The organism is Corynebacterium sp. MSK004, assembly GCF_030232515.1.
Lineage (GTDB): Bacteria > Actinomycetota > Actinomycetes > Mycobacteriales > Mycobacteriaceae > Corynebacterium > Corynebacterium hesseae.
Genome location: NZ_JASPKB010000001.1, coordinates 457,293 through 514,963 on the forward strand (window position 1 = coordinate 457,293; position 57,671 = coordinate 514,963).

The 57,671-nt window shown below is 59.9% G+C and carries 49 protein-coding genes and 1 pseudogene (2 of these 50 cut by a window edge); 24 read left to right on the plus strand and 26 right to left on the minus strand.

Annotated features, from left to right (window positions below):
- Positions 1 to 6,819, plus strand: the 3' portion of a protein-coding gene (locus QP999_RS02200) for a type I polyketide synthase (protein WP_284847562.1). Its footprint begins 2,130 nt before the window's first position; 6,819 of the gene's 8,949 nt are visible here — the last part of the coding sequence; the start codon falls outside the window, past its left edge; the stop codon is at positions 6,817 to 6,819.
- A gap of 117 nt (positions 6,820 to 6,936) precedes the next feature.
- Here the strand turns inward: QP999_RS02200 and QP999_RS02205 are convergent, their stop codons facing one another.
- From QP999_RS02205 to QP999_RS02235, 7 genes are all read right to left on the minus strand, one after another.
- Entirely contained in the window at positions 6,937 to 7,521 is a 585-nt protein-coding gene (locus QP999_RS02205; RefSeq protein ID WP_284847563.1) for a hypothetical protein, read from the minus strand.
- Between the two features lie 408 nt (positions 7,522 to 7,929).
- Positions 7,930 to 9,102: a GIY-YIG nuclease family protein gene (locus QP999_RS02210; protein ID WP_284847564.1), complete on the minus strand. Its 1,173-nt coding sequence runs from the start codon at positions 9,100 to 9,102 to the stop codon at positions 7,930 to 7,932.
- A complete protein-coding gene (locus QP999_RS02215; protein ID WP_284847565.1) occupies positions 9,095 to 11,074 on the minus strand; it encodes a DEAD/DEAH box helicase in 1,980 nt (659 codons plus the stop codon). The genes QP999_RS02210 and QP999_RS02215 overlap by 8 nt, the downstream gene beginning before the upstream one ends.
- A complete protein-coding gene (locus tag QP999_RS02220; protein WP_284847566.1) occupies positions 11,071 to 13,785 on the minus strand; it encodes a DNA methyltransferase in 2,715 nt (904 codons plus the stop codon). Before QP999_RS02220 ends, QP999_RS02215 begins: the two co-directional genes overlap by 4 nt.
- 386 nt (positions 13,786 to 14,171) lie before the next feature.
- On the minus strand, positions 14,172 to 14,705 hold the full coding sequence (locus QP999_RS02225; protein ID WP_070510576.1) for a hypothetical protein: 534 nt from the start codon (positions 14,703 to 14,705) through the stop codon (positions 14,172 to 14,174).
- Positions 14,702 to 15,169 carry an HIT family protein gene (locus QP999_RS02230; protein WP_070682426.1) on the minus strand — a complete coding sequence of 156 codons (468 nt, stop codon included), beginning with the start codon at positions 15,167 to 15,169 and terminating at the stop codon, positions 14,702 to 14,704. The genes QP999_RS02225 and QP999_RS02230 overlap by 4 nt, the downstream gene beginning before the upstream one ends.
- Positions 15,139 to 15,615 (minus strand): TIR domain-containing protein, encoded by a 477-nt coding sequence (locus QP999_RS02235; protein ID WP_070510573.1) that lies wholly within the window; start codon positions 15,613 to 15,615, stop codon positions 15,139 to 15,141. The genes QP999_RS02230 and QP999_RS02235 overlap by 31 nt, the downstream gene beginning before the upstream one ends.
- A gap of 312 nt (positions 15,616 to 15,927) precedes the next feature.
- Between QP999_RS02235 and QP999_RS02240 the strand changes: the two genes are divergently transcribed.
- Positions 15,928 to 16,077, plus strand: a complete 150-nt coding sequence (locus tag QP999_RS02240) for a hypothetical protein (RefSeq protein ID WP_158010524.1) — start codon at positions 15,928 to 15,930, stop codon at positions 16,075 to 16,077.
- A 923-nt stretch (positions 16,078 to 17,000) separates the two neighbouring features.
- On the opposite strand, the gene QP999_RS13390 is transcribed toward QP999_RS02240, so the two are convergent.
- Positions 17,001 to 17,126, minus strand: coding sequence for a type IIL restriction-modification enzyme MmeI (locus QP999_RS13390; RefSeq protein WP_350309526.1), 126 nt, complete (start codon positions 17,124 to 17,126; stop codon positions 17,001 to 17,003).
- 302 nt (positions 17,127 to 17,428) lie between these two features.
- On the opposite strand from QP999_RS13390, the gene QP999_RS02245 reads away from it, so the two are divergent.
- Positions 17,429 to 18,706: a Fic family protein gene (locus QP999_RS02245; RefSeq protein WP_284847567.1), complete on the plus strand. Its 1,278-nt coding sequence runs from the start codon at positions 17,429 to 17,431 to the stop codon at positions 18,704 to 18,706.
- Between the two features lie 140 nt (positions 18,707 to 18,846).
- Here QP999_RS02245 and QP999_RS02250 read toward each other — a convergent pair whose 3' ends face one another.
- Positions 18,847 to 20,007, minus strand: coding sequence for an RtcB family protein (locus QP999_RS02250; protein WP_042529098.1), 1,161 nt, complete (start codon positions 20,005 to 20,007; stop codon positions 18,847 to 18,849).
- A 543-nt stretch (positions 20,008 to 20,550) separates the two neighbouring features.
- Here QP999_RS02250 and QP999_RS02255 point away from each other — a divergent pair.
- Together QP999_RS02255 and QP999_RS02260 are read left to right on the plus strand one after the other, a co-directional pair.
- A pseudogene (locus QP999_RS02255) lies at positions 20,551 to 21,153 on the plus strand (hypothetical protein); the annotation flags it as partial.
- Positions 21,154 to 21,317: 164 nt separating this feature from the next.
- Positions 21,318 to 21,521 carry a hypothetical protein gene (locus tag QP999_RS02260; RefSeq protein WP_070533974.1) on the plus strand — a complete coding sequence of 68 codons (204 nt, stop codon included), beginning with the start codon at positions 21,318 to 21,320 and terminating at the stop codon, positions 21,519 to 21,521.
- A 75-nt stretch (positions 21,522 to 21,596) separates the two neighbouring features.
- On the opposite strand, the gene QP999_RS02265 is transcribed toward QP999_RS02260, so the two are convergent.
- On the minus strand, positions 21,597 to 22,781 hold the full coding sequence (locus QP999_RS02265; protein WP_227486026.1) for a YihY/virulence factor BrkB family protein: 1,185 nt from the start codon (positions 22,779 to 22,781) through the stop codon (positions 21,597 to 21,599).
- A gap of 84 nt (positions 22,782 to 22,865) precedes the next feature.
- Here QP999_RS02265 and QP999_RS02270 point away from each other — a divergent pair, with 84 nt between their 5' ends.
- The gene (locus QP999_RS02270; protein WP_070563621.1) at positions 22,866 to 23,342 is read left to right on the plus strand and encodes an S-ribosylhomocysteine lyase; all 477 of its coding nucleotides are present in this window, start codon (positions 22,866 to 22,868) and stop codon (positions 23,340 to 23,342) included.
- A gap of 35 nt (positions 23,343 to 23,377) precedes the next feature.
- On the opposite strand, the gene QP999_RS02275 is transcribed toward QP999_RS02270, so the two are convergent.
- Complete coding sequence (locus QP999_RS02275) at positions 23,378 to 23,575, minus strand: hypothetical protein (RefSeq protein WP_070533977.1); 198 nt, start codon at positions 23,573 to 23,575, stop codon at positions 23,378 to 23,380.
- A gap of 75 nt (positions 23,576 to 23,650) precedes the next feature.
- Positions 23,651 to 24,769, minus strand: a complete 1,119-nt coding sequence (locus QP999_RS02280; protein ID WP_070563618.1) for a UDP-N-acetylmuramate dehydrogenase — start codon at positions 24,767 to 24,769, stop codon at positions 23,651 to 23,653.
- Positions 24,770 to 24,793: 24 nt separating this feature from the next.
- On the opposite strand from QP999_RS02280, the gene QP999_RS02285 reads away from it, so the two are divergent.
- The 3 genes from QP999_RS02285 to QP999_RS02295 are packed head-to-tail and all read left to right on the plus strand — an operon-like array spanning position 24,794 to position 26,946.
- Positions 24,794 to 25,285, plus strand: a complete 492-nt coding sequence (locus QP999_RS02285) for a DUF2505 domain-containing protein (RefSeq protein ID WP_070521152.1) — start codon at positions 24,794 to 24,796, stop codon at positions 25,283 to 25,285.
- Between the two features lie 27 nt (positions 25,286 to 25,312).
- Positions 25,313 to 26,122: a class I SAM-dependent methyltransferase gene (locus QP999_RS02290; protein ID WP_284847569.1), complete on the plus strand. Its 810-nt coding sequence runs from the start codon at positions 25,313 to 25,315 to the stop codon at positions 26,120 to 26,122.
- 23 nt (positions 26,123 to 26,145) lie between these two features.
- Positions 26,146 to 26,946 carry an LmeA family phospholipid-binding protein gene (locus QP999_RS02295; RefSeq protein WP_070521159.1) on the plus strand — a complete coding sequence of 267 codons (801 nt, stop codon included), beginning with the start codon at positions 26,146 to 26,148 and terminating at the stop codon, positions 26,944 to 26,946.
- 3 nt (positions 26,947 to 26,949) lie between these two features.
- On the opposite strand, the gene QP999_RS02300 is transcribed toward QP999_RS02295, so the two are convergent.
- The 5 genes from QP999_RS02300 to QP999_RS02320 form a co-directional block, all read right to left on the minus strand.
- A complete protein-coding gene (locus QP999_RS02300) occupies positions 26,950 to 27,411 on the minus strand; it encodes a deoxyribose-phosphate aldolase (RefSeq protein ID WP_284847570.1) in 462 nt (153 codons plus the stop codon).
- A complete protein-coding gene (locus tag QP999_RS02305) occupies positions 27,411 to 27,701 on the minus strand; it encodes a DUF2516 family protein (RefSeq protein WP_070561538.1) in 291 nt (96 codons plus the stop codon). The genes QP999_RS02300 and QP999_RS02305 overlap by 1 nt, the downstream gene beginning before the upstream one ends.
- A 3-nt stretch (positions 27,702 to 27,704) precedes the next feature.
- Positions 27,705 to 28,157: a CGLAU_01105 family protein gene (locus QP999_RS02310; protein ID WP_070521169.1), complete on the minus strand. Its 453-nt coding sequence runs from the start codon at positions 28,155 to 28,157 to the stop codon at positions 27,705 to 27,707.
- Positions 28,158 to 28,172: 15 nt separating this feature from the next.
- A complete protein-coding gene (locus QP999_RS02315; RefSeq protein ID WP_284847571.1) occupies positions 28,173 to 29,507 on the minus strand; it encodes a DUF445 domain-containing protein in 1,335 nt (444 codons plus the stop codon).
- A gap of 159 nt (positions 29,508 to 29,666) precedes the next feature.
- Positions 29,667 to 29,825 (minus strand): BRO family protein, encoded by a 159-nt coding sequence (locus QP999_RS02320; protein WP_284847572.1) that lies wholly within the window; start codon positions 29,823 to 29,825, stop codon positions 29,667 to 29,669.
- A 316-nt stretch (positions 29,826 to 30,141) separates the two neighbouring features.
- Here QP999_RS02320 and QP999_RS02325 point away from each other — a divergent pair, with 316 nt between their 5' ends.
- Positions 30,142 to 31,059 (plus strand): Abi family protein, encoded by a 918-nt coding sequence (locus tag QP999_RS02325; RefSeq protein ID WP_284847573.1) that lies wholly within the window; start codon positions 30,142 to 30,144, stop codon positions 31,057 to 31,059.
- Here QP999_RS02325 and QP999_RS02330 read toward each other — a convergent pair.
- Complete coding sequence (locus QP999_RS02330) at positions 31,056 to 31,274, minus strand: hypothetical protein (protein WP_230307835.1); 219 nt, start codon at positions 31,272 to 31,274, stop codon at positions 31,056 to 31,058. The two genes, QP999_RS02325 and QP999_RS02330, sit on opposite strands and share 4 nt — an antisense overlap.
- Positions 31,275 to 31,956: 682 nt before the next feature.
- Between QP999_RS02330 and QP999_RS02335 the strand changes: the two genes are divergently transcribed.
- From QP999_RS02335 to efeB, 3 genes are read left to right on the plus strand one after another with little or no spacing between them, the layout of a single operon-like run.
- Positions 31,957 to 32,943 carry an FTR1 family iron permease gene (locus tag QP999_RS02335; protein ID WP_101735761.1) on the plus strand — a complete coding sequence of 329 codons (987 nt, stop codon included), beginning with the start codon at positions 31,957 to 31,959 and terminating at the stop codon, positions 32,941 to 32,943.
- The gene (gene efeO / locus QP999_RS02340) at positions 32,940 to 34,226 is read left to right on the plus strand and encodes an iron uptake system protein EfeO (protein ID WP_284847574.1); all 1,287 of its coding nucleotides are present in this window, start codon (positions 32,940 to 32,942) and stop codon (positions 34,224 to 34,226) included. The genes QP999_RS02335 and efeO overlap by 4 nt, the downstream gene beginning before the upstream one ends.
- A gap of 1 nt (position 34,227) precedes the next feature.
- A complete protein-coding gene (gene efeB / locus QP999_RS02345; protein ID WP_101735759.1) occupies positions 34,228 to 35,478 on the plus strand; it encodes an iron uptake transporter deferrochelatase/peroxidase subunit in 1,251 nt (416 codons plus the stop codon).
- 224 nt (positions 35,479 to 35,702) lie between these two features.
- On the opposite strand, the gene QP999_RS02350 is transcribed toward efeB, so the two are convergent.
- From QP999_RS02350 to QP999_RS02365, 4 genes are read right to left on the minus strand one after another with little or no spacing between them, the layout of a single operon-like run.
- Positions 35,703 to 36,074: a hypothetical protein gene (locus QP999_RS02350; protein WP_070596615.1), complete on the minus strand. Its 372-nt coding sequence runs from the start codon at positions 36,072 to 36,074 to the stop codon at positions 35,703 to 35,705.
- Positions 36,075 to 36,121: 47 nt separating this feature from the next.
- On the minus strand, positions 36,122 to 36,871 hold the full coding sequence (locus QP999_RS02355; RefSeq protein ID WP_070521216.1) for a succinate dehydrogenase/fumarate reductase iron-sulfur subunit: 750 nt from the start codon (positions 36,869 to 36,871) through the stop codon (positions 36,122 to 36,124).
- Positions 36,871 to 38,892, minus strand: coding sequence for a fumarate reductase/succinate dehydrogenase flavoprotein subunit (locus QP999_RS02360; RefSeq protein ID WP_284847575.1), 2,022 nt, complete (start codon positions 38,890 to 38,892; stop codon positions 36,871 to 36,873). Before QP999_RS02360 ends, QP999_RS02355 begins: the two co-directional genes overlap by 1 nt.
- A 15-nt stretch (positions 38,893 to 38,907) precedes the next feature.
- Positions 38,908 to 39,663 (minus strand): succinate dehydrogenase cytochrome b subunit, encoded by a 756-nt coding sequence (locus QP999_RS02365; RefSeq protein WP_284847576.1) that lies wholly within the window; start codon positions 39,661 to 39,663, stop codon positions 38,908 to 38,910.
- A 401-nt stretch (positions 39,664 to 40,064) separates the two neighbouring features.
- Here QP999_RS02365 and ramB point away from each other — a divergent pair, with 401 nt between their 5' ends.
- Positions 40,065 to 41,471: an acetate metabolism transcriptional regulator RamB gene (gene ramB, locus QP999_RS02370; protein ID WP_284847577.1), complete on the plus strand. Its 1,407-nt coding sequence runs from the start codon at positions 40,065 to 40,067 to the stop codon at positions 41,469 to 41,471.
- 104 nt (positions 41,472 to 41,575) lie between these two features.
- Here the strand turns inward: ramB and lpdA are convergent, their stop codons facing one another.
- Positions 41,576 to 42,988, minus strand: coding sequence for a dihydrolipoyl dehydrogenase (gene lpdA, locus QP999_RS02375; RefSeq protein ID WP_143334408.1), 1,413 nt, complete (start codon positions 42,986 to 42,988; stop codon positions 41,576 to 41,578).
- Positions 42,989 to 43,634: 646 nt separating this feature from the next.
- Between lpdA and QP999_RS02380 the strand changes: the two genes are divergently transcribed.
- The 9 genes from QP999_RS02380 (at position 43,635) to QP999_RS02420 (ending at position 54,457) form a co-directional block, all read left to right on the plus strand.
- Positions 43,635 to 45,065 carry an alpha/beta hydrolase-fold protein gene (locus tag QP999_RS02380; protein ID WP_284847578.1) on the plus strand — a complete coding sequence of 477 codons (1,431 nt, stop codon included), beginning with the start codon at positions 43,635 to 43,637 and terminating at the stop codon, positions 45,063 to 45,065.
- Between the two features lie 39 nt (positions 45,066 to 45,104).
- Positions 45,105 to 46,184, plus strand: a complete 1,080-nt coding sequence (locus tag QP999_RS02385) for an alpha/beta hydrolase (RefSeq protein ID WP_284847579.1) — start codon at positions 45,105 to 45,107, stop codon at positions 46,182 to 46,184.
- An 80-nt stretch (positions 46,185 to 46,264) separates the two neighbouring features.
- Positions 46,265 to 47,629 (plus strand): M1 family metallopeptidase, encoded by a 1,365-nt coding sequence (locus QP999_RS02390; RefSeq protein ID WP_154761898.1) that lies wholly within the window; start codon positions 46,265 to 46,267, stop codon positions 47,627 to 47,629.
- A gap of 27 nt (positions 47,630 to 47,656) precedes the next feature.
- A complete protein-coding gene (gene rfbB, locus QP999_RS02395) occupies positions 47,657 to 48,661 on the plus strand; it encodes a dTDP-glucose 4,6-dehydratase (protein ID WP_239248843.1) in 1,005 nt (334 codons plus the stop codon).
- Positions 48,662 to 48,667: 6 nt separating this feature from the next.
- The gene (locus tag QP999_RS02400) at positions 48,668 to 50,032 is read left to right on the plus strand and encodes a sugar nucleotide-binding protein (RefSeq protein WP_144268921.1); all 1,365 of its coding nucleotides are present in this window, start codon (positions 48,668 to 48,670) and stop codon (positions 50,030 to 50,032) included.
- Between the two features lie 78 nt (positions 50,033 to 50,110).
- The gene (locus tag QP999_RS02405) at positions 50,111 to 51,544 is read left to right on the plus strand and encodes an ATP-binding protein (RefSeq protein WP_284847580.1); all 1,434 of its coding nucleotides are present in this window, start codon (positions 50,111 to 50,113) and stop codon (positions 51,542 to 51,544) included.
- Between the two features lie 124 nt (positions 51,545 to 51,668).
- Positions 51,669 to 52,535, plus strand: a complete 867-nt coding sequence (gene rfbA, locus QP999_RS02410; RefSeq protein ID WP_070534049.1) for a glucose-1-phosphate thymidylyltransferase RfbA — start codon at positions 51,669 to 51,671, stop codon at positions 52,533 to 52,535.
- 176 nt (positions 52,536 to 52,711) lie between these two features.
- The gene (locus QP999_RS02415) at positions 52,712 to 53,581 is read left to right on the plus strand and encodes a DsbA family protein (protein WP_118781231.1); all 870 of its coding nucleotides are present in this window, start codon (positions 52,712 to 52,714) and stop codon (positions 53,579 to 53,581) included.
- An 81-nt stretch (positions 53,582 to 53,662) separates the two neighbouring features.
- The gene (locus QP999_RS02420) at positions 53,663 to 54,457 is read left to right on the plus strand and encodes a cytochrome c biogenesis CcdA family protein (RefSeq protein ID WP_070521252.1); all 795 of its coding nucleotides are present in this window, start codon (positions 53,663 to 53,665) and stop codon (positions 54,455 to 54,457) included.
- Positions 54,458 to 54,485: 28 nt separating this feature from the next.
- On the opposite strand, the gene QP999_RS02425 is transcribed toward QP999_RS02420, so the two are convergent.
- The 3 genes from QP999_RS02425 to QP999_RS02435 form a co-directional block, all read right to left on the minus strand.
- Positions 54,486 to 55,121, minus strand: a complete 636-nt coding sequence (locus QP999_RS02425) for an MBL fold metallo-hydrolase (RefSeq protein ID WP_070521255.1) — start codon at positions 55,119 to 55,121, stop codon at positions 54,486 to 54,488.
- Entirely contained in the window at positions 55,122 to 56,273 is a 1,152-nt protein-coding gene (locus QP999_RS02430) for an S-(hydroxymethyl)mycothiol dehydrogenase (RefSeq protein WP_070521258.1), read from the minus strand. It abuts the gene before it with no gap.
- A gap of 63 nt (positions 56,274 to 56,336) precedes the next feature.
- Entirely contained in the window at positions 56,337 to 57,152 is an 816-nt protein-coding gene (locus QP999_RS02435) for a GDSL-type esterase/lipase family protein (RefSeq protein ID WP_070521261.1), read from the minus strand.
- Positions 57,153 to 57,321: 169 nt separating this feature from the next.
- Between QP999_RS02435 and QP999_RS02440 the strand changes: the two genes are divergently transcribed.
- A protein-coding gene (locus QP999_RS02440; protein WP_070521263.1) for an acyl-CoA synthetase crosses the window boundary here: on the plus strand, positions 57,322 to 57,671 show its 5' portion. Its footprint extends 1,309 nt past the window's final position; only the first 350 of its 1,659 coding nucleotides appear in the window; it begins with the start codon at positions 57,322 to 57,324; its stop codon lies off the right edge, out of view.

Sequence of the window (57,671 nt, forward strand, 5' to 3'; positions counted from 1 at the left end):
CTCCACCGCGTCGAAGCCCGCCTCAACCCGGCGGACCACGGCCAGATTGAAACCCTCTTCACCAGCGTTGAGGACGTCCACGATGCCCCGCGGGCCGTCGCCAAGCTGCTGGCCGAATACCCCGCCGCGCGCAGCACCGAGGTCTCCGCGCGCGATGCCGCCTGGTGGATTTCCCTGCACTACAAGCACGTCAAGCCCATGCCGTGGGTACCGGCCCTGGACGGTGACCTGAAGTCCTGGTTTGGCAAGGACACCCTCTGGCAGGCACAGGATGAGCGCTACACCGCTGACCAGGTGCGCATCATCCCCGGCCCCGTGGCCGTGGCCGGCATTACCAAGAAGAACGAGCCCGTGGCGGACCTGCTTGCCCGCTTCGAGCAGGCCACCACGGATGCGCTGCTGGAGCAGGGGGTCAAGCCGCAGAAGGCTTTCTCCCGCCTGAACTCCGCCGCCGATGAGGCCGCGTTCCTGCGTACTTCTCCTACCCTGCTGTGGCACGGCCACCTCATGGCCAACCCGGCTTATGAGATGGATGAGAACGCCTTCGACCTGCGCCAGGATGCCGAGGGCAACTGGGAGATCGTCATCACCGCGGATTCCTACTGGGATGACCTGCCGGAGGAGCAGCGCCCCTTCTACGTTCGCGAGGTCACCGTCCCAGTAGACTTGCCGGAGGACGTGGCCACGGGTGGCTCCCCGGTGGTCTCCGAGGAGCGCCTGCCCAACTCCGTCTTCACCCTCCTGGAGGGCCTGGCTGGTGTCGGCTCCACGGCGGAGCAGGGCGATGAGATCACGGAGATGCCCACCGTCGAGTCTGGCTACTCCTTCCACTTCCCCGCCTCGCTGCTCTCCGCACACAGCGCGGTGACCTGCGGCGATGCTGCAGCCGAGAAGGCCGGCACCCCGGATGTTCTGGTCGGTCCCTGCTGGCCGGCCATCTATGCCGCGCTCGGCTCCGGGCGCTTGGAGGATGGCTACCCCGTCATCGAGGGCCTGCTCAACGCGGTGCACCTGGACCACGTCATCGACGTGCGCGTGCCGCTGGAGCAGCTTGCCGACGGCCGCCAGATCGACGTCACCTCCTCCTGCACCGCCATCGAGGAATCCGTCTCCGGGCGCATCGTCACGGTGGAGCTGGAGCTCAAGGATCACGCTTCCGGTGATGTCGTGGCCACGCAGATGCACCGCTTTGCCATCCGCGGCCGCGCCACCGGCACCGCCGCGCCGAGCCAGGCACCGGAGTGGGGCGGCGGCAAGTCCGCCACCAAGGTGGTGCCGACTCCGCGCTCCTTTATCGACCGCGCCACCGTCACCGCCCCGCAGGACATGACGCCCTTCGCGCTGGTCTCCGGCGACTATAACCCGATCCACACTTCCTATAACGCTGCCCAACTGGTGAACCTGCAGGCACCGCTGGTGCACGGCATGTGGCTCTCGGCCGCCGCGCAGCAAGTGGCCGGACGCCACGGCCGCGTGGTGGGCTGGACCTACTCCATGTACGGCATGGTGCAGCTGGGCGATGACATCGAGGTCACCGTCGAGCGCGTCGGCCGCAAGGGTATCCATGAGGCCCTCGAGGTCACCTGCCGCATCGACGGCGAGGTGGTCTCCCGCGGCCAGGCTCTGCTCGCCGCGCCGACCACGGCGTACGTCTACCCCGGCCAGGGCATCCAGGCCGAAGGCATGGGCAAGGGCGACCGCCAGGCCTCCCCGGCAGCGCGCGAGGCGTGGCGCCGTGCCGATGCGCATACCCGCGAGAACCTGGGCTTTAGCATCCAGAAGATCATCGATGAGAACCCGACGGAGCTCACCGTTCGCGGAACTACCTTCCGCCACCCGCAGGGTGTGCTGCACCTGACCCAGTTCACGCAGGTGGCCCTGGCCGTGGTGGCCTATGCCCAGACCGAGCGCCTGCGCGCCGAGGACGCTCTGGCGCCGACCTCCTACTTCGCCGGCCACTCCCTGGGCGAGTACACAGCGCTGGCCTCGCTGGCGAATATCTTCGACCTCGAGGGTGTCATCGACATCGTCTACTCCCGCGGCTCCGCCATGGGCAGCCTGGTCCCGCGCGACGCGGAGGGTAACTCCGAATACGCCATGGCGGCACTGCGCCCGAACATGGCTGGTATTGATGCCGACAGCGTCGACGCTTGGGTGGCTGAGGTCGCCGAGGCCACCGGCGAGTTCCTGGAGATTGTTAACTACAACATCCGCGGTCAGCAGTACTCCGTCGCCGGCACCAAGAAGGGGCTCAAGGCCCTGGTGGACAAGGCCAATGCCATCGCCCCGCGCGCGGCGGTCATGGTCCCGGGCATCGACGTGCCTTTCCACTCCCGCGTGCTGCGCGAGGGTGTTCCGGCCTTCGCCGAAAAACTCGACGAGCTCCTGCCACAGGAGCTGGACCTCGATGCCCTGGTAGGCCGCTATATCCCGAACCTGGTGGCCCGCCCCTTCGAGCTCACCCAGGACTTCGTCGACGCCGTGGCCCCGCTGGCACCCTCCGGCAAGCTGGACGGGCTGAAGGTGGAGGACCTCTCCGAGCACGAGCTCGCCCGCCTGCTGCTCATTGAGCTGCTGTCCTGGCAGTTCGCCTCACCTGTGCGCTGGATTGAGACCCAGGACCTCCTCTTTGGCAAGGTCGAGCAGATCATCGAGGTCGGCCTGGCTTCTTCCCCGACCCTGACCAACCTGGCCACCCGCTCGCTAGCCGTCGCCGGCATCCCGGAGGGCACCATCCGCGTGCTCAACGTGGAGCGCGACCAAGAGCAGGTCATGCTTGCCGACGTCTCCGAAGCCCCCGCCGCCGAACCCGCTACGGAATCCGACGCCGAAGAGGCACCACAAGCGAGCGAAGCACCAGCCGAAGTTCCGGCTGAGGCAGCGCCAGCACCGACCCCTACACCTACCGCCGCAGCTGCGAGCGACGCCCCCGAGCTGCGCTTCGGCGCGGCGGAGGCCATCATGGTGCTCTTCGCCTTCCAGAACAAGATTCGCGTGGACCAGATCACGGACTCCGACACCGTGGAGGAGCTGACCAACGGTGTGTCCTCCCGACGTAACCAGCTGCTCATGGACATGTCCGCGGAAGTCGGCGTGCCGGCCATCGATGGCGCCGCCGATGCCGACGTGGCTACGCTGCGCGAGAAGGTCGCCACCGCCGCCCCGGGCTACTCCGCGTTCGGCCCGGTGCTGGGTGAGGCCGTCGGTGCGCGCCTGCGCCAGCTCTTCGGCGCTGCGGGCCTCAAGCCCACCGCCGTGGCGGACTACGTCACCGGCACCTGGGGCCTGCCCGAGTCCTGGGTTGCCCACGTCGAGGCAGAAATCCTGCTCGGCTCCCGCGAGGAGGACTCGGTGCGCGGCGGATCGCTGAACACCGTGCCGGCGAGCGCTACCTCGAAGCCCGCGGCACACGAGCTGATCGACGCCGCCGTCCAGGCCGTCGCCGCTACCCACGGTGCATCCGTATCCAAGGGCGCGGCCGCCGGTGGCGCCGGTGGCGGTGCCGTGGTTGACTCCGCTGCGTTCGATGCCTTCGCCGAGACCGTCACCGGTGAGAACGGCGTGCTGGCTACAGCCGCCCGTCAGCTTCTCTCCCAGCTGGGCTTGGACTCCGAACCGGAGCTCATCGAGGCCCCTGACACCACCGTCATCGATGCCGTTGAGGCAGAGCTCGGCTCCGGCTGGCTCAAGTCCGTCACGCCCTCCTTCGATGCGAACAAGGCCGTGCTTTTCGACGATTCCTGGGCCATCGCCCGCGAGCGCCTCGCCCGCGTGGCGCTGGGCCAGGCCGAGTACCCAGTGGACAGCTTCCGCGGTGCCGGCGAGGATCTAGCTCGCCAGGCCCGCTGGTGGAAGCGCGAAGACATCGCGCAGGCCGCCGTGGACACCACCCCCGGCGCGTTCGCCGGTGAGGTCGCCCTGGTCACGGGCGCTGCGCCTGGTTCCATCGCCACCGCACTGGTGGAGCGCCTGCTGGAGGGCGGCGCGACCGTCATCATGACCGCCTCCCGTGTCAGCCAGGCCCGCAAGGAGTTCGCGCGCACGCTCTACGCCGAGCACGGCGCCGCCGGTTCCGCCCTGTGGCTGGTCCCGGCGAACCTGTCGAGCTTCCGTGATATTGACGCCCTCATCGACTGGATCGGCACTGAGCAGCGCGAGTCCGTGGGCAACGAGGTCAAGATTCTCAAGCCTGCGCTGACCCCGACGCTGGCCTTCCCCTTCGCCGCGCCGAGTGTCTCCGGCTCGCTGGCGGATGCCTCCGGAACGACCGAGACGCAGGCCCGCCTGTTGCTGTGGTCCGTCGAGCGCACCATTGCGGGGCTGGCGAGGTTGAGTCAGGGGGACGTCGACAAGCGCTGCCATGTCGTCCTGCCGGGCTCGCCCAACCGCGGCACCTTCGGTGGCGACGGCGCCTACGGCGAGGTCAAGGCGGCACTCGATGCCATCCTCAACAAGTGGAAGGTCGAAGCCGGCTGGCCGCAGGGTGTCACCCTGGCGCAGGCCAAGATCGGCTGGGTGGCTGGCACGCACCTCATGGGCGGCAACGATGGGCTGGTGCCCGCCGCCGAGAAGGCCGGCATCAAGGTGTGGAGCCCGGAGGAGATTTCCACCGAGCTCATGGACCTGGCCAGCGCCGACTCGCGCGCGCAAGCAGCGCATGCCCCGGTGGAGAAGGACCTCACCGGCGGCCTGGAGGGCTTCTCTCTCACCGAGCTCGCCGCAGATGTGGAGCCGGCTGACGTCGATCCGCACGAGGATAAGGAGGCTCCCGCGACCATCACCGCGCTGCCCAACCAGGTGCAGGCGGTTCAGCCAGGCCTGGAGGAAGAAGTTGGCCAGGTCACCACGGACCTGGAGGACATGGTGGTCATCGCCGGTATCGGCGAGGTCTCCTCGTGGGGCTCCGGCCGCACACGCTTCGAGGCCGAGTATGGCCTGCAGCGCGATGGTTCCGCAGAGCTCACCGCCGCCGGTGTGCTGGAGCTGGCCTGGATGACCGGGCTGGTGGAATGGCGCGAAGACCCACACCCGGGTTGGTTCGTGGTGGAGAGCGATGAAGAGATTGCCGAAGAGGACATCTTCGAGCGCTTCCGCGATGAGGTCGTCGCACGCTCCGGCGTGCGCACGCTGACCGATAAGTACCACCTCACCGACAGCGGCTCCATCGACCTGACCACCGTCTTCCTGGACCGCGACGTCACCTTCACCGTGGATTCGGAGGCCACCGCACGCGATATCCAGGAGGCGGACCCAGAGTTCGTCAGCATCGCCGAAGTAGACGGCGAATGGCAGATCACCCGCCGCCAGGGTGCCACCGTTAAGGTGCCGCGCAAGGCCACGCTGACCCGCACCGTCGCCGCGCAGATGCCGGATGACTTCGACGCCGCCAAGTGGGGAATCCCGGAGCACATGCTGGATTCCTTGGACCGCATGGCGGTGTGGACCCTGGTCAGCGCGGTGGATGCCTTCACCCAGGCCGGCTTCTCCCCGGCAGAGCTGCTGCGCTCCATTCACCCGGGTCAGGTGGCCACCACGCAGGGCACCGGCATCGGCGGCATGGAGTCCCTGCACAAGGTCTTCGTCACCCGCTTCCTCGGCGAGGAGCGCCCGTCCGACATCCTGCAGGAAGCCCTGCCGAACGTCATCGCGGCGCACACCATGCAGTCCCTGGTGGGCGGCTACGGCTCCATGATTCACCCCATCGGCGCCTGCGCTACCGCGGCGGTGTCGATTGAGGAGGCCGTGGACAAGATCGCCCTGGGCAAAGCCGATGTGGTCGTGGCCGGCGGCATCGACGATGTCCAGGTGGAATCCCTCCAGGGCTTCGGTGACATGAACGCCACCGCGGAGACCGCGAAGATGACAGCCAAGGGAATCGATGATCGCTTCATCTCCCGCGCCAACGACCGCCGCCGCGGCGGCTTCCTCGAAGGCGAGGGCGGCGGCACGGTCCTGCTAGTTCGCGCCTCACTAGCAGCCGACTTAGGACTGCCGGTGCTCGCGGTGGTCGCGCACGCTGCCTCCTATGGCGACGGCGCCCACACCTCCATCCCGGCCCCGGGCCTGGGTGCGCTGGGCGCTGGCCGCGGCCGGGAGAACTCCCGCCTGGCGCGCTCGCTGCGCGGTCTGGGCCTGACGCCAAACGACGTCAGCGTCCTGTCCAAGCACGACACCTCCACCAACGCCAACGACCCCAACGAGTCGGAGCTGCACTCCATCCTGTGGCCGGCCATCGGGCGCGACGCGGATCAACCGATGTTCGTCATTTCCCAGAAGACGCTCACCGGTCACTCCAAGGCGGGTGCCGCGCTCTTCCAAACCGGCGGCATCATCGACGTCTTCCGCACGCACCGCATCCCGGCGAACGTGTCCCTGGATTGTGTTGACCCACTCATCGCACCGAAGGCGCCGAACCTGGTGTGGCTGCGTTCCCCGCTGGACCTCGGCTCTGCGGGCCACAGCGTGAAGGCAGCGGCACTGACCTCGCTCGGCTTCGGCCACGTCAGCGCGCTCATCGTCTACGCCCACCCAGGCGTGTTCGAGCAGGCCGTGTCCCAGCAGCGTGGGGCGGATGCCGCTGCCGAGTGGCGGAAGCGCGCCGAGCAGCGCCTGCGCGCCGGCCGCGCCCACTTCGAGGCCGGCATGCTCGGCCGCGCACCGCTCTTCGAGGTCATCGACGGCCGCCGCCTCCCAGCACGCGACGCCAAGGTGATGATTGACGGCTACGGCCTCGTCGACGCCGACAAGGCCGCGGAAATCTCCATGCTCCTCGACGCCGATGCGCGCCTGGGCGCAAACGGGGAGTTCCCGAGTGTGTAGTCGTTAGCAATTAGGGCCAGTTCGTACTTGAACTGGCCCTTTACTTTTGACCAAGCACCGTTTCGCTCTATGTCGCGACGATGTTTGCTCACCGACTCTTTTCAATTAAATATTGCATCACGCGCTTTGGAACATCCGCCGAAAAATATTGACAAGCATGATTACGGAATCAGCGATTATGCCAGCTTCACGGCGCGATGAGTTCGGTGCGTGTTTTATCGAATGCGCTAACGCAATTGCCTTACGAACAAAACTACGCAGTTCACTATTCGCTGGTCCTGGAAGTTCTACGTCAACAACTCGTTCCAGCCGATTTTTTGAGTTTCCCTCATTAAATCTATTCGCATCATCACTATCCCGTAAGTGACGAGTTTCGTCAAAGGCTACGCGGTTCAATTCGTCGAGAATGCGAACCACCCGATTACCGACATCGCTGAAGTCACTTTGAGTATTTGCAAAAGCAAACTTCTCACGGAGCTCCTTGATTTCTGTATCAATCCGCACCCATCCGGTAGAATCCCGCGGACTAACAGGAGAAGCCAGTTTTCCTTGAAGCTGCGCATCTTCGAGGCCTTCGACATGCCTCTCAAACGGATCAAATATTGCGCTAAGAATCTGCCGTCTAGCTTGATAGCTTCCTTCAGCACCGTTCTGTTTCCAATAGTCTTTAAACGAAGACTCATCCTTAAAAGGAATATCCAAGTTAAATCTCAAGCGTATTGCTACGGATTACAATGAACGACGACACGTCGCAAGTTCTTCTTCCGAAAGCCGACGACTTCCAGATGTCCCACGCACTGTAAATTCATCTCGGACAATTTGAGTTAGGGGAACGACGACTTCCAAGTCAGCTCGGCTGGAAGTCCCGTTTCTAACTTCCTCAAGCAACTTCCGATTAATTCGTTGTACTTGCCTTTCTACCAAGCCATCGAACACGTCAATCCATTCAAAGAAATCATCCTGTTGCAAGAACCAATCTCCTTCAAAACCAGATTTTTGACTTTCGATCCACCTACAAGTCAAGAGTCGTGCCGAACTATTGACTACCTGTTCAAGCTTCGACTCCCTTAGTTAAGCCGTCCCTCGCTACATTTTAAAAATATGCCGACCTCAATCTTCGCGAGGTACTAGCTGTTCTTGCGCGGGGTCATAAACAACGTTGACAATGTCACCGGTCAAAATCATCTTGATCGCCTGGTTGATAACCGGCAGCGGAGCCACAAACCACTCGTGTGGGTTGTACATACGCCCGTCAATGCCTACCTGTGAAACATTCAATCGAACGCTGCCAAACACCCGATGTAGCAAACTCTCCAGTGAAGAGGGACGCAAATTATAGACGCGGTAATCCTCCTCGATATGAACTGGCGCCATCAAAAATGTCGGCTCTTTCTCCGCATTCGCGATCCGCTTCTTCACCGGATTGCGAGAGAACCCAATCTTGTACAGGTTCTCAATCGAAGAAATCTGCGGGTCTTCGCTGAGTGAGCGCAGCACGTACACATGTCCGCTCTCAACGTCGGCGTCCCCGATTTCTGAAGCATCAAATCCTGAACGTACAATCGAGCGTCCGTCCTGCAAATAGAAGCGAATAGACAACGACTGTCTATACATGGATCCTTCGGTACCGTTTTCAAAAATGACGCGGAGACGCTGCTTCTTCTTTGTTGTGCTTCCGCTGGCCACGATTTCGTCCTCACCAACTTCTGCAACGAAGAGCATCACGCCAGCCAGAATGAAGAATTGGCCTTCCTTGATCGTGTCCTCGCCAGCGAAGTCCCTAATGACGAATTCACCAGATGCCAGATCCGCATGCATCTGCTTGAAGAGCGGCTCAAACTCTTCGAAGTTCTTTGCCTTAACACGACGAGAAACTTCTTTAGCACTCCGGCGCTCAGCGATTACAGGCAGCGATGAAGTATCAAAAATATCGCTTTCATCGTCAAGAAGATCAAGGTCATCATTCGCCAAAAGATCCTCGTAAGAATCAATCTCTGGCTTCGCGAGTAGCTCAAACTCATCGAGGTGAGCAACCGCAGCAGCTCGTTCCGGAGCCGCACGAAAACCATCGAGTCGTGCTCCCAGCTTGCGCTCTGCAATATCCAGAGTCTCTGAGGACGGCACACGTTGGTGTTCGCGATAGAACTCCACAATCTCTAAAAAGCTGCGTTCCAGCCTATCGCTCGAAGTAACCGGCTTTGGCTTCGCTGGCGCATCAAGCAAACCGCCGGTATCACTAGCGAGAAGCTCCGCAAAAGCTGCTGCGTCGAAGTCATCATTCATCTCCGGCTAGCTCCTTTCTCTTTTGCTCGCGCTTCAGCTGCTGTAGCACCATCAATGCGTTACCATAAAGCCTTTCCGTAGCGTCCTTGGAACGACGGTCCGGCCTACGTCCATTAACCTTCGCCCAATCTTGAATCGTGGGGAAGAGCTTCATCGCTTCATTCGGCGTCAGTGCAATACGTGTCAGGTCAATGCTGTCGGAAATCAGTTTAAGCACCGACGGCGTAACCGACTTCGAAAGCACTTCAAATGCCCGCTGGAAGGGATTAATCGAGTCAATCAGATTAATGCTCAGCTCATCAATATTCACGAAACGATTAGCGAGCTCGATGAACCGCTTGTCGCCGACTTCGCGAACGCGGCCAGTCTTCACAACAGAATCGACGACAATCCGCTGTCGAACTTCCTCTACCTCGGTATCGTTCAGATCCGGGTATTTCTCTCGGATGATTTTCGGGATAAGGATTTTGTTCGCTGTCTCTGGTTCTGACCCGCCGATCGCTGCGCGTGCAAACGTATCGTCCTGAAGAATCGTAGCTTTCAGATCATTGAGATCCGCCTCGACGATCTGCTTCACTCTCTCAGTGGATGGTTCTTGGAAGCCAAACACCTTAATCTTACCCGCAGTAGATTTGTCGTCTCGGTCCTTCTTCTTCTTGAAATCAAAGTTGGGTGCCAGTACCTGTTCCATAAGCAACGAGGCAGTAATTGCCTTCAGAATATTGTTCACCGAAACAGTGACTTCGTCCTGACCTGCGTCGGGCTCAGCGATAAGGTTCGTAAACTGAGCGTGGGCTTTCCCTTCCACATCACGGGTCACGCGCCCAATGATCTGGATTATTTCCGTCAACGATGCTCGGTAGCCAACAGTCAAGGCGTGCTCCGCGTAAGGCCAGTCAAAGCCTTCCTTCGCCATGCCAAGGGCAATGATGATGTCTACTCCATCGCGCTGCTTTGCCGCCACGTCAGTCAGATACAACAGCGTCTCGGCACGACGTTTCGGGTTGGAATCATCAACCAAATCGGCGACGCGCAGGATCTCACCGGTATCGCGACGGCAAACGTTGATAATGCCTGATTCCGCATCGACTGACTCAACATCTCCAATGATGTCGATGACGGTGTTGACTTCTTCAATCTTGTCCTTGGTGGACTCACCCGAATTCACGTTAGGGATGTGAAGAATCGTCTTCCGATCAAGATCAAGGACTTCATCCAACGCATCGGTATAGCGGCCCTGGTAGAAATGGTGTCCAATGCCAAGCGACTTCAGATACGTATAGCCGTTGAGCTGGTCATAATACGTAAACGTCACCGGAGTGAATTTAGCTTCGTCCTCAGGAGCAAGCACCGGCATGGTATCGCCACGGAAGTAGGAACCCGTCATCGCCACAATATGGGCATCCGAGCCTCTCATCACGTCATGTAAAAGCGCAGCCAATCGGTTTGATTCCGTATCCGCAGAGACATGGTGAAACTCATCGATTGCGAGAACTGCCCCGTTGAAGTCTTCCGGAGCCAATTTCTCAAACGCAAAGCGCAGCGTCGCATGCGTACACACCAGAATCGGATCAGGTCCATGCAAGAACTTGATAAATGCATCGACCTTGCTCGCCGAGGCTCCAGGTGTGCAGAGATTATTGGAATCCTTGACTTCCCAATCCGCGAAGAACCCGTTCGCCATCAGCTGTGTACTAGCGAACGACGCGCCAATAGAGCGCTCTGGCACGGCAACGATTACCTTCTTACGTCCCTGATTGAACAGTTTGTCCAAAGACACAAACATCAACGCGCGCGACTTTCCCGATGCCGGCGGCGCCTTAATCAGCAAATACTGAGCTGCGCGCTCTTCAAAGACACGACGCTGCATCTCGCGCATGCCCATTCCATCAGTGTTAACTGACGTACCCGACTGCGCATATTCAACGGTGACCACGTTTTCTACCGCCTGACTAAAGCTCTTCGCACTCATTTCTTCCGCTTACCTTTCGCTCCCGCAGCTTCTTCCGCTTCAATTGCCTCTTTATACATAGCAAAGAGCACGGACAGTCGAGCCTCATCGCTCTCGAACGGGCGAGCGGAAAAAAGCTTATCGACAGCAGCGTCTACCTCAGCATGCGCTTGCCGCAAATTATCCGGCATTTTATCCGGGTCATAAAGTTCGGCAAGCGTGAATTCACTGTGATACTCACGAACATCAAGCACTCGAAGTGCGCGCTGCGAAAGCTCATTCTTCGCTTGGGCCGATAACTCTGGAACAGGAAAGTTGTTGTACACGATCGTATTGGAATATCGGTAGTCAGTCTTCATCTTGCCGCCAACGGCCCGGACCCAGACCATGTGCATCTTCGATGTGAGGAGCGCAAACAACCAGGGCTCTGCATCGTAAACGGCAAATGCCGCGTCTGAAACCACCGTATCTGGCCCAAGATATCCGATTGGGATGTATTCGCGACGTTCTGAAGAGACCCTAGGCACGATAATCGAATCAGTGGGCTTATAAGCACGGTGCCAAAATCGATGCGGCAGGTCAGCAAATTCGTTAGCAACCTTAGAAGTACTTCGCTTTCGTTCCGCTGCTACTTGCTCGAGGCGTTTCTGGATGAACTTAACGCTTCGCGCTTCAGCTACATCACTATCATCTATCCAAAGACAAAATCTATCGTTCCCGTTGATAAACTCTGATGACCCCAAGTATTTCTTCACAAATTTCTTGGCATTAACGTTCTCAGTTAACAGTTGTTCTGAATCAAAAACGGACAATTGAAGATGCTTACCGTCGCGCGGCACAGAACCAAACGCCATTTGCGGGAGCTGAGAAGAAAGCGGCGATGTGCGTCGGTATACAAACACATTCTCTGCATCGGCCAAATAACCATTAATCGAGGACACCTCAATTCGAGCGTTACCGCTAAATAGATATTTCTTCTTTTCTGAAACAGCCCTCATTCCAATGACAACAACAGTCACACCCGCGTTATGTTTTGCATTATTTTCCCACTTAAACGAAGTATATGCATAGCTAATTTCAACGCCTTTATCAAATATCATCGGGAACATCAATCCGACGTGTTCACCTTGAACAACGGAATTTGTGGCTACGAAAGACAGCTCTGCAAGAGTACCAGCAATGTAACCTGCCCCTTTGATAAACCAAAGCGAAATGTAGTCAAGGTTTTTTGAAAAAGGTCGATCACCAAAGACATACGGGAAATCCGACTTTTGTTCTGTACTTACCTTCCGAGAACCTCCGTAGGGCGGGTTTCCAATAAGATAGAGTTCCTCGTTTCCGCCATTTGGGCAAACTTGTTTCCAATCAAGACGTGTTGCGTTTCCAGCCTGAATGCGCCCCGTCTCCCTCAGAGGAATGAGCGGAATTTCGGTACCAAATTTATCTTTAAACTCCGTATTCATTTGATGTTTAGCAATCCACATTGACAAGACTGCGATCTCGACAGCGAAATCATCGATTTCAATACCGTAAAAGTTCTCAATGCTGATGCGCGAGTCGGACCAAAGCACGCTGTGCCTTTGATCTAGTAAAGCCAGTCGCTCGAGGATTGAGTGCTCCAGCCGGCGTAGTTCTTTATATGCGATAACAAGGAAATTTCCTGAGCCACAGGCCGGATCAAATACCTTAATCAGTGCAATGCGATCGTAAAGTCTGTTCAATCGCGGAATGCTATCGAATGACGCATCGAATTCATCCTTAAGCTCATCAAGGAACAGCGGCTCAATAGTCTTCAGGATATTAGGCACCGAAGTATAGTGCTGGCCCATGTCCGAGCGTTGGCCGGGAGTAACAACCGCTTGAAACATCGAGCCAAAAATGTCCGGGTTGATATCTTTCCAGTTCAAATTACCGAGCTCAATCAGGTGCTGGCGAGCCTTTCCGGTGAATTTTGGAACAGATATGTCAGCTGTTTCGCTAAATAAGCGACCATTGACATATGGGAAGTCCCTCAAATTGGCAGGCTTATCGTCAGCCTTAGCAGTATCTAATGCATGGAAAACTGCGATGAGAAAATCACGCATATCGCTGCCATCGGTCTGAGTCTGCGAACCAATTGCAGTCGTAAACACGTCCGGTGCAAAGATGCCGGTATCTTCCGCAAAGAAGCAGAACAAAAGGCGAGTAAAGAATACGTTAAGGCTGTGAACGCCAGCCTTTCCGTCCGCAAGGTTCGGATTTGCCTCGAAAAGCTCATCGAAGAGCTTTCCCATCTTCTCTGCGGCACGAACATCAGCATGCGAATCGCTGACATACTGGACTTTCTCCATGCCCGCCCACGGAAGGAAGAACGTGAAGTGCTGATCAATTTGACCAATCGGAGTCTTGAGATTCTCCTGCGTCTTCATATCAAGCGCAACAAGCTCTGAATAATCCGTGGCGATGACAAAGCGCGGAGTATACCGAGTGACGTGAGCCGCAGTCGACAGCCGAACAAGATCATCGAAAGCCTGCCCCGGTTCTGATTCATGGAAGTAAACGACATTCTTCTGCGCTACTTCTCGCGAAGGATCCTGCGCGACATCGAGGTTTCCCGACCGCAGTCGCGTAATTGAAGATTTGGCGCGACCATAGGCTTCGAGCAAATCGAACAAGAACTCGCGATCATATTCGGCACGGCCACCTAGTTTCGACGTTCGTTCCTCGACTGCGCGCAGGTTCAACTTTGCCATTGTGACGCCTCTATTCCCTTTACCAATTCACGAAAATCTACAGCTCAACCGGGCAAGACCACGATCAAGGGCCACCACAGACAAACCTTCGATAAGCATAACAAGGCTTACCTGGTGTAATGCCAGCTTCGTCTTTCCGGCCTCACATTGGCGTGAGAAACCCCTGACAAACCTCACGGGTGACTACAGCTACATTAAGTAGCTCCAAGACTATGCCAAGACTCGAATGGCCCATGATAAGTCTCGCTACGACGGCATCCTCACCGATGGTCGCACATGGTGGCTCAGGTCACCTATCGCGGTGTCGTGTAACCCTGGGCTGGTTTTGAGGAAGCGTAAATCTGGCTAGGTCACGTTGAGGCGTTGTTCAGTGCGGGCCGTTTGGCTCAGTGGGTGGCTGCATACCAAAGAACCGCGATTCCCACGGCGAGGAACCCGCCGTAGAAGGGGAAGATCGACCACGAGAACCAGACTCTAGGATCAAAGAAAAACCAGCCGTAGAAGGCTGTCCGCAAATTTTTCCAAAATCCTAGCCCTTTGTCATCCCTGTCCTGCGGTGATGGATCGCCATCCGCGTCTGGGATATTTCGGTCGATATCATGCGGGTCGAGCGAGAGTTCGGGAACCCTTTCTCCCGCAACGATGGCATTATAAAGTCGCCTGTACGCTCGCTCTTGCCGCAGGTAACTCGCATCCATGTAGCCGAAGAGCAGAATAGCTGCGATTCCTAGTATTGCCACAGTTCCTGATCGTTGGGTAAGCGCGTATCCGAATGTCGCGGTGACCACTGGCAGGAGCCAGCTCTTCGCCTGCGTCGAGGAATGGGCCATCCGAGACACGACGCTTTGAACGTAGTCGAGGTGCTTTAGCCAAACGGTTTCGCTCGTGGCCCTGGTCTTCGGTCCGTCTCGCTCCGTCATGGCCGAAGCCTTCTGCAAGCGTCGCGAAGCGCGTCCCAAGTTTCATCTTTCGCGTGTTCAGAGTAATGAGTCTCCGGAGGCCAGATGCGTCCGATGGCATCATCCTTCCATCTCGGAACGAGATGGACGTGAACGTGGTTGACACTCTGCGTGGCGACTTCGCCGTTCGACTGAATAACGTTAAGCCCTTCGGCCCCGATGGTTTCCACGATTACCCGTGACATGCGCGAGATTAGTAGACCGATGTGCTCGGCATCGTCGTCTCGCAACTCCCAAATAAACGGGACATGCACGCGCGGGACGATCATGGTGTGGCCCAGTACGGCTGGTTCCGTGGGAAAGAATGCCACCACCTGATCGTCCCGATACACCTCGCGCGCATCAGGATCGTTCCGTTGCACAATTGTGCAAAACGGGCAATTGGGTTCAGCCGTCACAGACGAGTCTTGCCCTGCGTTGCCCATGTCGTCAAATGATCCTTCAGGTAGTTGTAGGTGGCTTTGGAATCGATCTTCCCTGTCCAGTCGGTCTGTGTCGGATCAAAGATCGGAACTCCTGAGACGCCTGAGACTCTGTCAAAGGGGTTGGGGCCTGATGAATCGACACTTCCCATTGAGGACAGGCCATGGATCCGAATACCGAGAAGAGGCTTCTTGTCATCCCATGCCTTCTGGATCTCATAGTGGACCCATTCACGCGACGCAGTTTCTTTGCCAACAAGGACGATGACGGCTGACTTCCACTTCATCTTGTCAGAGATCCACTCTTTGATGGCATTGTCGCCACCGCTCTTGACAGTCTCCCATTCTTGATGATTAAGGATGGGTTGCCCTTCGAGTGCTCCCATCTGTTCGATGAGTTGCACTCGATGAACATCTCGGTCGTAGTGGAAAGAGTAAAAAACGGCCATATCTTTCTCCTTTGAACTCGTTCTCGGAGAGAAGTTCGCTCTCTTTCGTTAGTATACCCGAGCATTCAGGTCCCACACCCTAGCTTCTGAGGGCGTGCTTGCTGCCGAGATGCGCTGGCCTACAGGCCCGGTGTCGGCCCGTCGCGTCGCGGATCGCTGCGGTACCGGTCGTGCTCGAACGGCTCTCTGATCTGCCGCTCCCGTTTCGCCACTTGCCGTCACTGCTGCTCTTGATCGGCACGTTTGACCTCGATCAAGCGTGCGACATCGTTCACTGGGAGATTGCGGAGTTCGTCAGCCTCGGCGCGGAGCATGGCGACCTGGTTCTTGGTGTCTCGCGCCACACAGTGCGAGTTGGGCGCGGCGGGTGGCTTCGATCCGTCCCGCGACTCGCGCGCGTTGCCGCACCCGCATGACCTTATCGACGAGCCCGTCGTAATGGCCATCATTCAGGTGCACTAGACGCTCTCGGTCCGCGTCGAGCGTCGCAGTAAGCCTGCCCCGCGCAGTCAAGTCACCGCCGGTTGCTTGGCGTTTGGTGGGGTTCAGGAGGTTCTGCTTGAACGTTGCCAGCACCGCCTCCTCCACGAGTTTGGAGATTTCGGCGGAGCGGATCGATCTGTGGACACCCGCCGCGCGCCGGCTGGATGCACCGATAGACGGAACCTCGGTGAATCATCGCAGTTCCACATGTCGAGCTGCTGATCAGATCTGATAACGGGTACAGTTGCTTCGCCGTACCGGTGCCGGGCTGGTAGAAGTTCTGGACCCGCTTCCTCGCGTCAAGCTCATCGGAAACCTGCTGCCAAGCGTCCTCGTCCACGATCGCTGGCCACGCCACTTGCACCTACATCAGTGAGGCCTTAGAGCGGGTGCCGTCCGGCAGAATCGGTCGGTACTCACGCACCCTTTGGTGGAAGGATTGCGCACATCACTTTCAGTGCCCTGTCCGACCACGCGCACCCATGGAGCGAGGAGGCCGCGGTCGTTCCAGTCCTTGCGAATTCAGTACATCGCCTCCCCAGCCAGCATCCGCTGAATAGCCTCGGCCACCATCGACCCCGTCACCGAATCGATTAAGGGGATGCCGTTCGTCGGCTGCGACTTCGTCGCAGAGTGAGTCGACAATGTTGGCTAGCTCGTCTGCGTCGCGCTGACAATCCCGCACAGTCGGCACATCAGGCAGTAATTCTAAAGTTTCGAGGAAGCATGCGGTGGCGCGCAGTGCGCTGGCCACCTCATAGCAACCCCCTCTCCATCTTGCCGGCAGACGTATCGATCACGGACAACTTACAGGGTTCGTTGTACTCGTTGAGGAAAATCATGTTCCCGACCATGGACCGCATCCCAAAACATGGGCGCGGCATGTTCGAACAAGCGTTGGGTTAATTGTTGGTGAGTTTCGCGTAATTGGAGAACAGTAGCTCCTGGCGTTGACGTTCGGTGGTCAGCTTTCGCGAAGCACCAAATACTTTGTCCACTTCCCTATCGAGTGCGTCATGTGCCTTCACCAACTCGGCCGTCCCCGTTTACACAAGACTTCGAGGTTATATCCGGCTTCCGCCTCGTCAGCAAAACATTGAAGCATCTTACCGGTTACTGGAACTCCGTTAATCTTTTCCACTCATCCAGTGTCATACGAAGCATAGGACCGTATCAAGCGTCTTTAACAAGGCAGTGACTCACGATAAGAGTTATCTGGCGCATTGCGCTCGCAGTCCACCGGGATAACAGCTATCCCGGTAAACTAAGAAATCGATCTACCGGGATAAGTCTTATCCCCAATGCGTCGAGCGCATGAGAGGAGTCAACTGTGGCAAAGACAGTCGAATTGGAATGGATCCCCGCTGATGGCAGCGGTCTTTCTCGACGCGCCAAACAAGGAGGTAAGTATCACGCTTTCGTTCCCGATCCCCTCGCAGGCATGTCGTTGAAGCTTCCGTCCGAGCTCTCGCGACGTATCGTTCGCATCGAGCGGGAGATTCACAATCTTGGGATGAGAGACAATACCCACTCCCTTGAAGGAGTTGCGCGACTCCTGCTCCGTTCTGAGGCCGTCGCTTCCTCCCGGATCGAGGGAATCGCTCCCAACTCCGACAAAGTGGCCATGGCGATCCTCGCGCGCGAATCAGACTCCGAAATTCGGGGTTTCAAAGAATCCGCAACAGCTGTCGCCCGCAATGTCGCCATCCTCGACACCATCAATACAGACTTGGCTTACAAAGACGAGCTGGTCCTGGATGACATTGTTGCAATGCAGACAGCGCTCGTTGCAGAAAAGCCTTTGCAAGGAGTACGTACTACTCAAAACTGGATTGGCGGATCTGACTATCACCCCATCGATGCGGCTTTTGTCCCCCCGCCTCCTACACAAGTCCCAGGACTCCTCGACGATCTCATTGAATACTTCAACGGGGCAGACCACGCGGCGCTCGTTCAAGCAGCGCTCGTTCATGCACAGTTCGAGACCATCCACCCATTCCCGGATGGGAATGGACGCGTGGGGCGAGCCATGATTCACGCACTTTTGCAGCGCAGAGGGCTCACCGATGCTGCAGTTCTCCCCGTCAGTATGGTTCTGGCAACACTCGGTGACCGTTACGTCGACGGACTCACGAAATTCCGCGAGGGTGACGTGCTGGCATGGATCTCCTTCTTCGTCGAGGCTGCACAAGTTGCCACCACCAAAGCAGCTGAACTTGCGGATAGCGTCGCCGCCCTAGAAGCAGAATGGATGGACAAGGTCAATCACCACCGCACTGCGCAAGGAAGCAAGCGCGCATTGAAATCGAATTCGACAGAGTTCCAACTGCTCAAGAAGCTTCCTGCCATGCCTTTGGTCACGGTGTCCATCGTGAAGTCCGAGCTGGGGATTTCATCGACAAGCACGGCCCGAGATGCTCTCGATTCACTCACCGACGCTGGCATTCTACGTAAGAAAGTCATCGGTGCGGGCGGGCTTCTCGGTTACTTCGCTGACGATGTTTTCATGCTGGTCGACGATGCTGAACGCCAACTCGCCTCGACGCAGTTTAATACTCAGCTTTCACCTCCGACCGGCCGAGCAGTTCCAGCCCTTCGCGATAAATAAGCAGTAATCAATAGTGGTCACGCACTTCGTTTCCTTGCATAAGGCAAAGCGTCGTGCTGATGCGACGCTGCAGGAGGAGGGGGCGTCGGAAAGCTCAAAAGAGACCGTCACTAAAAGTGACGGTCCCATCATGGCGCAGGTTAGGTGCCCTTGACGTTGAGGATCTGGCGCAGGGTGTGCTTGACCTCGACGAGCTGGGCGGCATCGGCCATCACGCAGTCGATGTCCTTGTAGGCGTCCGGAATCTCATCGACGAACTCGGCGCCGGGACGGTAGACGATGCCTTCCATGCGTGCGGCAAGGTCCGCCTCGGTGAAGCGGGCCTTGGCCTGGGTGCGCGACATGACGCGACCCGCGCCGTGCGGCGCAGACTTGAGGCCCGGCGGGTAGCCCTTGCCTTCCACGACGTAGCTAGTGGTGCCCATCGAGCCGGGGATGAGGCCGAGGTCGCCTTCGTCCGCCTTGATGGCGCCCTTACGCGTGAGCCACACGTTCTTACCGTAGTGGTTCTCGCGCTGGGTGTAGTTGTGGTGGCAATTGATGCGCTCGAGCTCGAGGGTCTCGCGATCCGCGCCGGACCAGGTGGCGACGCAGTCGAGGAAGCGGTCCATCATCTCATCGCGGTTGAGCAGCGCAAAGTGCTGTGCCCAGTGGAGATCCGCAATGTAGGAGTCGAACTCTTCCGTGCCCTCGACGAGGTAGGCCAGGTCCTTGTCCGCGAGCTGGATCCAATGCTTCTCGCAGTGGCGCTGCGCGGCCTTGATGTGTTTCTGGGCAATCTTGTTGCCCACGCCGCGCGAGCCAGAATGCAGGAACAGCCAGACGCGGTCCTCTTCGTCGAGACACAGCTCGATGAAGTGGTTGCCACCGCCCAAGCTGCCCAGCTGCTGACGCCAGTTTTTGGAGTGGCCGAGATCCACGCCGGTGTCCTGGGCCAGCTGCGCGAGCTCACGCGTACGAGCCTCGGTGCGCGGGTCCATGATCCAACCGTTGTAATTGCCGGGCGAGAGCGGAATGGAGTCTTCGACTGCGGTGCGCAGGTCCTCGAGCGCGAAGTCCTGGATATCCGCGTGCGTGAGGTGGGTCCGCACGGCAATCATGCCGCAGCCGATGTCCACGCCGACGGCCGCCGGGATGACGGCACGCAGCGTGCCGAAGACGGTGCCGACCGAGGAGCCCTTGCCAAAGTGGGCATCAGGCATGAGCGCCACGTGTGGGTAGACGAAGGGCAGGTCAGCGACGAGTTGTGCCTGCGCCACCGTCTTGTCTTCAACAATGGAGGCGAAGTTGTGCAGGCGCATAAGAGAGCCTTTCTCTGCGTTTACGTAACGCAGTTCGTGAGAAAGGGCCTGCTTGGGCGGCTGACTTGTGAGTTGTGCGCGCGGGTCGCGCGGCTGGCACCAACGTCCGGGATAAGCAGGGCCGCTTTCCCGGGAAATGGTCAAGTCAGCCTATTAGAAGAGTTGCTTAAAGAAGCGTCCTAGCGGCTGATTGTTATGGGTCATCATCGCGGTTCGCCTCCTTTAGCTTTCTCGTTCTTCTTTCGGGCTGTTAGTGCTGCGTGTGAACCTACACGATGTACGCGATTTCTACAAGCAATTAATGATGCAATGAAATTCACCCAGCCACGAAAACTTGACACCGTCCATTCAACCGCATTCACTGCCTGCTCATTTGTTCGTCCGTCTGGCGGGGTGTCGTGCGCCGTGACAAGCTTCGTTTAATCGTTCAGCCCGCCTCGCCCTAGTCGAGAGTGGGCTGGATCTTTATCTTGGTTATGCAGCAAGAGTGCACTGGGCAAGGCCGACGTCGTGGTCGCCGGCGGCATCGACGAGCGCTTCATCTCCCGCGCCAACGACCCGAACGAGTCCGAGCTGCACTCCCTGCTGTGGCCGGCGATTGGGCGCGATGAGGACCAGCCGATGTTCGTCATCTCCCAGAAGACGCTCACCGGCCACTCCAAGGCGGGTGCCGCGCTCTTCCAGACCGGCGGCATCATCGACGTCTTCCGCACGCACCGCATCCCGGCGAATGTGTCCCTGGACTGCGTCGACCCGCTCATCGCCCCGAAGGCGCCGAACCTGGTGTGGCTACGCTCCCCGCTGGACCTCGCTGCGGCGGGCCACAGCGTGAAAGCAGCGGCGCTGACCTCGCTCGGCTTCGGCCACGTCAGCGCGCTCATCGTCTACGCCCACCCAGGCGTGTTCGAGCAGGCCGTGTCCCAGCAGTGCGGGGCGGATGCCGCCGCCCAGTGGCGTGAGCGCGCCGAGCAGCGCCTGCGTGCCGGCCGCGCCCGCTTCGAGGCCGGCATGCTGGGCCGCGCCCCGCTCTTCGAGGTCATCGAAGGCCGCCGCCTCCCGGCACGCGACGCCAAGGCCGCCGAGATTGCCATGCTTCTCGACGACTCCGCGCGCCTCACCGAAGACGGCACCTACCCCTCCGCCTAAGGCGCAGATCCCCTAACAGCAAGCCCTAAGAACAAGCCGAGGACGTCCGCTAAGAAGCGAGCCTCCTCGGCTTCTTTTCTACCTGTGCCCCTCGCCTCGTGATAGTTTTCGCATAAGGCACCGTTTACTTGATTGCGAGACTTCCACGAACCAGAGGACGAAGCATGGATATTGAAAAATTCCTCATGACAGCTGTCGGCTCACTCAGCGTCATTTCCCTTATCGGGTGGCTCTCCGCTGACTACGAGTGGTCAACCAGGGCCACAACGGTAATGGGGTTTGGATTCCTTATCTCAGCACTGATTGACAAGCGCAGGCAAGAAAAGGCCGCGGGCCAACGCCGGGTTCCAGAAGAGTCTGTGCAGTAACCGCCCGGCTTCACAACTGCCCTATCTGCCAAACTTATCGCCGATCCATGCAACGCGGGGGCAAGGTTTTGGCATCTAGGCGCGTTCTTCCTCTGATTCCTCCGCCTGCTCGTCCTGCACCTGCCGCGCATTATCTGAAATCTCACGTGCCCTCTGCTCCAAGCTCTCCTGGGCGCGGGCCTGGGCTTGGGATGAATTCTCGGCGCGCGGCGGAGCTTGGATGAAACGCTCGGAGTGCAATCCCAGCTGCAGCTCCTTAGCGCGCAGCACCTCGGCATCTATCTTGATGCCGACGATGAGCACAGTGTTCATCAGCCACATTGCCACGAAGACCGCCATGACGGTACTCAGCGCACCATAGGCGCTGGCCGCAGCAAGGTACTTCAGGTAGAGACCCACCAAACCCCAGGACACAACCGTGCCCACGAGCGCCACGATGGAACCGTAGGTAATCCACCTAAAACGCCCCGGCCGCACGTTGGGGCTGAAGTGATAGAGCACCGCGATAAGCGTGAGAACCACAACCACGGTGACTGGGAAGCGCAGCCAGTTCCACACCGGGAGAAAGATTCGCACCAGGTACGTGGCGGCATCTTCTAGTCCTACGTTGCGAGCAAGCGGAATCAGCCCCTCATTAAGAACTGCATCACGCAGTAAGTTGGCAAAAAGCACGATGACCGCGCCCACCACGATGACTGCTGTCAGCCCCCACATCAGCGACCAGGTCCGGATGATGCCGCGACCTTCCACCCGGCCGTACACGGTATTGGCTGTGCGTGAGAAGGCCCGCACATACGCCGAGGCAGAAAACAGCGAAATGGCCAGGGAGATGATCAAGGCCAACGTGCCCTGCGCGCTGGAGCCAATAATCGTCCCGACGACCGTATGTGCTTGCTCAGAAAGCGAACCTGGGACGTACTGTTCGACGAGCTCAGAGGTCAGTTGCTCCACTTCCGCTTGGCGGGAGGAGAAGATGAGCGTGACAATGGAGTAGGCGGCCAGTACCGTTGGTGCAAAAGCCATGAGCGTGAAGTAGGTCATCCCGGCGGCGCGGTCCATGAAGGCATCGTGGAAGAAGTCATTCCACGTACGGCGGATGACCAGCCCCCAGCTTGCCTTGCGCAGACGGTTGCCTTTGGCGAGGGGGTTGTGTTCTTCATCGTGGCCCTGGACCTCCAGGACGGTCGGGCCTTTAAACGGCACGATTGTCTCCGGCTCCTCGGCCGACATAGCGTTGCCGTCAATCTCCTCTTCGCTCATATCTGACCAGCGTATGCGGCACAGCGCGCATTCAGGGGAAGGACACTCGGGCCACAGCCAGAGCCGTGGTTACACTGGGGAGGCATGACTGAGAAGAACACCGAGACCAAGATCAACGTAAAGTCCTTCGAGCTCGATCACCGGCTTGTCGCCGCCCCCTATATCCGCGTCGCCGACCGCACCGACCTGGGCGGCGGGGTCGAGATTATCAAGTATGACCTGCGCTTCTGCCAGCCCAACAAAGAGCACCTCGGTACCGAAGCACTGCACTCGGTCGAGCACATGATGGCCAACTTCATGCGCAACTACACCGACAAGCTCATTGGTTTTGCCCCGATGGGCTGCCGCACCGGCTTCTACGCCATCACCAACGGCATGGAGCAGGATGAGCTGCTCCGCGCTGTCGAGGGCGCGCTCAATGACATCCTCAATGCCACTGAGGTTCCCGCCGCCAACGAGGTGCAGTGCGGCTGGGGCGCCCACCACTCACTCGAAGGCGCGCAGGAGGCCGCACGCAACTTCCTCGCGGCCAAGGAAGAGTGGCTCAACGTCATGGCCTAAATGGCCATGACATCGGGGGCGGCGGCCCACCCGTCCTAGGACTCGAGGCGTCGGATCTGGGTGCGGGCGACGAACAGCCCGGCGACGCCAAGCCCCAAAACACTCGCCATCAAGGTGCAACGTGCTGCGCTGAACTCCGCGAACAGTCCAGGGATCAATAGGATCGCCGCCACGCAGAGAAGGCTCGAAGCAAAGAGGAGGATGGCAAAGAGTACGTCTTTGGGGATGTACATGCGAGGTCCTTTCTAGGCAGCTAGTGACTGCCTGCGGCGAACTAGTAATTCAACGCTATTTTAAATATTTCGCACTTATATTTCTACCCCTAGCCAGATGGGCTCCGGCTCCAACGTCACGCCGAAGGCCTTCTGTACCCCGGCGCGGATGTCGCGGGCCAGCGCAACGATATCGTCGGCGGTGGCCTCACCGCGGTTGGTCAGCGCCAGGGTGTGCTTGGTGGACAAGGTTGCCTTCGCGCCTGACTCTTCACCTGGGTAGCCCTTGGCAAAGCCGGCGCGCTCGATGAGCCACGCGGCGGAGAGTTTTTCCATCTTCCCCGACGTGGTGCCGCTTGCCGGCACCACGTGTCGCGGCATGCGGTAAGCATCCTCGTCGCCGCGGGTGGCGCGGACTGCTTCCTGGATGGAATCGGCAAGCTCGGGCTCGACGATGGGGTTGGTGAAGAAGGAACCGGCCGACCATGTGTCGTGGTCTTCTGGGTCAAGCACCATGCCCTTGCCGCGGCGCAGCTTCAATACGTCCTCGCGGACGTCGGCCACGGGGCGGCGCTCACCAGGGTTCTGGGTGAGCTGGCCAAAGCGCAGGGGCCTCGACAGGCCGTCGGTAGTCAGCTGCAGCTCAATAGCCAGCACCACGCCGCGCCCGGTGAACTTCAGGTTGGAGTAGCGATAGGCCAACTCCAGGTCCGCGGCCGGCACCCACGTCGCGGTCTGGGTAGCGCGCTCGTAGAGATAAACCTGCGTGAGGACGTCGGAGGTCTCCGCGCCATAGGCGCCGACATTCTGCACCGGCACGGCACCCGCATTGCCCGGAATCCCGGAAAGGCACTCGATGCCGCCCAGGCCGCAGTCCACGGACAAAGCCACGACGTCATCCCACACCGCGCCCGCATCAGCGCGCACGAGGCCGCTGGCCACGGAGACGTCGATGTCCTCGAAGTCGAGGATGACCACCACGACATCCAGCTGACCTTCCGCCACCACGAGGTTGGAGCCGCCGCCGACGACGAGGTAGTCCTGGGAGGCGTCGTCAAGCGCTGCCAGCGCAGCGATGGCGGCCTCAGCGCTGGCGCAGCGCACCGTCACCAGCGGGGCACCGCCGATGCGCAGCGTCGTGAGATCGGCGAAGGTGGTCTCGGAATCAAGCGTGACTCCGTCAATATCAGCGAGGGTCAGGAATTTATCTAGCACGTCTACCAAGGTAGTCTGTAACTCATGTCAACCCGTAGCGAAAACACCGTGATCATCAACCAGCCCATCGATAAGGTGCACAAGGCACTGTCCACCCAGGAGTACTGGGACTTCATCGTGGCCAAGCTCTCCCCGGAACCGGGCACCGTGCACGAGTTCACCGGCAACACCGCCGTGCTCTACGAGATTCTTCCGACCTCCCTCCTCCCGGAGGCCGTCCGCGCTATGGTCTCCCAGGACCTCAAGGAAAAGCGCACCGTGACCATCGGCGAGGTTGTCGATGATCAGATGTCCGTCTCCTTCACCGCTGACGTCAAGGGCACCCCGGTCGACTTCAAGGGCGACATCACCTACAAGGGCCAGGGCGAGTCCACCGCTCTGGATTACGTCTCTGAGGTTTCCGTCAACATCCCGATGATGGGCGCTGCCATCGAACCGAAGGTCGCTGAGGCTCTGCAGGAGCTCTACACCAACGAGGGCAAGCTCACCGAAGAGTGGATCTCCAACAACCTCTAAACAGCTCTCTACAACGCAGTTGTTGCCATGGCCGATCACGCGCATAACCTGAAGGCTCAGGAAAGCGCTGGTCGGCCTTTTGGCGTTGTTACCCGCGGCACCACTAATCCCAACCGCCTGCGCCGCTGCGATCGCTGGATGGTGGCGCACCCGGAAATCTCCTCGCTGCTGCGTTCCACTAAGGAACCGCTGGCTCTCGACGTCGGCTACGGCGCCTCCCACACCACCACGGTGGAGTGGGCCGGCTGGCTGCGCAGCGTTAATCCTCATACCCGGGTGACGGGTTTGGAGATTTCCCCCGAGCGCGTGCTGCCGCCGCGCGATGGCGTGACCTTTGAGCTCGGCGGCTTCGAGCTAGCAGGCTACCGCCCACAGCTGGTGCGGGCCTTCAACGTGCTGCGCCAGTATGACGTGGACCAGGTGGAGAAAGCCTGGAACACCGTGAACTCGCGCTTGGCCCCCGGTGGGTTCTTCGTGGAGGGAACCTGCGACGAGCTGGGGCGCAGGGCGGCCTGGGTGCTTCTCGACGCCTCCGGCCCACGCACCCTAACCCTCGCCTGGGATCCCTTCGACGTTGCGCGCCCCAGCGATATCGCGGAGCGCCTGCCCAAAATCCTCATCCACCGCAACGTGCCGGGTGAGCCGATCCACGAGCTCTTGCAGGCGGCCGACGCCGCCTGGGACCGCGCCGCCGGCTGGTCTCCTTATGGCCCGCGAGTGCGCTGGCGCATGGCGCGCGAAGAACTCCGGCACACAGTTCCCATCCATCCGGTACACCGCCGCCTGCGGGATAACGTGCTCACAGTGGATTGGAACCTGGTAGTTGGCCATCTTTAAGCCGGTGCGCCACACTAGTAGTCATGGCTTCTTCTAAATCTTCCGCCTCGACGGCCTGGAAAATCTTCATTGGCGTACTCGTGGTACTCCTGCTCATCATCCTGGTAGCTGAGCTCGGCCTGCGCTGGTTCTTAGGTTCACAGATGAAGAGCCAATTCACCGAGTCCGCCAAGGAACAGGGCGTGGAGACATCTGAGGAACCGGAGGTGAGCTTCGGTGCTAGCCCCATGATCTTTGGCATGCTCAACGGCAAGATTCCGCAGATGGATATGAAGACCCCGTCCACGCTGAAGATTGATGGCACCAACATCGCTGGCCAACCGGCCGCTGATGTCCACGTCGAAGACATGACGCTGTCCCAGGAGCCGGTCGCGGGCACCCTGCGGGCCTCGACGACGGTCCCGGATCAGTTCCTGCTTGCCAGCTTCCAGAAGGCCATTGCTGAGCAGTCCGGCTATGATGCCTTGGGCAACCTCGTGGTGACCGCAATTACCGCCAACGATGCCGAGGATGACCTCGAGGTGGAATTCGCCGGCGGCTTGGCCACGCTCTCGCTCAAGCCGGAAGCTCGCGACGGCAAGCTCGCCATCGATGCGAAGGAAGCATCGCTCTTCGGCTTCGACCTGCCGGAGCAGGCAACCTCCGCGATTTCGAATGCCTTGGCCGAAGGCATGGAGGAACAGCTCGCGGGGCAAAAGCTCACCTTTGAATCCGTGGACGTCGGCGCTGGCGAGCTCACGCTGACCCTCATTGGCCACGACGTCCCGATGAGCGAGCTCGATTCCGCCACGGCACCAGCACCGGAATCGGCACCGGCCAACTAAGGCTTAAGAATTAGGGCGCAGGCTCTCTACGGTGAGCTGCGTGTCTAGGTCTTCGTAGTCTGAAACGACGGACCCCGGATCAACAAGGGATTGATAGCCCGCCTGCTCCGCCAGGCGGGCTATTTCTGTCAGCGGCAAGCGCGAGTCTTCGGGAAGAATGAGCCCTAAACGCACGGGCAGCGGGCAGGCCTCGCGGAGGGTGACGAGCTCGGAGAGGAGCGAGGTGGCGTCGCCAAGCAGTGCATCCACCGCAACCCACACCTCTGCGGCACCTGATTGCACGGCCAGCCGCGCCTCCGCCGCCTTCACCAAAGAGTGGTGGCGCCCAGTGGGATAGCCGGCGACGGCAATGACGTGCTCGGCGCCCTCGGCTGCAAGCACGTGGTGCGGGGAGACAAGCACTCGCTGCTGCCCCGCGGATTGGGTCCGCACCTCCTCCAGGGAGGCCTCAAGTAGGTTCAGCATTAGTAGGAATAATCGCCGTTGATGATGGCCTTGAGCTGCGGGCGCACATCAAACCAGTACACGCCGGTGATGATGGCGCCAATCCAGCTGACAAAATACAGCGGCAGGTTCATCACCAGGGCGGAACCGACGAGTAGCCCGACCCATACCCATTTGTTTTGGCGGTCACCGGCGCGGAAGGCATCTTCCCGCGTCATCGCCGCTAGGACGGCACCGATGAGGGCAAAAAGGGATACCGCCATAAAAATGTACTGCGGTATCGACGAAATAATGTTTAGAAAAGTGTGCATTAATTAGTTCTCGTCAACGACTTCGCCGTCGATGACATCGTCGTTCGGCTTTGCTGCATAAGGGTTGCGCGGGCTCTGCGGCTCCTGCGGCTGCTGGCCCGCCGCGCGCTGCTCCTTGGCGTTGTTGATAGCGCCCTGAACTCCCTCACGGGTCTCATTGAAGGCGGTGTTGAAATCCTCACGAGCCTTCACGAAGGACTCCGAATTGCGGGTCTCGCGTGCAGCGGAAGACACAGACTCCCCGATGTTCTTGGCTGTGGAGGTCACGCGGTCAAAGAAGGACTCTTCCTTCGCGGTGCCATCACCCATGCCCGCCGCATCAGCGGCGCGGGCAATGCGTTCCGCCTGCGCGTTCTGGGCCTGGTTCTGGCGCTCTTCCTTGAAACGGCCACCAAAATCCTTGGCCACATCAAAAGCAGAGGAACCGGCATTCTTGATTGAGTCAAATACGGACATGGTCGTCACTCCTTGTTAGACGCCAAAAAGCAGATGATTAACAGTGTAGATAACCAACCCAGCCAGTGCACCCACGACCGTGCCGTTGAGGCGAATGAACTGCAGGTCCTTGCCCACCATGAGCTCGATGTTCTCGGAGGCCTCCTGGGCATCCCAGCGCTTAATGGTCTCCGGGATAATCGCGATGATCTCCGGTGCGAACTTCTCCACCGCGTAGCGCGCGGCCTTGTCCACGAACGCATTGGCCTGGGCCAGGAACTCCGAATCTTCCAGCAGGCGGTGCGCCAATTCTTTCACCTTGGCGGTCATCTTCTGGCGCAGGAAGGACTCCGGGTCGGTGAGCTGTTCAATGAGCGTGGAGGAGACCGTCGCCCACATTGCCGCCGGGGCCTTCTGCGCCTGATCGGAAGCCAGCATTTCCTGCTTGATTCCCTCGATGCGCCCGCGCATATCTTCATCCCACTGCAGGTCCGAGGCCAGCTTGGACAGGTTGCGGCGAATGGCCAGGCGGGCCTCGTGGTTGCCGTTGCGGCGGACCTCATCGGCGAACTCCACGAGCTCGGCGTAGACCTTCTCCCCCACCATCTCGCGGGCAAAGCGCGGCGCCCAGCCGGGCATGCGCTCATCGATGGCGGTGACCACCGTGGATTCCATGCCGAGGATCTTTCCGTGCGCCCAGTCAATGAGGTCATCTTCCAACGGCCGCGCCTTGCCTTCCGCGATATAGCCCTCCAACAGACGGCCCAGCGGCGGGCCCCACTCGGGTTCTGCCAGACGGTCCATGACCTGGGTGCGGATGAATTGCTCTGCCTCCGCCGGGTCTAGGTCCGCGACCACGCTGGCGGCGCGCTCACCAATCCACGCGGAGACCTCCTCCGCCCGCCCAGGCTCCACGCCCTGGCGCGCCAGCCACAGCGGTAGCTCCGCCTCCCGCACCTTGGCGCTGAGTGCATCCGCGGTGAGGAAGTTCTCTTCTACAAAGTCCTTGAGCGCATCACCCACGCGGTCCTTGTTGTTGGGGATGAGTGCTGTGTGCGGGATGGGCAACCCCATGGGCCGGCGGAACAGTGCGGTGACTGCAAACCAGTCCGCCAATCCACCGACCATTCCTGCCTCCGCTGCCGCGCGCACGTAGCCCACCCAGACGGGAGCCCCGCTTGCCGACGCCTGCCACCACGAGCACCCCAGAAAGATCACCGCCGCACCAATCAGGAAGGACAGCGCAATCGCCTTCCAGCGGCGCAAGTCCGCCCGGCGCGTCTCCTGATTTCCTGGCTGCGGCACAAACGACGTCTGCGCCGCCGACGTTTCCTGAGCCGGCTCAAGCCTTGCGTCCGCGCGGTGCGTCATGGGTTGGTTCTCCTTGGGTCTGCGTAATGATGGGGAATAGTGAATCCATTAATCAACATTAGTGGGCGTACCGGACACATTCGATAGCCACCAACGCTAAGATCGACTCCTAGCTTTATGAACGCCAGCCTGCCGAGAGCCCGTTTGTGGTTCCGTGATTCACGCCCCCTTGCAGTGACGCACCAGGGCATCTTTCGTGTTGGCGTAGCCGAGGGTGGTTGCCACGTCCTTGCCGTAGAACAGGACCTGCCCGCCCGAGGTAATGGTTCGGATCGTACCGAACTCGTGGTTGGTTAACACATGTAGCGCGGTAGCCATGACCGACTCCTTTTCCGAGAGCCGGGTAGACAATCGCGGGCGCGGGATACGCCAGGCTCTCACCTGTCAGGCACGGCAGGCACCGAAACCGGACACGGTGTGAGGAAGGCTCTCGCCCCATACGCCCCCGAGCACCGACAAATCCGGACGGGTCAGAGGGCACACTGGTGTGTGAACGAACCGATGGCCCCGTGCCCCGTGCTCTTGCTTCGGCGTCATCAACCAAGTAGCCTTGTAATCAACATGACCGGTTCCGCTGCCCGCCTCGGTGGGAGTCCAGGGCCGGTCTTCGTTTTTGTGTCAAACAGGGGTGCGCGTGGAGCAGGTGAAGCAGTTCAAGACCTACGGTGAACAGGTCGAATTGCTTCGTCAGCGTGGAATGCGAGTGAATGATCCCCAGCATGCTGAGACGCTGCTGGCTCAATTGAACTACTACCGCTTGTCCGGATACTGGTACCCGATGCGCCGTTTCTCCCAAGGCGACGGCACTGCCCGAGATGAATTCGTTGAGGGAGCATCGTTTGATCTGGTGGTAGCTCTCTATGGGTTTGACGAACAATTGCGCCACAGCGTGTTCATCGAGCTTGATCGCGTGGAGTTGGCTATTCGAACCAAGCTCGGTCACGAACTGGGTCGCCTTGACCCGCTGATCTATTTGGATCCCCAGCGTTTGAGCGCCCGGGCACGGCAGCGAAACAAAGACGGGCGTAGCGTGCACGAGGTGTGGCTGAGAAAGTACCAGTCGGCATTGAAAGCGTCGAAGGAGGACTTCGTCGCCCACCACAAATCCAAATATGACGGGACTCTACCCATCTGGGCGGCTGTCGAAATCATGGATTGGGGGATGCTGTCGTACCTGTACGGCATGTCGCCCAATATCGTGCGCAAACGGATTGCCGAGCCCTGCAGCCTAACTGGCCCTCAGCTTGAATCATGGCTGAAATCCTTGAATATTCTGCGTAATTACGCAGCTCATCATGCAAGGATGTTCAATCGTGTTTACGACATCAAACCGAAACTGAACAATGACGTCAGGCTGGCTCCGGTAGCTGAAGGAATGAATCGCGTGTTCGGACAGCTCTCCCTTATCCAATACTTGCAGCGCCAACTGGACTTGTCTCCAGCCGACCGGCTACCGAAGCTGTTCCACACCTACCCGCACAATCTCATCGTGCCGTTTTCTCGCACAGGAGCACCTGACAACTGGCGCGAGTTGCCTCTCTGGCGCGTCTAATCTTTGCGGTAGTAGTCCCCCATTCGTACCCGTCTGCGTCGAGTGGCAGTCCTGCTGTCCAGTCGGGTGGGAGTCGGGGTCGTCGTGAGCTGGCAAGCATCGGCGATGGTGAAGCCGGAGTCCTCGGGCTCGTCGATGACGATTTCGTCGTGGACGTGGGACAATCTTGTGCCCAGCCTGAGCGACGAGTGCCATGGCGTGGACGAGGAGGTCACGAGCGACTGCTTGGACGATGTTCTCGACGAGTTTCCCGCCGTAGATCTCCAGCCGCCCCCACTTGCGTCCGGTTGTGACACCGCTGTAGGACCCACTTCCAGTACTCCCATGTGATGTCTAGCGACTTTTTGGACACGGAGTCCAGGATGTTTTTGGACGGGATGGCTAGTGGCTTTTTGGACGTTTGCGGCGGTGGAATAGCCGGATGGCTATTCCATTGCATAAGCGTAGAAACCAGAATCCATGTCTCAAATCTAGTCATCGATATCTACCGTTTTTGGACAATTGCAGAAACAGCACACGCTGCGCCAACAGCACAAAGCAATCCGGTCTAACTTCGCGCTACATACTCCACAGACGCCCGCACACTGATTTGTCCCCGCACGAATTCAGGGTGTCTGTAGAACGCCTACTCAGAGGTGCGCTCGATAGATTCCAGTTTTCAATGCCACGTGCCCCCGCTTCTACATGGCCTCATGCCGATTATTGTGCGGACTGCACCCCGCAGCCATGATCCCTGAACTGAGTTTCCTCACCTTCGATTCACCGTACGGGTGAGGAAAGGAATTTACTTTCTCATCACACCAAGACTAAGGTTAGGCTCGGCTATTCAAGGGTAGCCTTACCTTTATCTATCGCTACCCTTCGACGAGCCAGGTTACACACGAGAAAGTTCTAAAAATGTTCATTGCAGCTTTCCTGGTCGGCCTCCGTGAGGGCCTGGAAGCATCCCTTATCGTCGGCATGTTATTCGCCGCCATCCAGCGCCGGAGCAGCACTGCCACCGACGAGGGTCACCTGAACACCGCAGCCCGCACTGTGTGGGTCGGCGTGGTCATGGCAGCAGCAATCTGCACGGCACTCGGCGCACTATTCACCTTCGGCCGCTACGGATTGTCCTTCCGCGCCCAGGAAGCGATCGGCGGCATCATGTCACTGATCGCGGTGGCCATGATCACTGGCATGGTCCTCTCCTTAAGCAACAAGGGCGGGAAACTGCGCACCATGCTCGAGGACAAAACGGGCGTTGCGCTGACCAAAGGCACGCAAGCCATGTTCTGGCTCGCGTTCGTCGCCGTTGCCCGCGAAGGCATCGAACTGACCCTCCTGCTGTGGGGTTGGATGACCACCCCTAGTGCGGTCATTGGCGCGTTCGTCGGCATTGGCGTTGCCATCATAATGGGCTGGCTGATCTACCGGGGCGCTCTCCGCCTGGATCTCGGCACCTTCTTCACCTGGTCGAGTGCTTTGCTCATCGTCGTTGCGGCAGGCATCCTCGCCTACGCCATCCACGATCTCCAGGAGGCGCAGTTCCTCCCCGGGCCGTTCTCCGGCGCACCGATTGCCCCCACGCACCCGCGCACCGGCGAGGTCCTGACCGGTTTTGCCACGTACCCGTTCTGGATGGCGTCATTCCCGTTCGGCTGGGCGTTCAACCTCGACGAGTTCATCGACCCTGCCGGAATCACCGCCACACTGCTCCAAGCGTTCACCGGGTTTATGCCACAAATGTCCTGGCTGCAAGTCATTGGTTGGGGCGTATACCTCGCTGTCATTGTTCCAATCTTTGTGGGGCATGTGCGCGGTGGGCGGCGTGGTGTCGCCGGTAAGCCAAGCAACAAAACTTCCTCCACACACAACGAAAACCCACGAAAGGTCTCATCATGAAGCGCTCTCCCGCTATCGTTGCCGCACTCGCACTCACCCTCCCGCTGACTGCGTGCGTGGAAAACAGCACCAGCGATGCCATCGACGTCCAAGCCAAAGAAGACTCCTGCACGGTCGCCACAAACTCAGCGGAATCCGGCACCAACACCTTTTCCATCACCAACTCCGGTGAGCGCGTCACCGAATTCTACCTCCTAGCCGAAGACGGCCTGCGCGTCATCGCCGAACGCGAGAACATCACCCCCGGCAGCACCGCGGACCTCACCGTCCAGCTCGAGCCTGGCTCCTACTTCACCGCCTGCAAACCAGGCCTGCGCGGACCGAACATTGGCCAAGCCGAGTTCACAGTGACCGGCGAAGCGATCAAGTACGACGAATCCGACGAGAAGCGCTTCAACGAAGCCCGCGACAACTACGTCGCCTTTGTCAAGAACGAGGTCGCAGAACTGCTGCCAAAGGTCGAGGAATTCGCCACAGCATACGCCGCAGGGAACGACGGCAAGGCCAAGGACCTCTACGCCGCCACCCGCGTGCACTACGAGCGCATTGAACCGATCGCTGAGGCCCTCGGCGTCCTCGACCCGCGCATCGACTACCGCGAAGTGGACTACATCGCCGAAGCAGACCAGCTCAAGGAAGATGACCCGACCTTCACCGAGTGGCTCGGATTCCACCGCATGGAAAAGGACCTGTGGCCGCCGGCTGCCGACGCCAAGAACGCCGACGGCGCACCCGCCCGCGAGGGATGGGAGCCGTCCTCGCCGCAGAAGCGCCGTGAGATCGCCGACGCACTCGTCGCCGACGTCGAAGCCCTCAACGACACCGTGCAGGCCAATAACTTCGCCGCAGAGAACGACATCACCGTCGACACCGTCTCTAACGGTGCGATGGGCCTGCTCGAAGAGGTAGCCACCACCAAGGTCACCGGTGAGGAAAACTGGTGGTCGCACAAGGACCTCTATGACTTCCAAGCCAACATCCAAGGCTCGCGCATCGCCTTTGACATGGTCAAAGGCATCGCCGCAGAGCGCGGCGACGAAGGCTCGAAGTTGGTCAGCGAGATCGAGCAGCGTTTCGACGCCATCCAGTCCCTCCTCGACGAATACGGCAGCCTGGAAACCGGCTACGTCGACTACGACGAAGTCGACGCCGGCCAGCAAGCAAAACTCACCCGCGCCATCGACGCGCTGCGCGAGCCGCTGTCCAACCTGACCGGCACCGTACTGGGCCTCAACATTGATACTGAGGCTGATGCTGAAGCGGATTCGGGGGCGGAATCCTAAAATGAGCGGGTTCAACCGACGCACCTTCTTGGCGCTTGGCGGTGTCAGCGCCGTCGGGGCCGCCGCTGCCGCCTGCTCGCAGGAAGAATCCCGTGGGACATCTGGCGACATCGACGGTGCTACGAATGACGAGCTGATCATTGACTTCGCCGGCGAACACCAAGCCGGGATTATCACCCCGATGCAAAACAGCCTCCACTTCGCAGCTTTCGACATGGACGAGAAGGCCTCCCGCGATGACCTCGTTGATCTCCTGCAGCGTTGGACCGATGCTGCTCGACGGTTGACGCTCGGCGGCGAAGTCAGTGCTAAGGGTGCGTTCGGCGGTGGTGCGGACTTCCCGCCCGACGATTCCGGTGAAGCCTTCGACCTAGGCCCCTCCGCCCTGACCATCACCATCGGCTTCGGTCGCAGCTTGTTCCGCGACCAGTTCGGCCTGGCTGACAAACTGCCAACCGAGTTCACCGCAATGCCGCCGATGACCAACGACTTCCTCAACCGTGAGCAGTCCGACGGCGACATCTGCATCCAAGCATGCGCTAACGACCCACAGGTAGCTACTCACGCTATACGCAACCTGACTCGCTTAGCTGTACCCGATGCTGCGCTGCGCTGGTCCCAGATCGGTTTCGGCAAAGCCGCCGTGACCACTCGTGAAGAAAGCACCCCACGCAACCTCTTCGGGCAGAAAGACGGCACCGCAAACATCCGTGCCGAAGATGCTGATGCGTTGGATGAGCACGTGTGGATTCCAGCGAGTTCTTCCCAACCCTGGGCAGCTGGGGGAAGCTACCTTACGGCCCGACGCATCGCCATGAACATCGAGGTGTGGGATACCCTGCAGCTCAAGGAGCAGGAGCGTGTCACCGGCCGTGATAAATTCGAGGGTGCTCCACTGACGGGCACCAACGAATTCGACGAACCAGATTTCGCCGCCACCAACGAGCGAGGCCGTCCCGTCATCGACCACGGTTCCCACGTATTCAACGTGCACCCTGATCAAAACGGTGGCATCCGTATGCTGCGCCGTGCATTCAACTTCGTCGATGGTTCCAACGAACAAGGTCGCCTTGACGCTGGCCTGTTCTTCATGGCGTTCACCCGCACCGTGGACCGGTTCGCCACCGTGCACCAGTCCATGTCGCGCGACGAGATGCTTCTTGAGTACCTCAAGACCACCAAAACCGGCACCTACCTCATTCCGCCCGGTGTAAGTGAAATCGGCTTCATCGGTGAGGGAATGTTCTCTTAGAGCCATGGGGGCATGGCACTAAGGCCGCACTCGGCAGAGCACCTAATCTGGTCTCGATACCGCCGCTAGGGGGCGTCGCCAAGCGCCCGCTCCCCCTCTCCTCCCGCCCAGCACCCACACGCCAACAACCCCCACCTCCTCACATGGTCTCCCATGTGTTTGCTTGGAGGTGGGGGTTGTAGTGTCAGTACAGAAACTTAGGCGTTCAACGTCCTAGGAGGTGCCTAGTTGATGCGGCCGGTTTCCTTGCGGTACTGGCGGTAGTAGCGGCGGCCGAAGTGGACGGAGCTGACTGCCAGGATGGCAACAACGACGAGCGCGATAGCGCCGACGATGATGTTGATTTGGTAGTCAGCACCAGCGGTGCCCTCCGGGTAGAGCCACGTACCGAGGCCCCAAATGAGGATGCCGGCTGCCGGCAGGAGCGAGAGAATCAGGCCCATGCCCACCCAGGTGGAGGTGCGCAGCAACGAAGAGTGCGGTGCACCGTAGGATACGGGCTCGTAGCCCTCGATGTAGGAGTCCTGGATCTTGCCGGAGAACTCCGGGTAGGTCTCGCTGTGGTGATCAGCTACTGCCGGGTTGAGGTCGCTCATGGCTGAAACTTTCTCTCGTTCCTGTTAATCCTGTGAATGACTATAGCTTAGTCGTCCTTGCCGCGGAAAGCAGCACGTGCACGTTCGCGGGTAACCGCGGAAACCGCGGTCAGCGGCACACCAGCCGGGCACACATCAGCGCACTCGCCGTAGAGCGAGCAGTGGCCGAAGTTCTGCTCCAGATCGTCCACCATGTTGCGTGCGCGGCGGCCACGCTCTTCCTTGCCCAGCGGCATGAGGGAGAGGTGAACCAGCTTGGCGCCGGTGAACAGGTGAGCAGCGCCGTTCGGGCAGGATGCTACGCAGGCACCGCAGCCGATGCAGGCAGCGTGATCCAGGGCGTACTCGGAGGTCTCGTGGTTGATGTGCAGGGTGTCAGCATCCGGAGCGGTACCCGCATCCATGGATACGTAGCCGCCCTGCTCCATGACGTGGTCCAGCTTGGAGCGGTCCACGATCATGTCCTTGATTACCGGGTAGGCAGCGGAGCGGAAAGGCTCCAGCTTGATGGTGTCGCCGTCCTTGAACTGGAACAGGCGCTGCTGGCAGGCCGGGGTGTTCTGGCCCGGGCCGTGCGGGCGGCCGTTGACCAGAAGGCCACAGGTACCACAGATGCCCTCACGGCAGTCGGAAGCGAATGCGTACGGCTCCTTGCCGGCCTCGATGAGGCCGTCGTTGACGTGGTCGAGCAACTCCAAGATGGACATCTGCTCGGCGGCGTCGTCAACCTGCACGGTTTCGAACTTGCCTTCTTGCGTCGGTCCGGCTTGACGCCAGATCTCAAGTGTCAGTTTCATTACTTGTAGTTCCTTGTCATCAGCGGGATCGAATCAAAGTACAGCGGCTCGGCGTGGCGGATGAACTCGCCCTCAGCAGCGCCCGGCTCCCATGCGGAGACGAAGCACCAGTTCTCGTCATCACGCTCGGCCTCGCCGTCCTCGGAGAGGTGGTCATCACGGAAGTGAGCGCCACAGGACTCGTCGCGGTCGAGAGCGTCAATGCACATGAGCTCGCCCAGGTCGATGTAGTCAGCAACACGCAGACCGTACTCGAGAACCTGGTTCATGTCATTGGCGTCGCCAGTAATGCGGACGTTAGCCCAGAATTCCTTGCGCAGTGCGCGAACCTTCTCGATGGCAACCTTGAGGTCCTCGACGTTACGGGACACGCCACAACCCCAGTAGAGGATGTCACCCAACTGGCGGTGGTAGTACGCCGGGCCGTGCGGATCCTGCCCCTGGATGGACATGAGGCGGTCGATGCGAGCCTGTGCGCGAGCAACAGTCTCGTTGGCCTCTGCCGAGTCCTCAGCCAGCTTGGCCTCACCCAGGTGGTGGGCCAGGTAGTTCGGGATGGTGAACGGCAGGGTGAACCAGCCGTCGACGGAAGCGGACAACAGGGAGTTAGCACCCAGACGGTTCGCACCGTGGTAGGTCCAGGAGCACTCACCGGCGGCGAAGAGGCCGTCGATGGTGGTCATCTCGTTGAAGTCCGTCCACAGGCCGCCCATGGTGAAGTGGCAGGTCGGAGCGATACGCATCGGGGTCTCATAAGCGGACTCACCGATGGCCTCTTCGTACATTTCGATGAGGTTGGAGTAGCGCTCGCGGATCTTGTCCTTGCCCAGGCGCTCGATGGCGTCGCGGAAGTCCAGGTACACGGAGTTGTGCAGCGGACCAACGCCCAGACCCTTGTTGATCTGCTGGGAGATGGCGCGGGAAGCCACGTCACGCGGGACGAGGTTACCGAAGGCCGGGTAGCGGCGCTCCAGGAAGTAGTCGCGCTCCTCTTCCGGAATCTCATTGGCAGGACGGTCATCCTTCTCCTTGATCGGAGACCAGATGCGGCCATCGTTACGCAGCGACTCGGACATGAGGATGGTCTTGGACTGCCACTCGGAGTTGACCGGCAGGCCAGTCGGGTGGAACTGGATGAATGCCGGGGAAGCCAGGTAAGCACCGTTCTCGAAGGCACGCATCATGGCGCCAGCGTTCGAGTTCTTGGCCAGCGTGGACATGTGGTAGACGTTGCCGTAACCGCCGGTACCGAGGATGACTGCATGGCCGGTGAAGGCCTTAAGCTCGCCGGTGATGAGGTTACGGGTCACGATGCCGCCAGCGCGCTTCTTGCCGCCGTCGTTGTAGGTGATGATGTCCTGCAGGTCATGGTGAGCGAAGAGCTCAACGTTGCCCAGACCAATCTGGCGGTAGAGCGCAGACGTGGTGGACAGCTGCAGCTGCTGGCCTGTTTGGCCACGGGTGTAGTAGGTACGGGAAACCTGCACACCACCGAAGGAACGGGTAGCCAGGGTGCCGCCGTACTCGCGAGCGAACGGAGCGCCGATGGCGTTCATGTGGTCGATGACGCGGATGGACTCATAGGCCAAACGCCAGCAGTCGGACTCGCGGCAGCGGTAGTCGCCGCCCTTGACGGTGTCCTTGGTGTGGCGGTAAGCGGAGTCGTTATCCACCTTCTTGTGACGGGAAGAGTTCACACCACCCTGTGCAGCAATGGAGTGCGCACGGCGCGGTGAATCGTGGTAGGTGAAGACCTTGACCTTGTAGCCCAGCTCGCCGAGAGCAGCGGCCGCGGAACCAGCAGACAGGCCGGTACCGACAACGATGATCTCGAACTTACGGCGGTTCAGCGGGGAGACGAGCTCCATGTGGTCCTTCTGGTAGCTCCACATGTCCTTCATCGGGACGCCGTGCGGCTCGTGGGACTCCAGGATGCGGCCCGGCTTAACGCCCGGGACGATGGACTGCGGGTGCGAGAAGTCAGGGTGCTCGCGCTTGAGTTCAGTGTTCGCGTTAGTCATGGGTTCAAAACTCCTTTAGCTGACCCAGCCCAGGGCGACGGACAACGGCATAACAATGTTTGCCAGGCACACGACGGCCGGGACGATGTACGCCAGGACAACAAAAACCTCGCGCCACTTTGCACCAGTGATGCCCAGGTCAGAAGCCGCAAGGCGGATACCGTGGGTCAGGTGCAGGAAGAGGCAGAGCATGGCGACGATGTAGACGATGGTCACCGGCCAGCGCGAGAAGGTTGCGATCATGTTGGCCTTAACGGCACCGTGCGCGAAAGCCTCCGGGGCAATCGGCTGGACACCCATCGTCAGATCCAGAAGGTGGAAGATGATGAACAGGAGAAGCACGATGCCGGTAACCAGCATGCTCTTGGTGGCAAAGGAATCCATGCCGCCCATCAGGTTCGTGCGCTTGAACTTGCCGCGGGACGCCTTCGAGCGAGCGGTCAGGGCAAAAGCGCCGTAAATATGAGCGATCACGCACGCCAGCAAAACGATGCGGATGATCCACAGAAGGTGACCGCTCGGAATCAGCGGATCACCCATGTTGCGCAGGAATGCACCGTAGGCATCGAGGGCTTCCTGGCCGTCGTGAGCCGGCAGGTAAAGCTTAAGGTTGCCGGCCATGTGTCCCACAACGAAGAGCGCGAAGAACAGACCGGTAATTGCCATCGTCAGTTTCAAAGCCCAGGACGGAATTCCTGGCTTAGGACGAATCGTTTCATTAGTAATACGGCCGTGAGCGAGGGCTTCACGGTCAGGATTTTTTACAGACATGACACCTCCATTGTCGCCCTTACCTTACGCAGACCTTCGCGCTGACCACTAGTTATATGTCCGCTTTACATAGCCCTTCCCCCTCCTATAGCCCCCGTATTTAAACGAGTTAAGGCAAGGATCGCCTTAGACACCACACCTCTTTGACCGCTCTACCTTGATCACTTCCTTTTACGCAATATTGACCTTGCGAAAACATTTCACGGATGAGACTTTTGTCACAGGGTGTGGCCTGAGTGACGACCCTACCCCTTTAGGTGTCAAACTTTCGCTTGGTATACACCCCTATCGCCCGCTCGGCACCCCACTAACACCCCCACTTCGCAGCGGAGTTAAAATACTTCACACAATCCTTGCAAAACAATTGTTATGACCGAAAGGCACTAGGTAACCTAGCTCACATGAGCAAGACATACGTGGGTTCGCGCCTGCGCCAGCTGCGCCGCGAACGTGATCTCAGCCAAGCTACTCTCGCCGCTACGCTGGGGCTTTCAGCTAGCTACGTCAATCAGATTGAGCATGACGTGCGCCCCCTTACCGTCCCGGTCTTGCTGAAAATCACTGAAGCTTTTGGCGTGGATGCCACGTTCTTCTCCCGCGATGATGATTCACGTCTGCTTGCGGAAATCCAGGATGTCGTCCAAGACCAGGAAATCTGCCCCTCCCCCGTGGAGCTTCAGGAATTGTCCGAATTGGTCTACAACCACCCCACTGTCGCCCGCACGCTCGTGGATATCCACCGCCGCTACCGCAATATCCGTGACAAGCTCTCGCTCGCCACCGATACCCGCCGCTCGGACGGGAACCAGGCACTGTCCATGCCTCACGACGAGGTGCGGGACTTCTTTTATGCCCGGCAGAACTATCTCGACGAATTGGATATCCACGCAGAGGGAATTGCCGCGGAGCTCGACGTTATCCCTTTCCACATCCGCGACATTGAACAGGCGCTTAATGAGCGGCTCACTTCTAAACACGGCGTAGAGATCCTCACCACCGATCGCATGGACGGCACCCTGCATCGCTTCGACAAGGAGAGTGGCACCCTTCGCCTTGCCAGCCGCCTGAGCGTGGGCCAGCGCGCCTTTCGCATGGCGGCAGAGCTGGGTTTCCTGGAGGCGGGCGCGCTAATCGACGCCCTCGTGGACGAAGAACCCTTCACCTCGGACGCCTCCATCAACCTGGCCAAGCGGGGAATTGCCAACTATTACGCCGCCGCCACTCTGCTTCCCTACAGCCTCATCCATAGCGAGGCCGAGCAATCCGGGTATGACGTGGAATACCTCTGCAACGTCTTTGGCGTGGGCTACGAGACAATTGCCTCGCGCCTCTCCACATTGCAGCGCCCAAACAAGCGCGGAATCCCCTTTACTTTCGTGAGGGTTGACCGCGCCGGCAACATGTCCAAGCGCCAATCGGCCACGGGCGTACACTTTTCCAATTCCGGTGGAACGTGCCCGCTGTGGAACGTGTATGAGTCCTTCGCCCGCCCCAACACCATCTCGCGTCAGCTGGCGCAGATGCCGGATGGACGCAACTACCTCTGGATTTCACGGACGGTGAGCTACCCCCAGGGCCGGTTCGGCGATACCAATAAGCTCTTCTCTATCGGCCTAGGCTGCGAGGCACGCCACGCTAGCCGCACGGTCTATGCCCAAGGCCTCAATCTCGACGCCCTGTCTGCAGCTACTCCCATTGGCGCCGGCTGCCGCACTTGCCCTCGCCAGAATTGTGCCCAACGTGCTTTCCCGGCGATTAACGAAGAACTGGTGGTCGATGCCCACCGTTCCGCCGTTGCACCGTACTAATGAGCCAGTAGCGTCACGGCGCTAAAACCAACACTCCCCCCCCCTCAATCCCTTCGCCGGGATTGAGGGGGGGAGTGTTCTTGTTTTGGCTTCTCGCCTTGGCCTTAGAGGTTAATCATGTGGCCGCCGATGCCCTCGGCAGCTTCCTTCATAGCCTCAGACAGGGTCGGGTGGGTGTGAACGTTACGTCCGATCTCCTCAGCGGTGAGGTCGAAGCGCTGCGCCAGGGTCAGCTCCGGCAGCAGCTCGGAAACGTTGGAGCCCACCATGTGGCCGCCGATGAGCTCACCGAATTCGCCATCAGCAATAAGCTTGACGAAGCCCGCGGTCTCATTGAGGCCGGCTGCCTTGCCGTTAGCGGAGAACGGGAAGGTAGCGACCTTGATGTCGCGGTCGGCAAACTTCTCACGAGCCTGCTCCTCGGTGTAGCCGAAGGAGGCAACCTGCGGGTTGCAGAAGGTGGCGCGCGGCATGTTCATGTAGTCACCCAGCAGCTGGGTCTCAGCGCCGGCGATGACCTCAGCGGCCACGACGCCCTGCGCCTCAGCCACGTGTGCGAGCTGCAGCTTCGCGGTGACGTCGCCGATGGCGTAAATGCCCTCAACGTTGGTGCGCATGTAGTCATCGATGGCAATGGCGCCGCGCTCGGTGAGCTCGACACCGGTGTTCTCCAGGCCGAATCCCTCGGTGCGCGGGGCAAAGCCGATGGACACCATGCAGCGATCCACAGTCAGCGTATCGGTCTTGGAGCCGTCCTTGGACTCGACCTCAACGGTGACATTGTCACCGTTGTCCTTGATAGCGGTGGTCTTGTAGCCGGTCAGGAGCTTCACGCCGAGCTTCTTGTATTCCTTGGCGATAGCCTTGGACACATCCTTGTCCTCGTTCGGCAGGACGCGGTCCATGAACTCCACGATGGTCACGTCCACGCCATAGTTGGCCAGAACGTAAGCAAACTCCATGCCGATGGCGCCTGCGCCAACGATCACCATGGAATCCGGAGCCTCATCGTTGAGGATCTGCTCCTCGAAGGACACAATGTTGCCGCCGATTTCCACGCCCGGAAGGGAACGAACGACGGAGCCGGTGGCGATAATGCAGTTATCAAAGGTAATGGTCTTACCCTTGTCATCGCCCTCGGTAATCTCGATGGTCTTGGCGTCCTTGAAGGAGCCCAAGCCATTGATCTCCGTAATCTTGTTCTTCTTCATCAGGTAGTGCACACCCTTGACGATGCCCTCCGACACCTTGCGGGAGCGCTTGTGCGCAACGCCGAAGTCGAAAGAAACATCGCCAGAAATACCAAAGGCCTTTGCCTCATGGTTGAAGGTGTGTGCAACCTCAGCGTTCTTAAGAAGAGCCTTGGACGGGATGCAGCCCACGTTGAGGCAGACACCGCCCCAGTACTGCTTCTCAATAACGGCAACCTTCTTGCCCAGCTGGGCAGCGCGGATGGCGGACACGTAGCCGCCGGGGCCCGCGCCGAGTACTACAACGTCAAAATGTTCATTAGTCACGTTCTACAGGATACGTAACTTTAGGCTCGCTGTCCCACCACCCCCGCCCTGCACCCACTGGACAGCCCATAGCAGTCAGGATGCTGTAAACACCTTTGGGCAAAAATAAACCCTTAACCCCCAAGACGGGGATTAAGGGAAAGAAACGAGGGCACAGCCCTCAACAGATTATTTAGAACAGACCCCAGTCCAGGGCGATCTTGGAGGACGTCGAGGAGCCAGAGTGAGCAATCTGGCCCAGTACCTGGTTGATAGAAACGAGGATGGTGTCAAAAAAGTTCATTCTTCTTCTTTCTATTGTTGTTCAAGCGGCGTGTGCGGCTTCATGCGGCACCTTCCAGCGAGGCTACAGCGATGCAGGACGGTCGCCGCCAAAAGCGGTCACGGTACCTAGCTCCACTAACGAAGGAGACGGCCGTTGCGTTACATAGCCCACGAATAGGCGCGGAAAGATTATGACACGGTTTTCACTTCAATACCACCATTCACTTTTATAACTTGGTATGTTTAATCTGACTACCCTTATCTTCGGGGGTGCTGGATTACCCATCTATCAGCGCTTTTGCCCATGTCAAGGGTGGTTTGTCCGGAGCATCTTTTAAACTTGCCCCTACATTTCCGCTCATCACCTAGAAAGCGAGATTCCATGAAGATTGCGCGCTCTCTCACGACGCTTGCGGCGGCCTCCGCCTTAGCCCTCGGCGCCGTCGTTTCCCCTATCGCCAGCGCATCCGACATCAAACCGGAGCAAATCAGCGGTGAGGCTACGCCGTCCCAGATTTCCGATATCGACCTTTACGCCGAACTCGAGGAGTACCTGCCCAAGGAGGCCGGCAACCCGTCGCCTTCCCGCGAGCAGTTTGAGGCTTCCTTCGACAAAAAAGTCACCTTTAAGAACGTCGATATCAAGAACATCCCGGATGACAAAAAGTGGATGGGCTATGTCTTCAAGTACTGGGATTATCGCCACAAGGTGAGGGGCATCAAGGCCACCGCGCCTGCAATGGGCCGCGACGTTCCCCTCGCAGTGATCACCCCGGACGGCACCTTTGATACTTCCCGCCCTACCCTCTACTTGCTCAACGGTGCCGGCGGCGCCGAGCAGGGCATGGACTGGATTGTCTCCACCGTGGCCAAGGATCTTGATCCGAAGACAGAGAAGACTCAGGACCTCGTTCACTATTACGCCAACCGCAACGTCAACGTTGTCATCCCGCAGGCGGGCGCTTTCTCCTACTACACCGACTGGCTGACCACACCGGACCGCAGCTACCTCAAGGGCCCGCAGAAGTGGGAGACCTTCCTGACCAAGGAGCTACCAGGCCCGCTCGAGGATTACATTAACGGCAACGGCAAGCGCGGCATCGCCGGCATGTCCATGTCCGCAACCTCCTCGCTGGTGCTGGCCCAGCACAACCCGAACTTCTACGATGCCATCGGCTCCTACTCCGGTTGCGCTGCTACCTCGACGCCGCTGCCGAACTTCTACTCGCAGCTCACGGTGAACCGCGGTGGCGGAAGCACCGAGCAGATGTGGGGACCAATGGGCGGTGACTACAACCGCTACAACGATGGCCTCATCAACGCCACGAAGAACAACATGGGCAACTCCAAGGTCTACGTTTCCGCCAACTCCGGTTTGGCTGGGGCAACTGACTTGGGCTCGTCCAAGATTGATGCCTTGGGCTCGTCCCAGGCCTTCAAGTCCTCCTCCACCCTCGTGGTTGAGGGCGGCGTCATCGAGGCAGCCATGAACGCCTGCACGCATGACCTGAAGGCAAAGATGGAGCGTGAGGGCGTCGACGCGGTCTTCAACCTGCGCAACACCGGCACCCACTCCTGGCCGGGCTGGCTGGATGACATCAACTCCTCCTGGCCTACCTACGCACGCGCCTTCGACCTTCCCGTTGATCCAGCCGCGCCTGTAGCGACTGCGTATTCAGCAGATGCGGAATCGGACGCTAACGAAAAGGCCGCCGATGCCGATAGTCAGGATGCGAAAAAGGCGGAGGCGGAAGCAGACACCGAAGGCCTCGCCGATTCCCTGCCAGAAGATCCTGCGGTGACCGAGCAGTAAGCTCTTTTCGCCGTACCAATTGTTGAAAAAAGGAACGTAATGAAGCGTCTCAGCTCTCTCCTCGCCGCCGGCGCGCTCAGCGCAGCCGCGCTAGTCAGCCCCGTTGCAGGTGCTGCCACCATCACCCCGCAGCAGGTTGCGGGTGACACTGCCCTATCCACCATCTCGGACCTGCAGGTCACCCCAGAGGTGGAGAGCCAGAAGTGGTATGACCACTACAAGGATGATGCCCGCGTTCTCAAGCTGGAAGCTACGTCGCCGGCCATGAACGGCCGCGCCATTCCGCTGGCTGTTATCCCAGCCAAGAACCCGGACCGCCCGACGGTCTACCTGCTCAACGGCGCTGGTTCCGCCGAGCAGGACTCCGACTGGCTGTACATGTCCGATGTCGTGGATTTCTACACGGACAAGGACGTCAACGTTGTGGTTCCGCAGGCGGGCGCCTTCTCCTACTACACCGACTGGTTGGAAGAGCCTAACGGCAAGTACCTCAAGGGCCCGCAGAAGTGGGAGACCTTCCTGACCAAGGAGCTGCCTGGCCCGCTGGAAGCTCGCCTGAACGCAAGCAATAAGCGCGCCATCGCCGGCATGTCCATGTCCGCAACGTCCTCGCTGCTGCTTGCCCAGCACAATCAGGGCTTCTATGACGCGGTCGGTTCCTTCGCCGGCTGTGCCGCAACCGCCTACCCCACCGAGTACGAGTTCCTGCGCCTCACCGTCAACCGCGGTGGCGGCCAGCCGGAGCAGATGTGGGGCCCAATGGGCTCTGCCTACAACCGCTACAACGACGCCCTGATGAACTCCGAGAAGCTGCGCGGCACCAAGCTGTACATCTCCTCTGCATCGGGCTTCGCGGGTGAGCAGGATACGCCGTCTTATTACATCAACAAGGGATACAACCCGGCGGCTGCTTATCTGGGCTCAGCGCAGCTGCAGGTAGAAGGCGGCGTCATCGAGGCGGCCGTGAACCACTGCACCCACATGCTCAAGGCAAAGCTGGATCAGCAGAACATTCCGGCAAACTACAACTTCCGCAATGTGGGTACGCACTCCTGGCCGGGCTGGCGCGAGGACCTAGTGAAGTCCTGGCCTACCTTTGAGGAAGCCTTCAACTCCTAAACAGCAAGCCGCGCACGTCACACCGTGCGCGCTCCCCTGGCTTCGGACAAGCCGGACAAGGGCGGTAGGATAGCGGCATTATGAAGCTGCTATCCACCGCCCTTTCGCATATCTCAGCCGCTCGCGACCGCGCCGCACTCACTCGAGATAGCTACACGGGGGTGGATTTCAACCTCGGCTTCGAGGTCACCCACTATGACTTGGATCTGACCTACCGCGTGGAGCCCAACCTGCTCCAGGGTGAAGCCGTGCTCCATATTCGTGCGCTGGAGGACCTAGACAAGCTCACCCTCGACCTCGGCGGCGCTATGGTGGCTCGCCGCATCACGGCGAAGCACGCGCCGCGCGTGGCCAAATTCCGCCTGTCCGGCGGAAAGCTGCGCCTAAACTTTGCCGACATGATCGCCGAAGGCCAAGAGTTTGAGCTTTGCATTCGGTATGGCGGAGCACCCCGCCCGCTGCGCACGCCGTGGGGTGACATCGGGTGGGAAGAAACAGAGTCAGGCTCGCTGGTGGCCAGCCAGCCCAACGGCGCCCCCAGCTGGTTCCCCTGTGATGACACTCCGTCCGCGAAGGCCACCTACGATATTCGCATCACCGCGGATGATCCTTTCGTTGTCATCTCCAACGGCAAGCTGGTCTCTCGCCGCCGCGCGGGCGGATCCATGACGCGCTGGCACTACCGCGTCAAGCACCCTATGGCCACCTATTTGGCCACGGTCCAGGTCGGCGAATACATCGACATTCCCCTCGGCCCCAACGTCCGCGCGTGGGCGCCGGCCCGCCTCAAGCAGGTGGTACTCGAAGAATTTGCCCAGCAGCAGGAGATGGTGGATTTCTACTCCGCACTCTTTGGCCACTACCCCTTCTCCGACTACCAAGTAGTCATCACCGACGATGAGCTGGAAATCCCCCTCGAAGCCCAGGGCTTGTCCATTTTCGGTTCCAATCACGTCAAGGGTGATCACGTCTTCGAGCGGCTCATCGCGCACGAGCTCTCCCACCAGTGGTTCGGCAACTCCGTGGGCCTTTCGGAGTGGAAGGATATCTGGCTCAACGAAGGTTTCGCCTGCTACTGCGAGTGGCTGTGGTTCGAGCATGCGCATGGCCGCCCAGCACATGAATCGGCGCGCTCGCACTATCAGGTGCTGGCCCGCAAGAAGCAGGACATCGTGCTCAGTGATCCTGGTACGCGCGATATGTTTGATGACCGCGTCTACAAGCGCGGCGCTCTGACCGTCCACGCGCTGCGCTGCCTCGTAGGCGATGAGGCCTTCTTTGCCACGGTGCGGGACTACCTCACCGCAGCGCAGCACTCGGTCGTGACCCCGGAGGACCTCATCAGCCGCATGCGCAAGGTTGCTGAGAACCCGGGTGACGTCGACAAGCTCGTGGCACAGTGGCTGGATCAACCGGCGCTGCCTCATTTCCCCACAGTCGCCTAAACAGGGCATGCTCTAAACTGGGAGACCATGCGCAGACTGCTTGTTACCGGCGGCGCCGGCTTTATTGGTGCAAACTTCGTGCGGCTCGTGGCCCAGCAGCGCCCGGAGGTGGAAATCACCGTCCTGGATAAGCTCACCTACGCGGGCAACCGCGCCAACCTCGACGGCGTGGACGCCGAGCTCGTGGTGGGAGACGTAGCGGATGAGGGGGTCGTCGACAAGCTCGTAGCGCACGCCGATACCGTGGTGCACTTCGCGGCGGAATCCCACAATGACAACTCCCTGCGGGATCCTTCACCCTTCCTCCACACCAACATCATGGGTACCTTCGTGCTGCTGGAGGCCTGCCGCCGCCACGATGTGCGCCTCCATCATATCTCCACCGATGAGGTTTTCGGGGACCTGGAGATTGGCGCCGATACCTACTTCACCGAGGAGACTCCCTATAACCCGTCTTCGCCCTATTCGGCCTCGAAGGCCGGTTCGGATCACCTGGTGCGCGCGTGGGTGCGCAGTTTTGGGCTGCGGGCAACCATTTCGAATTGCTCCAATAATTACGGCCCCTACCAGCACATTGAGAAGTTCATTCCGCGGCAGATCACCAACCTGCTTCTAGGCCAGCCTGCGAAGCTTTATGGCACGGGCGAGCAAGTGCGGGATTGGATTCACGTGGATGACCACAATGAGGCGGTGCTCGCCATCCTGGACCGCGGGCGCCTTGGGGAGACCTATAACATCGGCGCCGACCAGGAGGATACGAATAACCGCCAGGTCATCGAGATGATCTGTGAGCTCATGGGGGCGACGGATAATGGTCGGGCGCGTTTCGAGCACGTGGCGGACCGCCCGGGCCATGACCAGCGCTACGCCATGGATGCCAGCAAGCTGCGCCGCGAGCTGGGCTGGGCCCCGCGCTACACGGATCTGCGGGAGGGCCTGGCCGCCACCATTGAGTGGTACCGCACCCACGAGGAGTGGTGGCGCGCGGGCAAGGAAGAAGTCGAAGCCAACTATGCGAAGCAAGGACAATAAATAGCCATGAAGGTGCAGTCAACGGCCATCGAAGGCCTGCTCATTGTGGAGCTCGACGTCCACGGGGATAACCGCGGCTGGTTCAAGGAGAACTGGCAGCGCGAGAAGATGGTGGCGGCCGGCTTGCCAGACTTCCAACCGGTGCAAAACAACGTTTCCTTCAATGCGGAGAAGGGTGTCACGCGTGGGCTGCACGCGGAGCCCTGGGACAAGCTGGTCTCCGTGGCCTCCGGCCGGGCCTTCGGCGCGTGGTGCGATCTGCGTGAGGGCTCTGCCACCTTCGGGCAGCTGGTGACTCACGAGCTACGCGAGGACGTGGCGGTCTTCGTGCCGCGCGGCGTGGCGAACGGTTTCCAGGCGCTGGAGGCCTGCGCCTACTCCTACCTGGTCAATGACCACTGGTCCCCGGATGCGGAATACACCTGCGTCAACCTGGACATGGTGGACTGGCCGCTGGAGCCGACGGAGATCTCCGACAAGGACAAGGGGCACCCCGCGCTTGCCGACGTCTCCCCCATGCCCCCTCGCCGCATCCTGGTCACCGGGGCCAACGGGCAGCTGGGCCGCGCCCTGCAGAAATTCCTGCCCTCCGCTGGCTTGGGTGCGGTGGAGTTCTGCGGGCACGAAGATTTCGATATCACCAACCCGCCTGCCCGCCCGTGGAAGCAGTACTCCGCCATCATCAACTGCGCGGCCTATAACGATGTCAACGGTGCGGAGGACGATCGCGCCGCGGCCTGGGCGGTCAACGCTTCCGCACCGGCGAAGCTCGCGCGGATTGCGGCAGAGAATAACCTGACCTTGGTGCACGTGTCCAGCGACTACATCTTCGACGGTTCTAACGAGGTCCACTCCGAAAAGGAGATGCCTTCCCCGCTGTCGGCCTACGGGGCGTCGAAAGCCGCGGGCGATACCGCCGCGCAAACCGCCCCGCGCCACTATGTCATCCGTACCTCGTGGGTCTTTGGCGATGGCGCCAACTTCATGTCCACGATGCGCTCGCTGGCGAATAAGGGGGTCAAGCCCTCCGTCATCCACGATCAGCGCGGGCGCCCCACCTTTGCCGAGGACCTCGCCAAGGGCATCATCCACCTGCTCAAGACCGAAGCCGAGTACGGCGTGTACAACATCTCCAACTCCGGTGATGCGGTGGGACGCGATGAAATTGCCATGGCCGTCTTCACCGGCGTGGGCCAGGACCCTGCGGATGTCACGCCGGTGAGCACCGAGCAGTACCGCGAGATCGCCGGGCCCGAGGCTCCCCGCCCGAAGGAGTCCACCTTCGATCTGTCCAAGATTGAAGCCACCGGCTTTAAACCTATGAATTGGCGGGCCGCTTTGGCACTCTACCTGGGGCTTTACCCAGCATAACACTCAACATAACACTTAACTTCCCACGTGTTATGTTATGTGTTATGTTGAGTGGCATGTAGAGAGAAAGGCCTGCTCATGACCCCTTCTGAGCTTGATGAGTTAATTGCACAGCTGCGAGTTATCGGCAGCGATAAGCAATCCGTAGAGGTAAAATCTTCCGTCAGCAAGGAAGTACTTTCCACGCTCAGTGCCTTCGCAAACGGGGACGGCGGGACGCTCATCATCGGCCTTTCAGAGCAGGACGGCTTCACCCCAGTTAAGAAGTTCTCTGCCTCCACCGCCCAAGACCAATTGGAGACTCGCTGCCAACAGCTCATCCCGCCGGTCCGCCCGCAAATCGACATCATCGAATTTGAAAGCAGCAACATACTCGTCGCAGAGATTGACGAGCTTCCCGCGCGCGATAAGCCCTGCTATGTGGCCGAAAGGGGGCTGTACAAAGGGAGCTATATTCGCACCGGCGATGGTGATACGCGCCTGTCCCAGTACGAAGTAAATCGACTCGTTGAAGAGCACACACAACCAACCTGGGATGAGGACGCCATCCCGGATGCCACACTGGAAGACATTGAGGGTGCCACTCTTGACGCCTTCCTCCAAGTGCAGAAAGAGCGCCGCCCCAAGACCTTTGCGAATGGACAGGACACAGCCCTCAAGCGCCTGCGAGTCCTCAAGGACGGCCGCCCCACGCTGGCCTCACTTCTTGTCATGGGAGACTACCCGCAGGAGTTCTTCCCTCGATTAACGGTCACCTTCGCCCTGTTCCCCGGAACGTCGAAAGGTGATGTCACCACGGGCGTTCGCCTTCTCGACAGCGCTACCCTTCACGGCACGATTCCAGAGCTCGTGAGCGAAGGCATCGACATCGTAAAGAAGAACATGCGCACCGCCGGCTTTATCGGCGATAAATCCCGGACCGCACTTCCGGATTATCCACTGGTCGCTGTTCGTGAAGCACTAGTCAATGCGCTCATGCACCGTGACTACTCCCCGACCGCTCGCGGCAGTCAGGTGCAAATCAACATGTTCGTTGATCGCTTGGAAATCACCAATCCGGGAGGCCTATATGGCGGGGTTACTCTCCGAAATCTTGGAGAAGCCGGCGTCAGCTCTACCCGCAATCAACGCCTAGCCACGTTCCTAGAGGACATTCCCTTGCCAGAAGGCGGCGTCGCCGCAGAGAACCGCGGCACGGGCATCGCCACCATTCATCAGGCCTTAGCTGATGCACTCATGCCCAAACCGGAAATTATCAACCGGCTCGACAGCTTTACCATCATCTTCCACCGCCGCAGGGTAGCCACCCAGGAACGCTATGGCACCGCACGTGACCATGTGGAACACCTGCTCCACGGCAGCCCGTCCGTATCGACAACCGAATTAGTTGAGGCTACAAAGCTCAGCCGGACAGCGGTCCAGAAAGCACTGAATGAGCTCATCCGCGATAACATCGCCGAAAAGACTGAACCCGGACGCAGCCCTAAGCAGCGCTACAGGCTGCGCAAATAGAGCATAACACTCAACATAACACTTAACTTCCCACATGTTATGTTATGTGGGAAGTTAAGTGTTATGCTCGCCAGCCCGCGCCGCCGCACCCCAGCGCGAGACCCCTCCGATAAGCTTAAAGCCTATGAAGGGCATCATTCTCGCAGGAGGTTCTGGGACCCGCCTCTACCCCATCACCAAGGGCATCTCGAAGCAGCTCATGCCCATCTATGACAAGCCGATGGTCTACTATCCCCTGACCACCCTGATCCAGGCCGGCATACGCGAGATCCTCATCATCACCACCCCAGAAGACCAGGCCGCCTTCCAACGCCTGCTTGGCGATGGCTCCCAGCTCGGCCTCATGCTGCACTATGCGGTGCAGCCGCGCCCCGAAGGCTTGGCCCAGGCCTTCCTCATCGCCGAAGACTTCATCGCCGAGGATGACGTGGCCCTTGTCCTGGGTGACAACATCTTTGACGGCCACGGCTTCTCCACCGCGCTGAACGAATGCCACCGCCCAGACGGCGGCATCATCTTTGCCTACGAGGTCTCCGATCCGCAGCGCTATGGCGTTGTGGACTTTGACTCCGCAGGCCAGGCTCTATCCATCGAGGAAAAGCCCGCCGCGCCCAAGTCCAACCACGCTGTGGTCGGCTTGTACTTCTATGACAATTCCGTGGTGGAGATTGCCAAGTCCATCACGCCCAGCGCGCGCGGGGAACTAGAGATCACCGCTGTCAACGAGGAGTACCTGCGCCGCGGGCGGCTACGCGTCAAGCGCATGCAGCGCGGTGATGTCTGGCTGGATACCGGCACGGTGGACTCCATGAGTGAGGCTTCGGCCTACGTCGAGGTGATGCAGAAGCGTACCGGCACCGTCATTGGTTCGCCGGAGGTCGCAGCCTTTGCGGAAGGCTTCATCGATGCCGCGGCACTCACGGAGCTGGCAGAGCCCCTCCTGAAGTCCGGCTATGGCCGTTATCTTCTCGCCGCTGCCCAAGAGGGCTGAGACCGAGGTACATATCGATCAAATAAGGTCCGAAAACCAACGGAATCTGAGGCCTTATTTGATCGATCCGTACGTGCTTAAGCCTCCCCGCCTAGTTTCAGGACGTCCTTAAGCATCCCCGCCCTGTATCAGGAGCCGCCTCACCCAAACGGGTCTAAACGCGTTAAGGTAATCGCATGCCTAGTTCATCCTCTCGCCCCACCAGTGATTCGAAGAAATCAGCGCTATCCACCATCAGCCCCGTGGCATGGGGATTGTTGGTGATCGTTGTTATCTTGGCCGTCATCATTGGCTTCCTGCTTGCAGAGCGCACCTCTTCCGGCGATGAAAGCACTCCCGCAGCGCAGGAGACCGCAACGAGCACGGCGACAGCCGAAGACCTGGCGAAAGATGCCGCCAAGGCCACGCCCGGCACGAAGTTCTCCGATGGGAAGGGTGACCCGATGATGTTCGGGCCCGGCGGTGACACCATGTCTAGGGATATCACGGTGGTACACCGCAAAAAGGAGAACGATCCTTTCGCCGTGGGTGCGGTGGATGCGCCCGTGGTGATTTCGGAGTTCTCCGATTTCGAGTGCCCGTTCTGCTCCCGCCACGCCAATGTCACCGAGCCGGATATCCTTAAGAAGTACGTGGAAAAGGGCCTGGTACGCATCGAGTGGAATGACTACCCTGTAAACGGCCCCGCCGCCATCGAGGCCGCCAAGGCTGGGCGCGCGGCCGCGGCGCAGGGTAAGTTCCAGGAGTTCAAGCACGAGCTCTATGCCGCCAGCAAGGACATCAGTGGCCACCCGGAATTCGGCATCGAGGACTTCATGAAGTTTGCCAAGAAGGCGGGCGTTGCGGACCTGGATAAGTTCCGCCAGCAGGCCACGGATGATACCTACACTGAGGTCGTTGAAACGGCCACCAGCTATGCCTCCCAGATCGGCATTACGGGCACCCCGGCATTCGTGGTCGGAGATCAGTTCGTCGGTGGTGCGCAGCCGCCCGAGGCTTTTGAACAGATCATCCAAGAGCAGCTGGGAAAGGCGGCCAATGCCTAAACCACCGCTGATCGTGTGGGTCTTCATCGCGCTGGTTATTGTGACCGCCTTATTGGGCGGTTATGCAGTGGGGGTGAGCCTGTGAGCATCGGAATCTTCGGCGCCGTCATCGCCGGCGTGCTGACCTTGATCAGCCCCTGTTCAGCGCTGTTGGTGCCAGCCTTCTTTGCCTATGCCTTCGATTCGCAGCGCCAGCTGCTGTTCAAGACTTTGGTCTTCTTTTTGGGTCTGTGTACCACGCTCGTGCCCATCGGCATGGGCTTGGCCGCGGTGCTGGCGCAGTATCGTAGCCAAGTCATCACGGTGGCGGGCTGGATCATCATTGCGCTGGGAATCTTTACCGCCCTGGGCGGTGGCTTCCGCATCCCCGGCATGGATGCCCTGTCCGGCAAAGCACGGGGCAAAGTGTTTCTGCTCGGCGCGGTTTATGGCTTCGCCGGCTTTTGCGCGGGCCCACTCCTGGGCGCTGTCCTCACCACGGCCGCTGCGTCGGGAAGCGCGCTCTACGGCGGGCTCATCATGGTGGCTTATGCCGCGGGCATGGCCGCGCCGCTCTTTGTGCTGGCTGCGCTGTGGGAGCGCCTCGATGTGGGTTCGTGGTCGTGGCTTCGCGGACGCGAAGTCACTCTGGGCCCCGTGCGCACGAATACCCTCTCCCTCGTATCGGGCGCATTCTTCGTGCTCATCGGCGTGCTGTTTATCTTGAGCTACGGCAGTGCAACACTACCCGCAGTCTTAAGCACGGATGCGCAGTTCGCGGTGCAAGAAAAAGCCCGCGCCTTCAGCGCGGGCGTGGCGGATGCGTGGGTCTGGTTCGGACTTTCACTCGCCGCCACGGTGGTGGCAGGAGTAAAGGCCGCCCGCACGCCGGCCTAGAGCTAAGCTCTAGGCCAAGGTTTAAGAGTTAGTAACCGCGCGCGACGTACTCATCGATGCGCGCTGCCTCAGCGCCAATGGTGGTCTCATCGCCGTGGCCCGGCAGGACGCGGGTCTCCGGCGGGAGGTTCAGCACGCGATTGCGCAGGGACTCGATGATGACGTCGAAGTCGGAGTACTTGCGGCCGGTGGCGCCGGGCCCGCCGTTGAAGAGAGTATCGCCCGACAGAAGCGTGGCCTCGTCCGCAATGTAGAGCACCACGCATCCCGGCGAGTGGCCCGGCGTGTGGAAGACCACGAAGTCGCTATCGCCCACGGTAAAGAGCTGGTTATCCTCCAGCGGAACGAAGGTCGCGTCCTCGTGCGTTTCCTCCCACAGGGGGCGGTCATCCGGGTGCAAGTAGATGGACACATCGAAGTGCTCAGCCACCTGGGGAGCGAGCTCGCAGTGGTCGTTGTGCGCGTGGGTGAGAATAACTCCCTTGACCGTGCGCTGGCCCACCTCTTCGATGACGCGCTCCGCGTCGTGGGAAGGATCGATGATGTAGCACTCGGCGTCGCTAGTCGCGCTACCTGCGGCCAGGATGTAGACGTTATTGTCCACGTCCCACTCGCCGCCGTCGAGGCGGAACTTTCCTGAAGTTACAAACTGTTCAATGATCATTTACAGCTCCACTACGGATCGAAGTACCTTGCCGGCCTTCATGGTAGCGAAGGCCTCTTCCACGTCGTCGAGACCAATGCGCTCGGTCACGAAGTCCTTGAGCGGGAAGCGGCCCTGCAAGGAGAGGTCGACGTACATGGGGAAGTCACGCTCCGGCAGGCAATCGCCATACCAGGAGGACTTGAGTGAACCGCCGCGGCCGAAGAAGTCAATGGCCGGGACGTCGAAGCGGCTGGTGAGGTTCGGCACGCCCACCATGACCATGCGGCCGGCCAGGTCGCGGGAGTAGAAGGCCTGGCGGGTGGTAACGGGAATGCCCACGGCGTCAATGGCCACGTCGGTGCCGAAGCCCTCGGTGAGCTCGCGGACGGCCTCGATGACCTCTTCTTCGGACTTGTCCTTCGCCGCAACCGTGTGGGTAGCGCCGAACTTCTTAGCCAGCTCCAGCTTGTCCGGGTCCAGGTCCACGGCGATGACCTTGGAGGCACCAGCCAACGCCGCGCCGGCGATGGCCGCCATGCCCACGCCACCGCAGCCGAAGACCGCGACGGACTCGCCGCGCTTGACGTCTGCGGTATTCACCGCAGCGCCCAAACCGGCCATCACGCCACAGCCCAGCAGGCCCGCGGCGGCCGGATCCGCCTCCGGGTTGACCTTTGTGCACTGGCCTTCGTGGACCAGGGTCTTCTCGGCGAAGGAGCCGATGCCGAGCGCCGGGCTGAGCTCAGTGCCGGCATCCTTATCCCCGTCCGCGAGCGTCATCTTCGCGGAGGCGTTGTGGGTGTTGAAGCAGTACTTCGGCTCGCCCTTCTTGCAAGCGCGGCACTCGCCGCACACCGCGCGCCAGTTCAGGACCACGAAGTCCCCGACCTCGACGTGGGTGACAGCATCGCCCACGCGCTCGACGACGCCCGCAGCCTCGTGCCCGAGCAGGAAGGGGAAGGCATCCTCAATATCGCCATCGCGGTAAGCCAGGTCGGTGTGGCAGACACCGCAGGCCTGAATCTTGACCACGACATCGTGCTCGCCCGGGGCGGGCACGACGATGTTGACGGTCTCGACGGGCTCGCCCTTCGCGCGCGCAATCACGCCGCGGACAACCTCCGCACCTTGCTGGGAGTTGTTTTCATTTACGTTTTCATTAACAGTCATGCTCGCGAGGGTACGCGAAAGGCCCGGGCGGCGTCGCCCGGGCCCAACAAGATTCAAATCCCTCTAGAAGCTAGCGAGGTGGTTGGCCACAAACTCGTGACCGCGAGCATTAATGTGCAGCGGCAGGTTGCCCGGCCCCGCGGAGAAGTCCACCAGACCCGCCCATAGGCGCTTGTCGGCGTCGGCACACATACCGCGATCCCAGGTCATTGGCTTCATGTCCACGAACTCGGTTCCAGTAGCGCGCGCCAGGTCCACCTGCATCCACTGCGCGACGTTTTCATAGCGCTGCACCATCGGCAGGGCCGTGGCGTCGGCCGGCTTCGGACCAAAGTGGATAAGGCAGTAGCGGTCGCCCGAGCCGATGGTCGGGTAACCCACAATCTGGATGCGTGCATTGGGGGCTGCCGCGCGGATCTTGTGAATCAGCGGCGCGTTGGCACCGACCCAGCGGGCGCGCAGGTCACCGTCGGAAAGCCCGGCGTTGTTGTACGTGTCGTTGAAACCGCTAGAGAAGAGCACGCGCTGCGTATCCCCGCTGAGCGCGCCGCGGCGAATAGCATCGTCGATCTGCGCGTTCACCTGCGGCCCCTGGGACATGGACACAGCACCAGAGCAGGAGAAATCCGCCACCGGCATACCCAGCTTGGCAGCGGTGCGCTTGGCGTAGTTATTGCCAGACGGGCAGTTCAGGCTCGGATTGCGCTGAGAAGAGCCCACCCGCGAGGCAAGGTAGGTATCAAGTTGCGGATCCGCCAGCACGGAATCACCAAAAGCGACGAGGTTTCGCTCGCCGGCAACTGCCTGCGGAGCTTGGGACAGGCCTACCGCCACGAGGAGGGAGGCGCAGAGAGCAGCGATGCGCTGAGTAGACTTCACGTGACTAATGTCCTTCCGAAAGAGTATGTTCTAGACCGAAACCATAATAGACTACGTTGACGGTCTAAGCTTATGTAACAATAGCAACACCTTTAACAGTTTGTAGTTTTAATTGTGGCGAGTCCGCCGTCTCCGTAACCTCTTCTCCCCTCCCCTCGATGAGAACCTTATGAAGCTTTCTGATGTAACCTTCCACGCCGCCGCCCTCGCGCGCTTTATCCCTTCGCTCTTCCGCGCCGGCCTCATTAGCCCCGCCGGCGGGCCACGGGCGGTGGCCCTGACTGCGCCGGTCCTCGCGCGTTACCGCTTCACCACCGCCCGCGAAGTAGAGCAGGCATACATGACCTGCCCGGAACGCCTGGCGCTTATCGACGACGACGGGGCCCTCACCTACCGCCAGCTGCGCGAAGAATCCCAAACCTTCGCGCGCTGGCTGCTGTCTTTGGGGCTGGAGGAGATTCGCCTCGGCGTGATGGCCCGCAATGGCCGCGGCATCATCACCCCGCTGGCTGCCAAGGG

Bases quoted from the DNA above. Each gene is read 5' to 3' on its own strand.
- QP999_RS02210 (WP_284847564.1), bottom strand. From the start codon at position 9,102: ATGAATGATGACTTCGACGCAGCAGCTTTTGCGGAGCTTCTCGCTAGT.
- QP999_RS02215 (WP_284847565.1), bottom strand. From the start codon at position 11,074: ATGAGTGCGAAGAGCTTTAGTCAGGCGGTAGAAAACGTGGTCACCGTT.
- QP999_RS02220 (WP_284847566.1), bottom strand. From the start codon at position 13,785: ATGGCAAAGTTGAACCTGCGCGCAGTCGAGGAACGAACGTCGAAACTA.
- QP999_RS02225 (WP_070510576.1), bottom strand. From the start codon at position 14,705: ATGACGGAGCGAGACGGACCGAAGACCAGGGCCACGAGCGAAACCGTT.
- QP999_RS02230 (WP_070682426.1), bottom strand. From the start codon at position 15,169: ATGGGCAACGCAGGGCAAGACTCGTCTGTGACGGCTGAACCCAATTGC.
- QP999_RS02235 (WP_070510573.1), bottom strand. From the start codon at position 15,615: ATGGCCGTTTTTTACTCTTTCCACTACGACCGAGATGTTCATCGAGTG.
- QP999_RS02240 (WP_158010524.1), top strand. From the start codon at position 15,928: ATGGCGACCTGGTTCTTGGTGTCTCGCGCCACACAGTGCGAGTTGGGC.
- QP999_RS02250 (WP_042529098.1), bottom strand. From the start codon at position 20,007: ATGCGCCTGCACAACTTCGCCTCCATTGTTGAAGACAAGACGGTGGCG.
- QP999_RS02260 (WP_070533974.1), top strand. From the start codon at position 21,318: ATGGATATTGAAAAATTCCTCATGACAGCTGTCGGCTCACTCAGCGTC.
- QP999_RS02265 (WP_227486026.1), bottom strand. From the start codon at position 22,781: ATGAGCGAAGAGGAGATTGACGGCAACGCTATGTCGGCCGAGGAGCCG.
- QP999_RS02270 (WP_070563621.1), top strand. From the start codon at position 22,866: ATGACTGAGAAGAACACCGAGACCAAGATCAACGTAAAGTCCTTCGAG.
- QP999_RS02275 (WP_070533977.1), bottom strand. From the start codon at position 23,575: ATGTACATCCCCAAAGACGTACTCTTTGCCATCCTCCTCTTTGCTTCG.
- QP999_RS02285 (WP_070521152.1), top strand. From the start codon at position 24,794: ATGTCAACCCGTAGCGAAAACACCGTGATCATCAACCAGCCCATCGAT.
- QP999_RS02290 (WP_284847569.1), top strand. From the start codon at position 25,313: ATGGCCGATCACGCGCATAACCTGAAGGCTCAGGAAAGCGCTGGTCGG.
- QP999_RS02295 (WP_070521159.1), top strand. From the start codon at position 26,146: ATGGCTTCTTCTAAATCTTCCGCCTCGACGGCCTGGAAAATCTTCATT.
- QP999_RS02300 (WP_284847570.1), bottom strand. From the start codon at position 27,411: ATGCTGAACCTACTTGAGGCCTCCCTGGAGGAGGTGCGGACCCAATCC.
- QP999_RS02305 (WP_070561538.1), bottom strand. From the start codon at position 27,701: ATGCACACTTTTCTAAACATTATTTCGTCGATACCGCAGTACATTTTT.
- QP999_RS02310 (WP_070521169.1), bottom strand. From the start codon at position 28,157: ATGTCCGTATTTGACTCAATCAAGAATGCCGGTTCCTCTGCTTTTGAT.
- QP999_RS02315 (WP_284847571.1), bottom strand. From the start codon at position 29,507: ATGACGCACCGCGCGGACGCAAGGCTTGAGCCGGCTCAGGAAACGTCG.
- QP999_RS02320 (WP_284847572.1), bottom strand. From the start codon at position 29,825: ATGGCTACCGCGCTACATGTGTTAACCAACCACGAGTTCGGTACGATC.
- QP999_RS02335 (WP_101735761.1), top strand. From the start codon at position 31,957: ATGTTCATTGCAGCTTTCCTGGTCGGCCTCCGTGAGGGCCTGGAAGCA.
- efeO (WP_284847574.1), top strand. From the start codon at position 32,940: ATGAAGCGCTCTCCCGCTATCGTTGCCGCACTCGCACTCACCCTCCCG.
- efeB (WP_101735759.1), top strand. From the start codon at position 34,228: ATGAGCGGGTTCAACCGACGCACCTTCTTGGCGCTTGGCGGTGTCAGC.
- QP999_RS02350 (WP_070596615.1), bottom strand. From the start codon at position 36,074: ATGAGCGACCTCAACCCGGCAGTAGCTGATCACCACAGCGAGACCTAC.
- QP999_RS02355 (WP_070521216.1), bottom strand. From the start codon at position 36,871: ATGAAACTGACACTTGAGATCTGGCGTCAAGCCGGACCGACGCAAGAA.
- QP999_RS02360 (WP_284847575.1), bottom strand. From the start codon at position 38,892: ATGACTAACGCGAACACTGAACTCAAGCGCGAGCACCCTGACTTCTCG.
- QP999_RS02365 (WP_284847576.1), bottom strand. From the start codon at position 39,663: ATGTCTGTAAAAAATCCTGACCGTGAAGCCCTCGCTCACGGCCGTATT.
- ramB (WP_284847577.1), top strand. From the start codon at position 40,065: ATGAGCAAGACATACGTGGGTTCGCGCCTGCGCCAGCTGCGCCGCGAA.
- QP999_RS02380 (WP_284847578.1), top strand. From the start codon at position 43,635: ATGAAGATTGCGCGCTCTCTCACGACGCTTGCGGCGGCCTCCGCCTTA.
- QP999_RS02385 (WP_284847579.1), top strand. From the start codon at position 45,105: ATGAAGCGTCTCAGCTCTCTCCTCGCCGCCGGCGCGCTCAGCGCAGCC.
- QP999_RS02390 (WP_154761898.1), top strand. From the start codon at position 46,265: ATGAAGCTGCTATCCACCGCCCTTTCGCATATCTCAGCCGCTCGCGAC.
- rfbB (WP_239248843.1), top strand. From the start codon at position 47,657: ATGCGCAGACTGCTTGTTACCGGCGGCGCCGGCTTTATTGGTGCAAAC.
- QP999_RS02400 (WP_144268921.1), top strand. From the start codon at position 48,668: ATGAAGGTGCAGTCAACGGCCATCGAAGGCCTGCTCATTGTGGAGCTC.
- QP999_RS02405 (WP_284847580.1), top strand. From the start codon at position 50,111: ATGACCCCTTCTGAGCTTGATGAGTTAATTGCACAGCTGCGAGTTATC.
- rfbA (WP_070534049.1), top strand. From the start codon at position 51,669: ATGAAGGGCATCATTCTCGCAGGAGGTTCTGGGACCCGCCTCTACCCC.
- QP999_RS02415 (WP_118781231.1), top strand. From the start codon at position 52,712: ATGCCTAGTTCATCCTCTCGCCCCACCAGTGATTCGAAGAAATCAGCG.
- QP999_RS02425 (WP_070521255.1), bottom strand. From the start codon at position 55,121: ATGATCATTGAACAGTTTGTAACTTCAGGAAAGTTCCGCCTCGACGGC.
- QP999_RS02430 (WP_070521258.1), bottom strand. From the start codon at position 56,273: ATGACTGTTAATGAAAACGTAAATGAAAACAACTCCCAGCAAGGTGCG.